The 57,401-nt window shown below is 57.0% G+C and carries 51 protein-coding genes and 1 pseudogene (1 of these 52 running past the window's edge); 40 read left to right on the top strand and 12 right to left on the bottom strand.

Translation table 11 applies throughout. From position 1 onward, the window contains the following. The 3 genes in view from MU846_RS12345 to MU846_RS12335 are tightly spaced (each overlapping or abutting the next) and all read left to right on the top strand, a layout consistent with a single transcriptional unit that may run on beyond the window. On the top strand, positions 1–158 hold the 3' portion of the coding sequence (locus MU846_RS12345; RefSeq protein ID WP_246953179.1) for a PilW family protein. It extends 556 nt beyond the left edge of the window; only the last 158 of its 714 coding nucleotides appear in the window; the start codon falls outside the window, past its left edge; the stop codon is at positions 156–158. After that, positions 155–703: a PilX N-terminal domain-containing pilus assembly protein gene (locus MU846_RS12340; protein WP_246953177.1), complete on the top strand. Its 549-nt coding sequence runs from the start codon at positions 155–157 to the stop codon at positions 701–703. Before MU846_RS12345 ends, MU846_RS12340 begins: the two co-directional genes overlap by 4 nt. Continuing rightward, a complete protein-coding gene (locus MU846_RS12335; RefSeq protein WP_246953175.1) occupies positions 703–4,203 on the top strand; it encodes a PilC/PilY family type IV pilus protein in 3,501 nt (1,166 codons plus the stop codon). The genes MU846_RS12340 and MU846_RS12335 overlap by 1 nt, the downstream gene beginning before the upstream one ends. 23 nt (positions 4,204–4,226) lie before the next feature. On the opposite strand, the gene MU846_RS14785 is transcribed toward MU846_RS12335, so the two are convergent. Further along, positions 4,227–4,778, bottom strand: coding sequence for a GspH/FimT family protein (locus MU846_RS14785; RefSeq protein WP_371738957.1), 552 nt, complete (start codon positions 4,776–4,778; stop codon positions 4,227–4,229). A gap of 144 nt (positions 4,779–4,922) precedes the next feature. On the opposite strand from MU846_RS14785, the gene MU846_RS14660 reads away from it, so the two are divergent. Both MU846_RS14660 and MU846_RS12320 read left to right on the top strand, forming a co-directional pair. Next, entirely contained in the window at positions 4,923–5,336 is a 414-nt protein-coding gene (locus tag MU846_RS14660) for a type IV pilin protein (RefSeq protein WP_306799398.1), read from the top strand. Between the two features lie 121 nt (positions 5,337–5,457). Then, entirely contained in the window at positions 5,458–6,534 is a 1,077-nt protein-coding gene (locus MU846_RS12320) for an NAD(P)/FAD-dependent oxidoreductase (RefSeq protein ID WP_246953173.1), read from the top strand. On the opposite strand, the gene MU846_RS12315 is transcribed toward MU846_RS12320, so the two are convergent. From MU846_RS12315 to MU846_RS12305, 3 genes are read right to left on the bottom strand one after another with little or no spacing between them, the layout of a single operon-like run. After that, entirely contained in the window at positions 6,498–7,886 is a 1,389-nt protein-coding gene (locus tag MU846_RS12315) for a sigma-54-dependent transcriptional regulator (RefSeq protein WP_246953171.1), read from the bottom strand. The two genes, MU846_RS12320 and MU846_RS12315, sit on opposite strands and share 37 nt — an antisense overlap. Next, positions 7,883–9,463, bottom strand: coding sequence for a sensor histidine kinase (locus tag MU846_RS12310; protein WP_246953169.1), 1,581 nt, complete (start codon positions 9,461–9,463; stop codon positions 7,883–7,885). The genes MU846_RS12315 and MU846_RS12310 overlap by 4 nt, the downstream gene beginning before the upstream one ends. Further along, positions 9,456–9,689 carry a PP0621 family protein gene (locus tag MU846_RS12305; RefSeq protein WP_246953167.1) on the bottom strand — a complete coding sequence of 78 codons (234 nt, stop codon included), beginning with the start codon at positions 9,687–9,689 and terminating at the stop codon, positions 9,456–9,458. The genes MU846_RS12310 and MU846_RS12305 overlap by 8 nt, the downstream gene beginning before the upstream one ends. A 183-nt stretch (positions 9,690–9,872) precedes the next feature. On the opposite strand from MU846_RS12305, the gene MU846_RS12300 reads away from it, so the two are divergent. Continuing rightward, positions 9,873–11,501 (top strand): NAD+ synthase, encoded by a 1,629-nt coding sequence (locus MU846_RS12300; RefSeq protein ID WP_246953165.1) that lies wholly within the window; start codon positions 9,873–9,875, stop codon positions 11,499–11,501. Positions 11,502–11,617: 116 nt separating this feature from the next. Here the strand turns inward: MU846_RS12300 and MU846_RS12295 are convergent, their stop codons facing one another. Further along, positions 11,618–12,451: an outer membrane protein assembly factor BamD gene (locus tag MU846_RS12295; RefSeq protein WP_246953163.1), complete on the bottom strand. Its 834-nt coding sequence runs from the start codon at positions 12,449–12,451 to the stop codon at positions 11,618–11,620. A 177-nt stretch (positions 12,452–12,628) separates the two neighbouring features. Here MU846_RS12295 and rluD point away from each other — a divergent pair, with 177 nt between their 5' ends. From rluD to clpB, 3 genes are all read left to right on the top strand, one after another. Next, a complete protein-coding gene (gene rluD / locus MU846_RS12290; RefSeq protein ID WP_246953161.1) occupies positions 12,629–13,600 on the top strand; it encodes a 23S rRNA pseudouridine(1911/1915/1917) synthase RluD in 972 nt (323 codons plus the stop codon). Beyond that, positions 13,597–14,364 carry a peptidoglycan editing factor PgeF gene (gene pgeF / locus MU846_RS12285; protein ID WP_246953159.1) on the top strand — a complete coding sequence of 256 codons (768 nt, stop codon included), beginning with the start codon at positions 13,597–13,599 and terminating at the stop codon, positions 14,362–14,364. Before rluD ends, pgeF begins: the two co-directional genes overlap by 4 nt. A gap of 237 nt (positions 14,365–14,601) precedes the next feature. Then, positions 14,602–17,181, top strand: coding sequence for an ATP-dependent chaperone ClpB (gene clpB / locus MU846_RS12280; RefSeq protein ID WP_246953157.1), 2,580 nt, complete (start codon positions 14,602–14,604; stop codon positions 17,179–17,181). A gap of 313 nt (positions 17,182–17,494) precedes the next feature. Here clpB and MU846_RS12275 read toward each other — a convergent pair whose 3' ends face one another. Continuing rightward, entirely contained in the window at positions 17,495–17,938 is a 444-nt protein-coding gene (locus MU846_RS12275; RefSeq protein ID WP_246953155.1) for a DUF4124 domain-containing protein, read from the bottom strand. 395 nt (positions 17,939–18,333) lie between these two features. On the opposite strand from MU846_RS12275, the gene MU846_RS12270 reads away from it, so the two are divergent. The 3 genes from MU846_RS12270 (at position 18,334) to MU846_RS12260 (ending at position 21,349) form a co-directional block, all read left to right on the top strand. Continuing rightward, a complete protein-coding gene (locus tag MU846_RS12270; protein WP_246953154.1) occupies positions 18,334–20,055 on the top strand; it encodes an acetolactate synthase 3 large subunit in 1,722 nt (573 codons plus the stop codon). Next, positions 20,055–20,546 carry an acetolactate synthase small subunit gene (gene ilvN / locus MU846_RS12265; RefSeq protein ID WP_246953151.1) on the top strand — a complete coding sequence of 164 codons (492 nt, stop codon included), beginning with the start codon at positions 20,055–20,057 and terminating at the stop codon, positions 20,544–20,546. Before MU846_RS12270 ends, ilvN begins: the two co-directional genes overlap by 1 nt. A 404-nt stretch (positions 20,547–20,950) precedes the next feature. Continuing rightward, on the top strand, positions 20,951–21,349 hold the full coding sequence (locus MU846_RS12260; protein ID WP_246953149.1) for an MAPEG family protein: 399 nt from the start codon (positions 20,951–20,953) through the stop codon (positions 21,347–21,349). Positions 21,350–21,441: 92 nt separating this feature from the next. On the opposite strand, the gene MU846_RS12255 is transcribed toward MU846_RS12260, so the two are convergent. Next, positions 21,442–21,708 carry a site-specific integrase gene (locus MU846_RS12255; RefSeq protein WP_246953148.1) on the bottom strand — a complete coding sequence of 89 codons (267 nt, stop codon included), beginning with the start codon at positions 21,706–21,708 and terminating at the stop codon, positions 21,442–21,444. A gap of 225 nt (positions 21,709–21,933) precedes the next feature. Between MU846_RS12255 and MU846_RS12250 the strand changes: the two genes are divergently transcribed. The 18 genes from MU846_RS12250 to betT all read left to right on the top strand — a co-directional run bounded on the left by MU846_RS12250 (position 21,934) and on the right by betT (position 41,080). Continuing rightward, a complete protein-coding gene (locus MU846_RS12250) occupies positions 21,934–22,806 on the top strand; it encodes a hypothetical protein (RefSeq protein ID WP_246953146.1) in 873 nt (290 codons plus the stop codon). 123 nt (positions 22,807–22,929) lie between these two features. Continuing rightward, positions 22,930–24,000 carry a hypothetical protein gene (locus MU846_RS12245; RefSeq protein ID WP_246953144.1) on the top strand — a complete coding sequence of 357 codons (1,071 nt, stop codon included), beginning with the start codon at positions 22,930–22,932 and terminating at the stop codon, positions 23,998–24,000. Positions 24,001–24,141: 141 nt separating this feature from the next. Continuing rightward, on the top strand, positions 24,142–24,843 hold the full coding sequence (locus tag MU846_RS12240; protein ID WP_246953141.1) for a hypothetical protein: 702 nt from the start codon (positions 24,142–24,144) through the stop codon (positions 24,841–24,843). Positions 24,844–24,927: 84 nt separating this feature from the next. Next, positions 24,928–25,635, top strand: a complete 708-nt coding sequence (locus MU846_RS12235; RefSeq protein WP_246953139.1) for a TIGR02391 family protein — start codon at positions 24,928–24,930, stop codon at positions 25,633–25,635. 99 nt (positions 25,636–25,734) lie between these two features. Then, the gene (locus tag MU846_RS12230; protein WP_246953137.1) at positions 25,735–26,079 is read left to right on the top strand and encodes a DUF7957 family protein; all 345 of its coding nucleotides are present in this window, start codon (positions 25,735–25,737) and stop codon (positions 26,077–26,079) included. A gap of 452 nt (positions 26,080–26,531) precedes the next feature. Then, a complete protein-coding gene (locus MU846_RS12225; RefSeq protein WP_246953135.1) occupies positions 26,532–27,083 on the top strand; it encodes a Spy/CpxP family protein refolding chaperone in 552 nt (183 codons plus the stop codon). 67 nt (positions 27,084–27,150) lie between these two features. Next, positions 27,151–27,558, top strand: coding sequence for a GFA family protein (locus MU846_RS12220; RefSeq protein WP_246953133.1), 408 nt, complete (start codon positions 27,151–27,153; stop codon positions 27,556–27,558). 558 nt (positions 27,559–28,116) lie between these two features. Next, positions 28,117–28,626 carry a hypothetical protein gene (locus MU846_RS12215; protein WP_246953131.1) on the top strand — a complete coding sequence of 170 codons (510 nt, stop codon included), beginning with the start codon at positions 28,117–28,119 and terminating at the stop codon, positions 28,624–28,626. A 484-nt stretch (positions 28,627–29,110) separates the two neighbouring features. Beyond that, positions 29,111–29,716: a hypothetical protein gene (locus MU846_RS12210; protein WP_246953129.1), complete on the top strand. Its 606-nt coding sequence runs from the start codon at positions 29,111–29,113 to the stop codon at positions 29,714–29,716. Between the two features lie 246 nt (positions 29,717–29,962). Continuing rightward, positions 29,963–30,112 carry a hypothetical protein gene (locus MU846_RS12205; RefSeq protein ID WP_246953128.1) on the top strand — a complete coding sequence of 50 codons (150 nt, stop codon included), beginning with the start codon at positions 29,963–29,965 and terminating at the stop codon, positions 30,110–30,112. 249 nt (positions 30,113–30,361) lie between these two features. After that, the gene (locus MU846_RS12200; protein WP_246953126.1) at positions 30,362–31,144 is read left to right on the top strand and encodes a DUF4145 domain-containing protein; all 783 of its coding nucleotides are present in this window, start codon (positions 30,362–30,364) and stop codon (positions 31,142–31,144) included. A gap of 621 nt (positions 31,145–31,765) precedes the next feature. Further along, a complete protein-coding gene (locus tag MU846_RS12195; protein ID WP_022991000.1) occupies positions 31,766–32,044 on the top strand; it encodes a type II toxin-antitoxin system RelE/ParE family toxin in 279 nt (92 codons plus the stop codon). Positions 32,045–32,054: 10 nt separating this feature from the next. Beyond that, a complete protein-coding gene (locus MU846_RS12190) occupies positions 32,055–32,342 on the top strand; it encodes a HigA family addiction module antitoxin (protein WP_246953124.1) in 288 nt (95 codons plus the stop codon). 277 nt (positions 32,343–32,619) lie between these two features. Next, on the top strand, positions 32,620–33,063 hold the full coding sequence (locus MU846_RS12185; protein ID WP_246953122.1) for an MAPEG family protein: 444 nt from the start codon (positions 32,620–32,622) through the stop codon (positions 33,061–33,063). Positions 33,064–33,468: 405 nt separating this feature from the next. Then, the gene (locus MU846_RS12180) at positions 33,469–35,004 is read left to right on the top strand and encodes a hypothetical protein (protein ID WP_246953120.1); all 1,536 of its coding nucleotides are present in this window, start codon (positions 33,469–33,471) and stop codon (positions 35,002–35,004) included. A gap of 102 nt (positions 35,005–35,106) precedes the next feature. Next, entirely contained in the window at positions 35,107–36,399 is a 1,293-nt protein-coding gene (locus MU846_RS12175; RefSeq protein ID WP_246953118.1) for a surface lipoprotein assembly modifier, read from the top strand. Positions 36,400–36,881: 482 nt separating this feature from the next. Further along, positions 36,882–38,480, top strand: coding sequence for a BCCT family transporter (locus tag MU846_RS12170; protein ID WP_246953116.1), 1,599 nt, complete (start codon positions 36,882–36,884; stop codon positions 38,478–38,480). Positions 38,481–38,986: 506 nt separating this feature from the next. After that, positions 38,987–41,080 (top strand): choline BCCT transporter BetT, encoded by a 2,094-nt coding sequence (gene betT, locus MU846_RS12165; protein ID WP_306799400.1) that lies wholly within the window; start codon positions 38,987–38,989, stop codon positions 41,078–41,080. Here betT and MU846_RS12160 read toward each other — a convergent pair. After that, positions 41,077–42,129: an AraC family transcriptional regulator gene (locus tag MU846_RS12160; protein ID WP_246953111.1), complete on the bottom strand. Its 1,053-nt coding sequence runs from the start codon at positions 42,127–42,129 to the stop codon at positions 41,077–41,079. The genes betT and MU846_RS12160 overlap by 4 nt on opposite strands. Positions 42,130–42,225: 96 nt before the next feature. Between MU846_RS12160 and MU846_RS12155 the strand changes: the two genes are divergently transcribed. From MU846_RS12155 to MU846_RS12130, 6 genes are all read left to right on the top strand, one after another. After that, positions 42,226–43,074, top strand: coding sequence for a metal-dependent hydrolase (locus MU846_RS12155; RefSeq protein ID WP_246953109.1), 849 nt, complete (start codon positions 42,226–42,228; stop codon positions 43,072–43,074). A gap of 310 nt (positions 43,075–43,384) precedes the next feature. Further along, positions 43,385–43,873, top strand: a complete 489-nt coding sequence (locus MU846_RS12150; protein WP_246953107.1) for a DUF421 domain-containing protein — start codon at positions 43,385–43,387, stop codon at positions 43,871–43,873. Between the two features lie 161 nt (positions 43,874–44,034). Continuing rightward, positions 44,035–44,982, top strand: coding sequence for an aldo/keto reductase (locus MU846_RS12145; RefSeq protein ID WP_246953105.1), 948 nt, complete (start codon positions 44,035–44,037; stop codon positions 44,980–44,982). 353 nt (positions 44,983–45,335) lie between these two features. Next, the gene (locus MU846_RS12140; RefSeq protein ID WP_246953103.1) at positions 45,336–46,529 is read left to right on the top strand and encodes an amidohydrolase; all 1,194 of its coding nucleotides are present in this window, start codon (positions 45,336–45,338) and stop codon (positions 46,527–46,529) included. A gap of 205 nt (positions 46,530–46,734) precedes the next feature. Beyond that, positions 46,735–47,103 (top strand): VOC family protein, encoded by a 369-nt coding sequence (locus MU846_RS12135; RefSeq protein WP_246953100.1) that lies wholly within the window; start codon positions 46,735–46,737, stop codon positions 47,101–47,103. A 169-nt stretch (positions 47,104–47,272) separates the two neighbouring features. Further along, on the top strand, positions 47,273–49,105 hold the full coding sequence (locus MU846_RS12130) for a long-chain-acyl-CoA synthetase (protein WP_246953098.1): 1,833 nt from the start codon (positions 47,273–47,275) through the stop codon (positions 49,103–49,105). Positions 49,106–49,563: 458 nt separating this feature from the next. Here the strand turns inward: MU846_RS12130 and MU846_RS12125 are convergent. From MU846_RS12125 to MU846_RS12115, 3 genes and pseudogenes are all read right to left on the bottom strand, one after another. Beyond that, a pseudogene (locus MU846_RS12125) lies at positions 49,564–49,719 on the bottom strand (transposase); the annotation flags it as partial. Between the two features lie 403 nt (positions 49,720–50,122). After that, positions 50,123–51,454: a type II toxin-antitoxin system HipA family toxin gene (locus MU846_RS12120; RefSeq protein ID WP_246953096.1), complete on the bottom strand. Its 1,332-nt coding sequence runs from the start codon at positions 51,452–51,454 to the stop codon at positions 50,123–50,125. After that, positions 51,451–51,828, bottom strand: coding sequence for a helix-turn-helix transcriptional regulator (locus tag MU846_RS12115; RefSeq protein ID WP_246953094.1), 378 nt, complete (start codon positions 51,826–51,828; stop codon positions 51,451–51,453). The genes MU846_RS12120 and MU846_RS12115 overlap by 4 nt, the downstream gene beginning before the upstream one ends. 294 nt (positions 51,829–52,122) lie before the next feature. Between MU846_RS12115 and MU846_RS12110 the strand changes: the two genes are divergently transcribed. Further along, a complete protein-coding gene (locus MU846_RS12110) occupies positions 52,123–52,470 on the top strand; it encodes a DUF488 domain-containing protein (protein WP_246953092.1) in 348 nt (115 codons plus the stop codon). Positions 52,471–52,536: 66 nt separating this feature from the next. On the opposite strand, the gene ilvY is transcribed toward MU846_RS12110, so the two are convergent. Then, a complete protein-coding gene (gene ilvY, locus MU846_RS12105) occupies positions 52,537–53,427 on the bottom strand; it encodes an HTH-type transcriptional activator IlvY (RefSeq protein WP_246953089.1) in 891 nt (296 codons plus the stop codon). Positions 53,428–53,555: 128 nt separating this feature from the next. Between ilvY and ilvC the strand changes: the two genes are divergently transcribed. The 3 genes from ilvC to MU846_RS12090 all read left to right on the top strand — a co-directional run bounded on the left by ilvC (position 53,556) and on the right by MU846_RS12090 (position 57,162). Continuing rightward, on the top strand, positions 53,556–54,572 hold the full coding sequence (gene ilvC, locus MU846_RS12100) for a ketol-acid reductoisomerase (protein WP_246953087.1): 1,017 nt from the start codon (positions 53,556–53,558) through the stop codon (positions 54,570–54,572). A gap of 123 nt (positions 54,573–54,695) precedes the next feature. Next, the gene (gene pssA, locus MU846_RS12095; RefSeq protein WP_246953085.1) at positions 54,696–55,493 is read left to right on the top strand and encodes a CDP-diacylglycerol--serine O-phosphatidyltransferase; all 798 of its coding nucleotides are present in this window, start codon (positions 54,696–54,698) and stop codon (positions 55,491–55,493) included. Between the two features lie 94 nt (positions 55,494–55,587). Further along, positions 55,588–57,162 (top strand): aldehyde dehydrogenase family protein, encoded by a 1,575-nt coding sequence (locus tag MU846_RS12090; protein WP_246953082.1) that lies wholly within the window; start codon positions 55,588–55,590, stop codon positions 57,160–57,162. Positions 57,163–57,401: the final 239 nt, after the last annotated feature.

Here is a 57,401-nt window from a genome sequence, read left to right as displayed (position 1 = left end):
CAATTCTCATGGCCGAGGAAAGCAATGCGTTGCCTGTTAACGAAGAGCGGACCTGGCATGTCCTGGATAGGGAAATAACCACTGGGAAAGACCAGGTATTGCGGCGGATCTTCACCAGTACATTCATGCTAAGGAGCATGGATTGGGAGCAGATATGAAAAGCATGAGAAGAAGGCCTGAAAAAGGCGTCGCACTTCTGATGGCATTGATAATCTTGCTGGTCGTAGCGGTGCTCGGTGCGGCTGCGTTACGTACTAGTTCGGTTTCTTCCCGTATTGCTCTAGGAACGCAGCTTGATGCAATGGTATTCGAAGCGGCTGAGTCTGCCATTGCAGAAGCCATGTTTTTTATCTCCGAGGCGAACAACTCGGATGCTTCCTTCGACGAGATCAAAGGACTCTTTGATGGTGAGACACTGGTTTGGTGTCTGCACAGTGACAGGGCGCGGACAACCTCGGCCTGCAATAATAATGCCACTATGGATAGCCGTGGTGCGTTACAGGGAGAGGCGCGTGCGCGAACAGTTGCCTTTTCCCCGGCTTCTGGCAATCAGGTCAGTATGTCGGGCGGCCCGGGAGCCATTATTGGTGACTTCCAGATTGCGATTCAGGGGAACGGTGATATGCCGGGATACGGGCTGGCTGACCGGCATGTGCAATACATATTACGCAGGGGAATGATACCTGTGCAGGAGATACAATAATGCGGAAGAACTTCTATTCAAGAGTTGGTTCTCTCTTCCTGTGCATGATGCTCCTCCCGGTTGCCGGGCTGGCTGATGATACAGAGATCTTTTTTTCGCGAGCGAAAGCGGATAACGAACAGAACGAGGCTGTCGCGAATGTTTTCATTATGCTCGATACTTCCGGCAGTATGCGCTTCTGTGCAAATGAGTTAGGCGGCGGGTCGGGTCATAACGCAACCTGGTGCAGCAACGCAGAGAACCGGCGTATTAATATCCTTCAAAATGCATTGCGTGATGTTCTGGAGAACACGCCAGATGGCGTCAGGATCGGCTTGGGGCGCTTTAATTACCGTGTTCCGGATATTACCAGAAGCAGTGGTGGCCAAGGCCAGATCGGCGGCAGGGTGCTGATACCGGTAACGGAAGTCAATGACGCAACCCGACCGGCATTCTCCAGAGAAATTGACCGGTTAAATGATGCAGGAGAGGCTTCATCCGGCCCTTATGCTGGCTCGCAGCCGGTTGGGGATACGCCCACGGGCCGTGCCTACGCCGAGGCGGCCCGATACATGATGGGCATGAGTCCGATGTATGGCACGAGCCAGAACGGGCAGCAGAACAGCATTTGTGTGGAAACGGCAACTCGAGAGGTGGGATGCCGGGATGTATTTGATGGTTGGGGCGAATGGGTGCCGATTGAAGGGGCCTGTAATCTCAACGATCCCTCTTGCAAGGTGGAGTATGTCGGTGACTGGCAGCCCATACCGGGTGCGTGTGACACCAGCCAAGAGACCTGTAGTGTCGATTTCGGTGATTGGGTCGCCATAGAGGGAACTTGCGATTTGAGCAACCCGGAAACCTGCAAGCGCGAGTTTGGTGCATGGAGTAATCCTACGACCGAAATTTGTGACGACTCCCTCCCTACCTGTGAGTACATTGGTTGGACAGAGTGGAGGGTGACTCGAGAGGGGGCGAATAATACGAATTGCCCTATAATTAACCAGCGACATTTCGAGCAGGTAAGAAGGGAGCATGAAGAATGTGTCGGTGGGATCCCATTCGGTTCGAGGTGCTTGTTTGGTGAATGGAGAAGAACTTGGACGTGTGAGGTTCGAGAAGGCCGCTTCCGGCAGCGAGTTGAACAGTTTTACGTAAGAGAAAACGCCTATTTTGTTCGTGATGAGCAATACTATCAGCGCGAAGCACAGTATCGGGAAGAATGTGATCTGGAGGAATACTGTGCGAAAGACGTTCCGATTATAAGCGATGGCAAGTATGTCTCGCCTATGAATATGCAAAACCAGTGTGAGAGTAACCATGTTATTCTTTTTACTGATGGTGCGCCGAGTGCCAATGACAAACCAGGTAATCAGGGTTTTGTGAACTGTGGTAACAGCGGTTCCTACTCCTGTCAGGAGCAGATTTCAAAGTATCTTTCCAAGAGCACTAACGCCAAGGGCCGAGAAGTAAAAACCTATAATATTGGCCTTTACATGGGCAATAACGAGTCCGCTATGCGAAAAGTTTCTACGGATGGCGTGGATGGAACGATAAACGCAGACGATAGCGAAGAGTTGATCAGGGCATTTGCCAATATTATTGATCTGATTTCAGAGAATTCCCGCACTTTTTCTTCTCCTGGTGTAGCGGTTAACCAGATGAATCGTCTGGAGCATCTTGATCAACTTTATTACGCCGTATTCGAGCCAAGAGAATCCAGCTATTGGGAAGGAAACATGAAGCGATATCGCTTGGTGAATAATGCGATTCGGGACGCTTTCAACCGCGATGCGGTAGACCCGACTACCGCGTTCTTCAAAGAGGAGTCACGCAGTTTCTGGTCTGACGAAGATGACGGGCCCGATGTTCGTAAGGGCGGGGCGCGTGCACAGTTGGAAGGACGTCGCTTATTTTATACAGATGCCAGTGGCAACATGCGAGAACTGGATTGGGAGAATGACAATAATCCTGTCCTGTATGGTCTCAGTGAAGACGCAAATGAGGCTGATCTGGAGCTGCTCAAATCACGCCTTGCGACGCTATGGGGTGATCCGTTACATAGCCAGCCGGTCTTGGTCAACTATGGGAACAATAGCGAGAACAACGTGGTTTTCCTGTCGGGCAACGATGGCATGTTGCATGCCATTGACTCTCGTAATGGTGAGGAATATTTTTCCTGGATGCCGCATGTCTTTATGAGCCAGGCTAATCGATTCACTATAAACCGCCCAGGGCTGACGGACGACAATATCCGGCAAATCTATGGCCTGGATGGTTCCTGGACATCTTGGCGGCGCCCGGGGGCGAGGCCGTCGTCTCCGCCGGCGGCCGTCTATCTTTATGGCGGAATGCGTCGCGGTGGAACCTCCTATTTTGGCTTGGATGTAACAAACCGTAATCGTCCAAAGATGCTGTGGCAGATTGATCGTGGCCAAGCGGGCTTTCAGCGCTTGGGGCAGACATGGTCTCAGCCCACACTTACCCAGGTAATGGTCGATGGATCACCAAAGCCGGTTCTGGTTTTTGGCGGTGGATATAGCCCGGAAGATCACGATCACCGGCAGGGCGATGCACGATCGAACAGTCAGGATGCGATGGGTAACATGGTCTACGTGGTCGATGCGTTGACGGGTACACTTTTATGGTCTGCGGGGAGCGCCGGTACCGGCAATAAACACACGACCGTCTCGGATATGCGGTGGGCGATACCCACCGATATTTCCGTTGTTGATTTAAATTTCGATGGGGTTGCCGATCATCTTTATTTCGGAGACTTGGGCGGACAGCTCTGGCGGGTTGATCTCAACGACGAAGATGTTACAGACTCTGCGGTTCATAAAATTGCTACATTGTCTGGTGGTGCCAGTGATGCTAACCGGCGCTTCTTTTATCCGCCTGCTGTCGCTTATGTGCAGGATGAACAAGGCAAAGCACATCTGTATATAACTATCGGCTCTGGTTATCGAGCTCACCCGCTCGACGAGTCGGTTGACGATTATTTCTTTGTTCTCCGGGATAGCACGGCTCCGCTGGGCGAAGCGCCAGCAACTCTGAGTTTTACGGACTTGATCACTGTTCCGGGCAACACAACACCAACCACGGCATCGACGGGTTGGAAGATAGCGCTGCCAGACGCGGGAGAGAAAGTGACGGCGGCTTCGACGGTATTTTCTAACCACGTTTTCTTCACGACATACCAGCCGGGTGGCGATCAGCTGGAAGAAAACCCCTGTGCTGTTCGGATGGGCACCACTTATCTTTATATAATGGATCTGGTGACGGGAAGTGCTGGTGCCTTCCCGGGAGTCGATATTGATTCTTCTACGAGGCGGGTAAAGTTGGAGCAAGATACCTTGGCGCCGACGCCTACTTGGCTAAGTGGAGGGGAAGACATGGCCCTTATTGTTGGCACCGAGGTGGTCGGCGGCGACTCTATCGGCGCGACAGGCATGCGTCGTGGTAGCTGGTACGCGCTGAAGCCGCAGGAAGCGGATCTTATCCCGCTTGCACCTGAGTGAGCGATGCAGAGAGAGGGCGGGCGTCAAGGGCATGGAGCGGCGCTCCCGCCGCTCTCAACTCTGGGGCGGCCCGCCCAATTCATGACGATGCGCCTGCTGGCGTGCCGATTGCAGATAAGGAAATGCCCGTTCTGAAAGTGCAGAATGCCGTTACGATGAAAGAGCAAGGCGTTCCCGCGAAAGCGGCGCCAGGAAACATGCACGTCGGGTGGAAGCGTGAGTAAAGCCAGTGGCGGGCGACCTGCCTCGGGTTCCATGTGAGGTGGTGTGTTACTCGCTCGCAAGACGGCCAGATTTTGTGTGGTTTCAAATCGCGTGCATGCGTGATTGTGGTCGCATAACAGTATGGGCCCGCTGGTCATTGCCTCCCCGCGCGCCAGCCGCATTAGAGTCAGAAGGTCATTGCTGGCACTGATTAGGCGCTGTTCTGCCGCAAATCTGGAGAGTGTTGAGGTTGCAGCGATAGCGAGTGTGCTGGCAAGGAGCAGGCACACCAGGAGCTCGCTTAAGGTGAAGCCGGCAGCGGATGTATGCGGGGCACGCCGAGATGCAAAGGGAGAAGGAGATGTGTCCATGATGGCCGCGCGCTGTAATGGTATCCGGTTGGAGCCTCACACCTTAGCGAAGCCAAGCAGTGCCTGCTGTCAGCCATAAAGTTAAAATTATGTCAGCGGTTGCCTCTATTTTTTGTAAGCAATGACTTAATTTGGGGGAATAACATGTCATCACAGCGGGCCCAGAGCGGCTTTACCTTTGTAGAGCTGCTGATTGTAGTGCTTATTATTGCGATACTGGCTGCAGTTGCGCTGCCGGCCTATAGCCGGTATGTGCAAAATAGCGAGCAATCAAGAGCGCAGGGGCAATTGATGGCCTCCCTGGCGTCAGCGGAAAATTGGCGTTCCCAACGGTTTAGTTACACCGGTTTTACGTTGCCAGCGAATCTGCAGAATTCCCCGCGCTACACTTTCCAGGTTCAGGTGGGCAATGGTGGCCAGACGCTGATCATCACCGCGCAGCCCATTGGGGCGCAGTCCGGTATGGGGGCGATGGCAATCAATCATCGTGGTGAGGCCTGTATCAAGAAGAGCAGTGATAGCGGGTGCGTCATCGGGACTGACCCTGCCTGGGAGTAGCTGCCGTTTAGCATCGGTGAACTCGACAACGGCTCCAGTGACGTCGCGAGTGAGGTAGAATTCAAGTGAACGCACTCACTCGCGCTATTTTTTTGCCGCCAGGGCACCGGAGCTTCTTTTAATGGATGTCGGAATTATCGGTGGTGGCGTGATTGGATTACTCACGGCGCTGAAGCTCATTGATCAAGGCGCCACCGTGCAGGTATTCGATCAGCCAATGTCCCGCCCGCCAGCATCCTGGGCCGGCGGCGGCATCCTGTCTCCCTTGTTTCCCTGGCGCTATTCAGCAGCCCTGACGGCGCTCACCATGAACGCGCAACGCGCATACCTGGCGCTGGACGAGCGCCTCGGGCAGCAGCACCTGCCAGGTCTGGAAGTCTCGCCATCTGGCTTGCTGATGCCGAGCGTGGATGATCGGCCGGAGGCGATGCGATGGGCTGCCCGGCAAGAGATCAAGTTGTGCATGGTTGATGCGGGGCAGATCGAGCCGCGCCTGAGCGGCGAAGGTGCGCTCTGGATGCCGCAAGTGGGGCATATTCGCAACCCGCGTCTTGTTGCGGGCCTTGTTCGCTTGCTTCATCAGGCGGGCGTGTTTGTCGAAGATCAGCCAGTGCTGGCCATTGAGCGGTGCCAGCATGGTTGGCGCTTACAGACCCCTCGCGGCATGGTGCAGGCGGGGCGTGTGCTGATCAGTGCCGGGGCGTGGTCAGCGCCGCTACTGGCACCGTTGGGCCTGAGGTTGCCGGTTATACCGGTCAAAGGCGAGATGCTGCTGTATCCTGCCGCGGTGCCTGCGCCCCGCTGCATGATCCTGCGCGACAGTGGCTACCTCATTCCTCGTCGGGACGGCCGTATGCTGGTGGGCTCGACGGTGTTGCCTGGGGTGTTTGATCAGCGGCCGTCGGCGGCAGCTTATGGGCAGCTCGAATCGGTGGCGCGCAATCTGTGGCCGCCGCTGGCAGGGATTGAGCCGGAAGCCCACTGGGCCGGCCTGCGGCCCGGCAGCCCCCGTGATTGTCCTTTTCTGAGCGAAGTGCCGGGAAACCCCGGCCTGTTCATCGCCACCGGCCACTACCGCAATGGCCTTGTGTGCGCCCCCGCCAGTGCCGAGATCATGGCTGCGTTGATCATGGGCGAGACGCCAGCGATTGATCCTGCGCCTTATTCGCTCTCGCCCTCGTCCTCATCGCCGCCCTGATCGAGCCCCAGTTTCTTCAGCCGGTAACGCAACGAACGAAACGTCATGCCGAGTTTCTTCGCGGCGGCGGTGCGGTTCCAGAGCGTGGTGTCCAGGGCGCGCAGGATTTCGCGTTTCTCGATCTCCTGCAGATAATCTTCCAGCGTCTGGTTGGCTGGCCTGCCTGCTTCCCGCGGGGCGTCCTGCTGGCCCGGCGCACGTTCGACCGGCGCGCGTAACTGCAAATGTCGCTCGTTGATTTCCGGGCCATCGGCAAGGGTCAGGGCGCGCTCAAGAATATTTTCCAGCTCGCGCACGTTGCCGGGGAACGCATATTCCCGCAGCGCATCCCGCGCTGCCCGGCTGAGGCTGGGCTGGGGCATCTGCCATTGATCGCAGAGCCGCGCCATGATGTGTTCCACCAGCAGCGGGATGTCTTCAGGGCGCTCGCGTAACGGTGGCACGCGGGTTTCGATGACATTGAGCCGGTAGTAGAGATCCTGCCGGAACCGGCCTTGCACCACTTCTTCCGCGAGATCCTTGTGAGTTGCGCAGACGATGCGGATATTGACCTCGAATTCGTGCGCTTCACCCACCGGGCGGATGCTTTTTTCCTGAATGGCGCGCAGCAGTTTTACTTGCATGTGCAGCGGCAGGTCGGCCACTTCATCCAGAAACAGCGTGCCGCCATCGGCTTCGCGAAACAGCCCTTTGCGATCTTCGAACGCGCCGGTAAAACTGCCTTTGCGATGGCCGAAAAATTCGCTTTCCATCAGCTCGGAAGGGATGGCGCCGCAGTTCACCGCAATGAACGGTTTTTCGTGGCGCGGGCCTAGCATGTGAATCAGGCGTGCGACGCGCTCCTTGCCGGTGCCGGATTCGCCGCTGATATAAATCGGCGCCTGGCTGCGTGCCAGCTTGGCGATCTGCTCGCGCAATTGTTGCATCGCCGGTGCGTTGCCGATCAGCTGTTCGCTGCCGGTGGGGGAGGGGGCTTTGTCTCGAATGCCCAGGCCATCATCGATCAGGCGGCGTAGCCGATCCAGGGTAACGGGCTTGGCGATGAAATCATAAGCGCCTTCTTTCATCGCCAGGGTGGCGGTTTCCATATTGCCGTAGGCAGTGATCATGGCCACAGGCAATTCCGGTAATTGTTGCGTGATATGGCGCACCAGCTCGATGCCGTCGCCATCGGGCAGGTTCATATCTGTCAGGCAGAGATCGAAGCTGTGCTCCTGCAATGCCCGGCGCGCTTCGCTGACAGTCCCCACTGCCTGTGCATCCAGCTTCATGCGCCCCAGTGTGATGACGAGCAGCTCCCGCAGGTCGGCTTCGTCGTCGACTACCAGTATCTGTCTTCTTGTATTGGTCATTGAAATACCCGATCCGGATGGGCGAAGGTTATCACGAAGCTGGCGCCAGGTTCGGCCGGCTCGAAATCCAGCCGTGCCTGATGGCTTTCACAAAAGCCCCGGCACACAAACAACCCCAGGCCGGTGCCATCTCGTGATGTGGTAAAGAAAGGCTCGAACAGATTATCCCGTGCCTCCGCGGGCACGCCGGGGCCATGGTCGCGAATGCGCACCCAGGGCAGGCCGCCGGCGGTGTGATAGCCGCTGCTGATTTCGATTGGCCCCTCGCCGCCGTGCAAGCGGGCGTTGTTGAGCAGGTTATCCAGCACCTGTTCCAGCTGCCGGGCATCGAAGCGGATTTCCGGGAGCGTCTCCGGCACGCGCACACGCAGCCGGGCTGGATCATGCCCTTGCTCCTGCCAGCGGGTGATGCACGCGGAGAGTGCGGCGTGCAGGCTGATTCGTTGTGCCTGGGTGGGCTCCCGCCGCGACAGGCCGAGAATATCGGTGATGATGCTGTTCACCCGCGAGACGTGGCGTTGAATGATAGCCAGCAGCTTCTGGTCTTCCGCTTCTTTCGGCAGGCCTTCTTCCAGCAGCTCGGCGGCATGGTTGATCGCGCTGAGGGGGTTGCGGATCTCATGAGCAATGGTGGCCGACATGCGGCCCAGCGACGCCATCTTCAGTTGCTGGGCTTCCTGAACCAGCCGCGCACGGTCTTCGATAAAAGCGATGGTGAGATGATCCTCGCCGCTGTCCAGCGGCGCAAAACGCACATCCAGCTCAGGGCGGGCACCGTGCGACGCAATGGGCGGCAAGGGCTGGGACGGGTCTGTCTCCCACAATTGATAATGCTGGATCAGGAATTCCGGCAGCTGCTTCTGCGAATCGATACCAGCCAGCAGCTCCTGTGCAGAACGGTTGCAAAGTTGCGTCATGAAGAAACCATCAAACACCAGCACGCCGGTGCGCATGCGCTCGACCACCTGCCGGTTCAGCGCTTCCAGTTGCTGGATCGCCTGATGCTGCCTTGCGGCCAGCGCTTCACTTTGCGCCAGCCGCTGAGCCACCTGCCGGGTAATCAGTGCCACGGCAAAAAAGGCCACGCCAAGGGTAGCGGATTCGGTGAGGTGGAACGGATTATCCAGGTTGCTGCTCAGCGAAAAGAAAAACTGCTCCAGCATCATCGCAAGCGTAGCCACCGCCGCGGAAAGCAGGCCCAGCCGGCCGGGCAGCACGATACTGGCCGCCGCGACGGTGACCAGCATCAGCACCGTGAGGCTGCTCTGGATGCCGCCGCTGGCGTGGATCAGCAGGGTCAATACCAGCACATCAATCAGGATCGGCAATAGCGGCACGGTGACACGTGCCCGCGTCGGCGCGCCGCGCAGCAGCACCGAGAGCCATGTCAGCGCCAGATAAAACGTGCTGGTATAAAAATAAAGCTGCGGGCTGTATTCCCCCACAAGCGGCGTTGGGGCGCTGGTCAGAAAGAACAGCACCACCAGCAGGCTGGACAGCACGATGCGGTAGGTGGCGTAGACCCGCGTGGGCGTCCAGCGCTGCGAAGCCGGGGCAGGGAACAGCAGCTCAGTCACGCCGCTGTTCCAGCCAGGCGCGGTGATGCTCGGGAGAGCAGAAGGTGTGCCCCGCTCGATGCAGGCATTCTCGCTCGGGTACATTCACACCACAGTGCGTGCAGCGCAGCATGCGCTCGGCTGCCGGTGGCGGGCTCGCCGGCTGGCGAGGTGAAAAAATACCCCGTATCAGCCGCCAGATCAGGTACAGCAGCAACGCAAGCAGCAGCAGTCGTATCAGCCCCATGTGAGCGGGATCTCCCGGTAGTATCGTTATCATCTGCCTCGCAGCGCGACGGCAGGCGGCTTTTGCAGCGCAGGCATAAGGTTCCATGGAACCGGGCGCCGCTGCAACCCTGCGCTGGTGCGGTAATTCGACCATAGCCGGGTTACAATCGCCGCTTCCACCAGAGCAGAAGGCAGGTAGAGGATGCGAGTGGTGATTGCCCAGCAGAATATGCTGGTTGGCGATATTGAGGGCAACGCAGAGAAGGTCATTGCGGCCACCAACGAAGCCAGGCGCCTGTTGGGTGCTGATCTGGTGCTCTTTCCCGAGCTGGCCCTGACCGGCTACCCGCCGCAGGATTTGCTGCTCAGGCCGAGCCTCAATACGCGAATAGTGGATGCGTTGGCACAGATTGCCGCTGCGGTGGAAACGCCTCTGGTGCTGGGCTATCCCGGCGTGCGCAACGGAGTGCGTTACAACGTCGCGGGCCTGGTGCAGCCAGGCCAGAAAAGCCCGGCGCTGGAATACTACAAGCACTGCCTGCCGAACTTCCGTGTATTCGATGAAAAACGCTATTTCCAGCCGGGCGATCAGGCCCGCGTGTTTGAATTTCAGGGCCTGAAAATCGGGCTTACCGTTTGTGAAGATGTCTGGCATCCGGGGCCAGCGGCTGCTGCGCGCGCCGCCGGAGCAGAGCTGCTGCTCAATCTCAATGCCTCGCCATTTCGTGAGGGAAAGCATAGCGAGCGTCTGGAGCATGTGCAGGCACGGGCGCGCGATAACGGCGTGCCGGTGATCTACGCCAACCTTGTCGGTGGCCAGGATGAGCTGGTATTTGATGGCGGCTCCTTTGCCATGGATAACCGGGGCGAGGTGGTGGCGCAGGGCGGTTTCTTCGAAGAGGCGCTGATCCCCGTGGACATCACTCGCGATGCCGGCAACCGGCTGGTGCTGGCGGGCGAGCGGCTGGGCATTCCGGACGATAACGAAAGCACCTACCGTGCGTTGGTGCTGGCGGTGCGTGATTACGTCAACAAGAACGGCTTCAAGGGCGCGCTGCTGGGATTGTCGGGCGGCATTGATTCCGCGCTCACGCTGGCAATTGCCACGGATGCGCTGGGGCCGGAGCGCGTTGAAGCGGTGATGATGTCGTTTCGTTACACCGCCGACATCAGCCGCGAAGATGCCGCCGCGCAGGCCCGCACCCTCAAGGTGAACTACCGGGAGCTGCCTATCGAACCGATGTTCGATGCCTTCATGGAAACCCTCTCCGCCAGCTTCACCGGTACCCCGGCAGATGCCACCGAAGAGAACCTTCAGGCGCGCTGTCGCGGCGTGCTGCTGATGGCGCTGTCCAACAAGCTGGGCCATGTGGTGCTCACCACCGGCAACAAGAGCGAGCTGGCGGTGGGCTACACCACCTTGTATGGCGACATGGCGGGCGGCTTTTCGGTGCTCAAGGACGTGTTCAAGACGCGTGTTTACGAGCTGTCGCGTTACCGCAATCAGAAGGCCGGCCACGAGGTGATTCCCCTGCGAGTGATCGAGCGGCCGCCGTCCGCAGAGCTGGCCCCGGATCAGAAAGACCAGGACAGCCTGCCGGATTACCCGGTGCTGGATGCCATTCTGGAGCTGTATGTGGAGCAGGATTGCAGTGCCGAGGCTGTGATCCGGGCTGGCTATGATCGCGAGACGGTGTACCGCGTGGTGAAGATGGTGGATCGCAACGAATACAAGCGGCAGCAGGCGGCGGTGGGGCCGCGTGTGACCTTGCGGGCGTTCGGCAAGGATCGCCGCTACCCGATCACCAACGGCTGGCGGCCGGGCGACTAGGCCGCGTTGCTACCACACACGGGCGCAGCCGGTTTGCGCCCGTGATAATTGCCGCAATACGTGCTGGGCAGCGTGTCATGAGAGGAGCCGTGAGGATCGCCGTGAGAGTTGACGCCTCACAGCAAATCGAAGGTTAACAGGCTCAGCAGACCGCGCCCGCCGTCGCTTGGCCACCATGAGAGCTGCACCTGGCCCCGGCTCAGATAATCGCTCTCCGGCCAGTTGTGGCGCAGCACCGCTAGGCTGCGATCCGACAGCGCCTGCTCACCCAGAGAACGATACGCCCGGCTCATGATCGCCAGCGCTTCTTCCACGGAAGGCGTTTCCTGATAATGGATAACGACTTCCCGCGCCCGGGCGACGGCCGCCACATAAGCCCCCCGGCGCGCATAGTAACGCGCCGCGTGCAGCTCGTGCTCGGCCAGCTGGTTGCGGATATGTACCATCCGGGCGCGGGCATCCGGCGCATATTGGCTATCCGGGAAGCGGCTGACCAGCTCCTGGAAGTCCGTGAACGCATCACGCCAGGCATCCAGATCGCGTGACGCCTTGTCGCTGCGTACAATGCGATCGAACAGCCCGCGCTCCAGGTTGTAATTGGCCACGCCCTTCATATAAAGCACATAATCCAGGTGCTCGTTAGTAGGGTAGTTGCGCAGGAAGCGCGTGGCGGAGGCAACAGCGGCCGGATAGTCCAGCGCCCTGTACTGGGTGTAGATCAGATCCAGCTGCGCCTGTTCGGCAAAATCCCCGTAAGGGAAGCGGGCCTCGAGTTCGCGCAGCTCGTCGATGGCGGTGAGGAAGTTGTTGCGTTCGATCTGCCGACGCACCTCTTCATACTGCTGCGCCTCGGTGCGCTCGGGGCGCTCCTTGGGCGTGCTGGAGCAGCCGCTGACAAGCAGAGCGGATGAAATAAGTACCGAGGACAAGAGAACAGTATATGCGCGCATGGTCACCTGAGTTTGGCATTGCTGGCGTTACCGCAGCAGGCGTTACAATGGCCGCTGCGGACGCGGCTTATTTAAGCACATCCCGCCCGGCATCTTAACAGGCGCCGAAAATCAGCCGGCTGGCGGCCCGAGAGCAGCCCCGGCACCCATGCAGCACCAGACGGACGATACAGACATATGGGACAACCCCCCACCGAGAAGATTCAGCTTGCCGCACGGGCGACGCCAGAGCACGCCGGCCAGCGTGTGGATCAGGTCGCTGCCGAGCTGTTCGACAGTTATTCCCGCTCGCGCCTGCAAACCTGGATCAAGAGTGGCGCGCTCACGGTGAACGGGCGCCCGGCCAAGCCGAAAGACAAGCTGGTAGGCTCGGAAGAGCTCGTTATTGATGCCGAGCTTGAGATAGAAGTGCCCGACAGCGCCCAGCCTGTGGAGCTGCCCGTGGTATATGAAGACGAGCACCTGCTGGTGATCAACAAACCGGCCGGGCTGGTAGTGCACCCCGCCGCCGGGCATCACGATGGCACCCTGCTCAACGGGCTGCTGCATCTGGACGAGCGGCAGGCTAGCCTGCCCAGGGCCGGCATCGTGCACCGGCTGGACAGGGAAACCACCGGCCTGATGGTGGTGGCGCGCACGCTGGAGGCGCACGCCTCATTGGTAGATCAGCTGCAAGACAAATCACTCTATCGGGAATACGAGGCGGTGTGTGTCGGCGTGATGACCGGCGGCGGCGTGGTCGAGGCTCCCATTGGCCGCCATCCGCAGGATCGCAAGCGCCAGGCCGTGGTGCCCGATGGCAAGCCGGCCGTGACCCACTATCGGCTGATCCAGCGCTTTCGCGGCCACACCCACACACGGGTGCAACTGGAAACCGGGCGCACACACCAGATTCGCGTACATATGGCACACGTGCGCTACCCGCTGGTGGGCGATCCGGTATATGGCGGCCGGATGCGGGTGCCAGCGGGCGCCAGTGCCGAGCTGCGCGACGCGCTTCAGCGCTTTCGCCGCCAGGCCCTGCATGCCCGCAAGCTCGGGCTGGTGCATCCGGCCAGCGGCGAATACATGGAATTCGAGGCGCCAATGCCGGCCGATTTCCAGCACCTGATTGCGGCACTGAAATCGGATCTGGAGCAGCACGCATGATGCCGCGCCCGCCACAGGAAGGGCTGCCCGCGCTGAGCGATTGGCTCACGCCCGATTGGCAGCCCCATCCCCGTGTGCGGGCTTGTGTGACCACTCGCTTGGGCGATTATTCACCCGCGCCCTGGCATGGCTTCAACCTCGGCCTGAACACCGGCGATGATCCCGCCCGCGTGGAGCGCGCCCGCCGCCATGTGCAAAAACTGCTGGGCACCGCCCACCCGCCGAACTGGCTCCGGCAGGTGCATGGCGTGGAAATCGTGCGGGCTGGCGCCGGCGAGGTGGCAGCGGATGCCGTATGGAGCAATACACCCGGCTGGCCTTGCGTGGTGCTCACCGCCGATTGCCTCCCGGCGTTGTTTGCCCGCACCGACGGCACCGCCGTGGCCGCCGTACACGCCGGCTGGCGCGGGCTGCACGCCGGTATTCTGGAGCGCACCGCAGCGCTGCTGGCGCCAGGCGGCGAGCCGTTGTCCGTCTGGCTGGGGCCGGCCATTTCGCAGCCATGCTACCAGGTGGGCGCCGAGGTGCGGGAAGCGTTCGTGCGCGATGATCCACGGGCCAGCAGCGCATTTCGGCCCGATAGCAAGCCTGATCACTGGCGCATGAGCCTGGCCGAGCTTGCCTGCCAGCGGCTGGCGGCAGCCGGCAATATCGAGGTAAGCGGCGGCGAGCTGTGCACCGCCTCCGATCTTGAGCGCTTTTACTCCTACCGCTACGAGGGCGAGACGGGACGCTTTGCCAGCCTGGTCTGGCTGGCGGATTGACGGCGCCGCCACATGTCAGGAATATGGGCGGCGTGCATTGAGGTTGCACGGGGCGCGCCGCTGTCCGAGCGCTCCGAGGCGCCAGCCAGGCAGGATGCTTGCTTCAGATCAATGCCATTCCGCTGCCCGCTGCACAGACTGTGTTCGCTCCCGATCAAGTGGGCGATGCCTTGAAAAGCGCGTGGGCAAGCCGCATCTGTCGGGTAATTCCTGAACTATTTCGGAGGCACACGACTGATGCGTCCTGACCGTTTTACCAGCCGCCTGCAAGAAGCCCTCAGCGATGCACAGTCGCTGGCCGTAGGGGGCAGCCATAGCGTTATCGAACCGCTGCACCTGATGCTCGCGTTGCTGCGCGCCCGGGGCGGCAGCGCCCGGCCGATATTGCAAAAAGCCGGCGTCAATGTGGCCGATCTTGAAACCGCCTTGCAACTGGCCGTGGAGCGCCTGCCGCAAGTCTCGCAATTCACCGGCGAGATTCAACTCTCCCGCAATCTGGCCAACTTGTTGAACCTGGCTGATCGTGAAGCGCAGCAGCGTGGGGACGAATATATCTCCAGCGAGGTAGTGTTGCTGGCGGCCTGCGATGATGCCGGCGAGCTGGGCAAGATCATGAAAACCGCCGGCGTAAAGAAAGCGACCCTGGCGCAGAAAATTGATGAAGTGCGCGGAGGCGAATCCGTGAACGATCCCAATGCCGAAGACAAGCGCGAAGCGCTGGATAAATACACCGTCGATCTCACCCTGCGCGCCGAAGAAGGCAAGCTCGATCCGGTTATCGGCCGCGATGACGAGATTCGCCGCACGGTGCAGGTGCTTCAGCGCCGCACCAAGAACAACCCGGTGCTGATCGGCGCACCGGGCGTGGGGAAAACCGCCATTGTCGAAGGGCTGGCGCAACGCATCGTCAATGGCGAAGTGCCCGAGGGGCTGAAAGACAAGCGCGTGCTGTCGCTGGATATGGCGGCACTGATCGCCGGTGCAAAATATCGCGGCGAATTCGAAGAGCGCCTGAAGGCCGTGCTGAACGAGCTGGCCAAGCAGGAAGGGCGCGTCATTCTGTTTATCGATGAAATGCACACCGTCGTCGGTGCCGGCAAGGCCGATGGCGCCATGGATGCAGGCAACATGCTCAAGCCCGCGCTGGCGCGTGGCGAGCTGCATTGTGTCGGCGCGACCACCCTGGACGAATATCGCCAGTACATCGAAAAAGATGCCGCGCTTGAACGTCGCTTCCAGAAAGTGCTGGTGGATGAGCCGACAGTGGAAGACACCATCGCTATCCTGCGTGGTTTGAAAGAACGCTACGAAGTGCACCACGGCGTGGAAATTACCGATGGCGCGATAGTGGCCGCAGCAAAACTTTCCCAGCGCTATATCACCGACCGGCAATTGCCTGATAAAGCGATTGATCTGGTGGACGAAGCCGGCAGCCGTATCCGTATGGAAATCGATTCCATGCCGGAAGAAATGGATCGCCTGGATCGCCGCCTGATCCAATTGAAAATGGAGCGCGAAGCGCTGCGCAAGGAGGAAGACGAGGCCAGCCGCAAACGGCTTGAAAAACTGGAAGATGATATCCAGCGGCTGGAGAAAGAATACGCTGACCTGCGCGAAATATGGGATGCAGAAAAAGCGAGCCTGCAAGGCGCTCAGGAAATAAAAGCCGAGCTGGAAAAAGCCCGTGTGGAAATGGATCAGGCCCGGCGCGCCGGTGATCTGACGCGCATGTCAGAGCTGCAATACGGCGCCATCCCTGCGCTGGAAAAGAAAGTGGCCGAGGCGCAGAACCAGGAGCCGCAGGAAACCCAGCTGCTGCGCAACAAAGTCACCGATGAAGAGATCGCGGAAGTCGTCTCCAAATGGACCGGCATTCCCGTCTCGAAAATGCTCGAAGGTGAGCGCGACAAATTGCTGCGCATGGAAGAAGCATTGCACCAGCGCGTGGTCGGCCAGGATGAGGCGGTGGAAGCCGTCTCCAATGCCGTGCGCCGCTCCCGTGCCGGGCTGTCTGACCCGAACCGGCCCAACGGCTCCTTCCTGTTCCTCGGCCCCACCGGCGTGGGCAAGACCGAGCTGTGCAAGGCGCTGGCGGAATTTCTGTTCGATACCACCGATGCCATGGTGCGTATCGATATGTCCGAGTTCATGGAGAAGCACTCCGTGGCCCGGCTGATTGGCGCACCGCCGGGTTATGTGGGTTACGAGGAAGGCGGCTATCTCACCGAAGCCGTGCGCCGCAAACCGTATTCCGTGCTGCTGCTCGATGAAGTGGAAAAAGCCCACCCGGATGTGTTCAACATCCTGCTGCAAGTGCTGGACGACGGCCGCCTCACCGATGGCCAGGGGCGCACGGTGGATTTCCGTAACACTGTGATCGTGATGACCTCGAACCTGGGCTCGGATCTGATCCAGCGCATGGCCGGCGACGATCAGTACGACGCCATGAAAGCCGCCGTGCTGGAAGTGGTGGGCCAGCACTTCCGCCCGGAATTCATCAACCGGGTAGACGAAGTGGTGGTGTTCCATCCGCTGGAGAAAAGCCAGATTCGCGGCATCGCCGACATCCAGCTGGACGCCCTGCGCAAACGCCTGGCCGAGCGCGACATGCGGCTGGCACTCAGCGATGCGGCGCTGGATCAGCTGGTGGAGGCCGGTTTCGATCCGGTCTATGGTGCCCGGCCCCTGAAGCGCGCCATCCAGCAAAAAGTGGAGAATCCATTGGCCAGCGCCATTTTGCGTGGTGATTTCAGCGCGGGCGATGTGATTCAGGTGGGCGCGGACGGTGAAGCGCTCAGCTTCAGCAAGGCGCATTGAGACGCCTTTGAGGTAGAGAGGCGATCAGGGGCGGTAGGGGGCTTTCAAGGAGAGAGCCTGCGAGCGCTTTTCTCCCTCGCTCCCGGTGGGCGAGGGGGAAACGCCGGTCGGCGCTGCCCCTCAAGCGGCTGCCAGGCTGCCGTGGCGAAGTTCGTCTTCCCGATGAGAACACCATTCCCTGCCGGTGTGGCGGGGCCGCCTCAGCTATACGCCTGAGTTCTGGCGTAGGGGGAGTGGCCGCACGCCCATGCCTTCAATTACTGTGCTTGGCTGATGGACACACCCGTGAGCTGCCTTTCAGGCTGTCGTGGTGTCAGCCACACGCTGCCAGCGCCTGTCGCGTCTCGGCTATCATCGCCTCGCGCTGCTCCGCATCCAAGGTGACCTGCTCGCCCGTTTCCGGGTCGGTGCGGCGCACAATCGGGCGCTGCGTCAGCACATCAAGATTGCTGCGGTGCTGCTGGCAGTATTCTTCCGGTGGCTGCGGCGCAGCCGGCGCACTGCCAGCCTGCTCGCCCTCGGACTGCTGGCGGGCTTCGGCCCGCGACTCCCGCCGTGCTTCCAGCGCCTCAAGCGCCCGGCCCTGATCGGATGATGGCGCTCCCCAGGTGCGCACTGCCTCGCTGGCGCGCCCTTCTGGCGGCCGCTCGGCATAGTGAGTAACGCCGTTATCGTCCACCCAGCGATAGAAGGTATTGGCCACTGCCGGCGAAGATGCCAGCACGATCGCGGCCAATATGGTTATTATCGGTTTCATCAGCTACCCCCGTGCACTGAAAAGCCCTGATCAGGCCCGCCATAGCATGCCTGCCGGGCGCCATTCCCCGCAACCGCAAGTGTTTGACACCCCGCACAAATCTGCGACAATCGAGGCTTCCGGAAATCGGGACCCCTGCACTTTACCCAAGTGACAGCGAGGCCGGGGCCGGGGGCGTCATTACCGTGGCGTCCACACAGCAGTGACACTGCCACATCGTCCCAGCATCCGTCTGTCCGCGTTCTTGTCGGCCACCTCCGCAAGAGCCACGGGAAACCAACGTAGGGTTTTCTATCTGCGGACAACCCAATGACTAATTTCCTGCTGCGCAGGCCGCCGGCCGTGGTGGTTTCGTGCGCGCTTTGCTGCGTGGCAGTCTGACTGAGGTGACAGTTGTGGAAAAGCTATCCGGTGCGGAAATGGTCATCCGTGCCTTGCAGGACGAGGGGGTTGAATACCTTTTTGGCTATCCTGGCGGCGCGGTACTGCACATTTACGACGCCATCTTCCAGCAAGATAAAGTCCAGCACGTGCTGGTGCGCCACGAGCAGGCCGCCACCCACGCCGCCGACGGCTACGCCCGCGCCACCGGCAAGCCCGGCGTGGTGCTGGTAACCTCCGGCCCCGGCGCCACCAACGCTGTGACAGGCATTGCCACCGCCTACATGGATTCCATTCCCATGATCGTGATTTCCGGCCAGGTGCGCTCCGACTGGATCGGCGACGATGCCTTTCAGGAGACCGACATGGTCGGCATCTGCCGCCCGATCGTGAAGCACAGCTTCATGGTGCGCGAGACGCAGGATATCCCCGAGATCATGCGCAAGGCGTTCTATATCGCCACGACCGGCCGCCCCGGCCCGGTGCTGGTCGATATTCCCAAGGACAAGACCTCGCCGCAGGTGAAGCTGCCGTACGAGTACCCGAAAAAGATCAAGATGCGCTCCTACACGCCAGTTGCGCGGGGCCACTCCGGCCAGATCCGCAAGGCGGTGGAAGAGTTGATGAAAGCCCGGCGCCCGGTCATTTATGCCGGCGGTGGCGTCGTCAGCGGCAACGCCAGCGACCTGCTGATCAAGCTGGCGCACAAGCTCGGTTTCCCGGTCACCAACACCCTGATGGGCTTGGGCAGTTTCCCGGCCAGCGACAAGCAGTTTGTCGGCATGCTCGGGATGCACGGCACCTACGAAGCCAACATGGTGATGCACAACGCCGATCTGATCATGGCGATCGGTGCGCGCTTTGATGACCGTGCCACCAACGACACCAGCAAATATTGCCCCAGCGCCACCATCATCCACATTGATGTAGACCCGGCGACGATTTCCAAGAACGTGCGCGCCGATGTGCCGATCGTCGGCCCGGTGCAGCAAGTGCTGGAGGACATGATCGGCATGCTCGAAGAACACGGCGGCCAGCCGGATCAGAAAGCCCTGGCCCGCTGGTGGGAAGAGATCGAAGGCTGGCGCAAAGTGCACGGCCTGCGTTACGAAGTGAACGAAGGCGGCCTGATGAAGCCGCAGCAAGTCGTGCAAGCACTGCATCGCATCACCAAAGGCGACGCCTACGTCACCAGCGACGTGGGCCAGCACCAGATGTTCGCCGCGCAGTTCTACGGCTTCGACAAACCGCGCCGCTGGATCAACTCCGGTGGCCTGGGCACCATGGGCTTCGGCCTGCCGGCCGCCATGGGCGTGCAGTTTGCATTCCCCGACGCCACCGTCGCCTGCGTGACCGGCGAAGGCAGCATCCAGATGAACATCCAGGAGCTGTCCACCTGCCTGCAATACGGCCTGCCGATCAAGATCATCAACATCAACAACCAGGCACTGGGCATGGTGCGCCAATGGCAGGACATGCAATACGGCGGCCGCCACAGCTCCTCCTACATGGAATCGCTGCCGGACTTTGTCAAGCTGGCGGAGTCCTACGGCCACGTCGGCATCAAGGTGGATCGCTTCGAAGAGCTTGAAGGTGCCATGGAAAAAGCCTTCAGCCTGAAAGATCGCCTGGTGTTCATGGATATCTACGTGGACCCGAACGAGCATGTGTACCCGATGCAGATTGCAGACGGCGCCATGCGTGACATGTGGCTGAGCAAGACGGAGCGAACCTGATGCGACGCATTATCTCGATTCTGATGGAGAACGAGCCGGGCGCCCTGTCACGCGTAGTCGGCCTGTTCTCGCAACGTGGATACAACATCGAAACCCTGACCGTGGCGCCGACCGAAGACAACACCCTGTCGCGCCTGACACTGACCACCTTTGGTGACGACCGCACCATCGAGCGCATCACCAAGCATCTGAACAAACTGATCGAAGTGGTAAAGCTGGTGGACCTCACCGAAGGCAGCCACATCGAACGCGAACTGATGCTGATCAAGGTGAAAGCCACCGGCGCCCAGCGCGCTGAAGTGAAGCGCACCGTGGATATTTTCCGCGGGCAAATCGTCGACGTCACCAGCTCGGTTTACACCGTGCAGCTTGCTGGTGCCAGCGACAAACTGGATGCATTCATCAACGCCATTGGTGAAACCCAGGTGCTGGAAGTGGTGCGCTCGGGTGTGAGCGGCATTTCACGCGGGGAGAAGGTGTTGAGCCTTTGAGCCTGTGGTGAGCGCTGCCTGCTGCTATGAAGAGCTGAGCAGTAGTCAAGCAAAAAGGTAAGCAAAAGGTAAACAAAAAGCCCCGCCATGTGCGGGGCTTTTTTGTGGTTGCCATCACACTTTCGGGCGGGCAGTATCTGACGAAAGGGTTACTGGCGGATAGGCAGGCTCTCGAAGAGAACCTAAATAGAAAGAGCCGCTGCGCCGATATTTTTTATTAAAAAATAGAGAATTGGAGAGATGCTCGCCGTGGCGCCCGGGTTTGGGAGTGCGCGGGATGTTGGGCAGGGCGGTAGCGTGGTTGAAGCCACGGTGTTTAGCGGGTGTTGCGCCAGGTGACGTGTGGTTGCGCTGCAATCGGTCGCTCTGACTGGGATGGTTGGCTTAATCAGAAAGGGATATCTGTGAATACTTATTATATCTGCATTGCGCTGTTGTTTTTCCTGCTGATCATGTTGGGTGTGCTCGTGACGGTTGGGAGAGGGAGATTCAATACCCTTATCGGCCACTCAAGCGATCCCGAAGACACACTGCACAAATGGGTGCGAGCGCATTCGAACACTGCCGAATATGCGCCGGCTCTGATGGTAATGATTTATCTGGTCAGCCTGAATAGCAACCCGACCTGGGTGTGGTGGTGTGTGGTGCTGGTTACGGCGTGTCGGTTTCTGTTTGTGGCGGGGATATTGTTTCCGAAGACAATGGCAAAGCCTAATCCGATGCGGTTTGTGGGGGCTGTGGGGACGTATGTGTTTGGGGTGGGGTTGTGTTGGGTGGTGGTTCAGCGGGCTTTAGGGGGATAGGGTGGGTTTACCTGCCTTGGAGGTTCTGAGCTGGGGCTGAGGAAAGCGGGAGATGCGAATTTTGGTGATGCTGGAGTCGCTTGAGGGCTGTTTCAATGAATAGTGGTAAAGAAAAACAAGCGCATTGAGGGCCTGATTCTGCGTTGCGGCTGGATATCACGTTCAGTGGCAAGCCAGCTAAGAAATGCGCCGGCATCTTGTTCAGGCATTGCCAGGGGATGTTTGAGCTTATGGAAACGTATGAAATAACGTATCCAGTACCAATACGTTTTCTCCGTACGGATACTGTAATGGCGAACACGGATCGCATTGCGAAATTGATCGCGTAGCCGAGGCTGGCCGGCACCTTCCTTGTGCATGGTGTCTCCTTTATCATGGCTGTCCGTATGGGCAGTATTATTGGGAGGGGGAAATGTGGAAGTCAAGCGAATGGGAAGTCGTTATGGGTGGCGAAGGCTAACTCGCTGAATAATATTAGTTTTTTGAAAATATATACTAATTGTCGGGATGATATGGCGAAGGCGTCGTTATTGGATATGCGAGCCTTCGTCCTAATTGCTGTTATGCAATGAAAGGAGTAAGTAGTGGTTGAATTTGCCAAGTTCGAGAAAATATCAGTTAAGAACCATTCGGAATTGAACGAGCGTTGGGTGCAAGACAGAATTGCGGACGACCCATCAGTTCTCGGGTTTGGCGATGTGGTTCTGAAAGATAAAGAAAGAATTCAGCCTCGAGCTGGGCGTCTTGATCTTTTACTACAAGATGCTGACTCAAATAGACGCTACGAAGTCGAAATTCAGCTAGGGGCTACAGATGAAAGTCATATCATTAGAACAATTGAGTATTGGGATATTGAGAGAAAGCGTTATCCGCAGTATGACCACGTAGCCGTAATCGTTGCAGAAGATATTACAAGTCGATTTCTTAATGTGATTAGCTTATTCAACGGCATGATTCCGATTGTAGCAATACAAATGAACGCACTTCGGCTGGATGGAAAGGTGGGCCTGGTTTTTACGACAGTTCTTGATCAAATGACATTGGGGCTTGTGGATGACGATGAGGAAGTTCAAGAGACTACCGACAGAGCATACTGGGAATCTCGTGGATCAAAGAAAACAGTGCAGATGGCTGATAAAATACTAGAGATAGCGCAGAGGTTTGATAGCGCACTTGAACTCAAGTACAACAAATTCTACATAGGTTTAGCTAAGCAGGGAATTCCAAGCAACTTCCTTGTTTTTCGGCCTAAGAAAAACTTCATGCGTTTTGAGCCTCGCCTGAAGCGATCTCCCGAACTGGAGGAACGCCTTGAGCAAGCTGGATTAGATCTTATGGATTACGACAGCAGGTGGGGCAGGTATCGGATCCGCCTTCAAGCAAGTGACCTGGATAAGCATGAAGAGTTATTTACTGAATTGATAGAGCTGGCGTCAAAGAATGGCAGTAGTGAGTAAATGCATAACCAAGTAATCAAGTATGCTCCCTGCGGTCGCCGGACGCTCATTCCTCGCGCCGCTTATTACAAACGTTATGTGTAATCATGGTCGGTTGTTGAATCCGACCAAAGGGATAAATGTATGAAGATATTATTGTTGTTTTTATTATTTTTAGTATCTGGATGTAACACCGTTACCTCTCTTGTAAAACCTAGTATGACTCCAGAAGAGAAGTTTGCTAATGATGCAGCCAAGTGGTCTGAGAAAAAATCCTCTTTAATGATTACAGAATTAGGTGGAGGTTACCCTCTAGTTCATAATGGCGAACTAAGGATAATTCCATCTACTGATGTAGAGGTGTTTTATTCCAAACTGGAAGACGAGAGGAATAGACTAAAAAATAAAATTGAAGAGCAAAATTCCAGCCTTGAGTCCTTGATAAATTATTTCGAGGCAAGTACAGCCACTTACCAAGAGATAGAGGAAACTAGAAAATGGTATTTAAATAAACTAGAACTAGCTTCGAGTGACTTTCATAATGTCGTTGTTTCAAATAATACAAGCGGAAGAATGATTTCTAGCGGTTCAGGCTATTCAACAAGCAGTATGCTTGCGTATTGTTCCTCTATGAATATAAAAGAAAAAGACTGCGTATCTAAACCATACGAAAGAAACGGAGGTAACCCTATAGCTATTAGTATTCTCGATAAGTACATCTCAGACAACAATACAGGCTTTAGTGACTATTTAAATCGGTTAGATGAAGAAACATTGAAGTTTAGAGAGATTGCAAAACTTGCAGAGAATAAAGGGAGAAGTAAAGAGGAAAAGGTATTTATTGAAGTTTCTTCAAGTAGTGGCTGTGAGGGAATGAAAAAACTAAACTTTATTGGAAACATGCCTCTTTATGCATCAATAGGAAATCCTGGTTTTAGGGTTGATAATTCTTACGTTTATGACATAGGGAATTTTAAAGTTGTGCAGTCTGTAAAAAATGGAATTCTTGTCACTAGCACCTATTCTGGTGGTCGAAGCAATCCTTTTATATATATTCATACGAGTAAAACATATCCAGATGACTATGTTTTTAAGCCTAAAGAACAGCTAGTTTGTGCCAATGGAACTACAGATTACCTTACAGTTCTTGGAGCAAAAAAGAGAGTGTTGTCCTTTCAATCCATAGAAACACGCCAATACTATTTCCTATATTGAGCTGAACAGTGTGACAACAATTACACATAACAAGGCAAATTCACTCGGACAAATTTCCGCAACGTTCGTTTGTGCTATGAATAGCACAAACCGCACATTGCTACAATTTGCCGGTGATTTGCGGCGTTAGGCATCACAAGAATGATCATCGGAATCGGGCTGCAAACTTATTATTCCATTCAGCACGTGCAAGCTGCTGCCTATTTGACCCGACAGGCTGCTAAGGTTGAAGCAGATCTAGCGGATGACACGGTGCCTGAGGCGGTAGCGCTCAAAGCCTATGTTGCGAGCGCACTTTTCAGTTCCGTGGCATTTCTAGAGGCTCTTGCCAATGAAATATACGCAGATGCCATACGCCCGGAAGGGGGGCATCTCTCCGTGCTTGATGAGCGGGATCGTTCAATGATCGCAGGACTTGGCGAAACAGACTCGGTACAGAAAGCGTCAATTCTTTCCAAGTACGACCTGCTCTTGCGCGCCGCAGGAAAATTGCCTCTACCTACCGATTGCGATCCTCATCAAGCAACAGCGACCGTTATTCGTCTTCGCAATGAGATCGTTCATTACAAAGCGTCATTTTTTGACGTTGGCACCGAGGGCATGGTTCGTTCCGGAAGTTTTCATACAAGCAAGCTGCCACAGCAGATTAAGGGAAAGTTCGAGCCAAGAAAAAACGCTCGAGGACTATCCGGAGACGCTTGGCTTGGGCATGGACTGGCGCAATGGTCTGTCAACACGACAGTCGCTTATGCAGACGCCATATTTTCAACCCTCGGCGTCACGCCATATTACGACCATGTGCGCAGCAAGCTCGGCACCACCGCTGACTCGGGTGATGCCTAACAAGTCAATCAACTTCGCGCCTACGGCGTCGGACGCAGCAAAGCTGCGCCGGTTATTGAGGCGTTAGACATCTGAAGGAGCACCATGCCAAAAACTCGAGAAGAAGCTCTGACGAAGATACTAGACGAACTCGCGGAGTTTGAGATTCCGATGAATCCTTACTACGACGACGCAGAGCCTCAAGGCGTAATCGACAACATCTTAACCGGCAAGATCAACAGCCTTCGTGCTTTCTGCCAGCTTCTCGGGTGGGCGGAGCTCGTTGAACACATGAAAGACATGACGCCACTTCAAGGTGATGCCGTTGAGGCATTAGACCTGATACAGGCCTTTGTTATTCCAGAGGCCAGACGCCGCATTGAGGCATCGGATATTGATAATCTTGACAGTCCTACACAGTGGTTTTGGGAGTTCGTGCACCCAAGGATCAGTGCGCTGGCGAGGCCAAGATTTGAGGCTGGTTTTTTTGGCGATGCGGTGGAGGCATCATTTAAGGAAGTGAACGATGCCGTCAAACGCATACTTCATGGGATCGACGGGCGAGAATTGGATGGGGCTGGTTTGATGACAACCGTTTTCTCACCGCAAAACCCGGTCATCCGCCTGTCTGCGCTTGCCACCGAAAGTGATAGAAATATTCAGCAGGGTTACATGCAGATCTTTGCTGGCTCGATGACTGGCATCCGAAACCCGAAGGCACATGAAAATCTCAACCCTAGCAGCACAAAGTCTCTCCACCTGATAAGTTTGGCGAGCCTGCTGATGCATAAGATCGATGAACGGCAGGAATAGGGTGTGCACGAGATGTCTAACCAGTGGCAGCACGGTGACCGGTTTTCCGCCGCGTTGCGGCTCCAAACCGGCACGTGTGTCAAGCGTTAGGCGCACAAGATGATCCAGTTTAGCGGTAAAGAAATAAGCATCGAGAAGGCAAAGATATCATTGCCTTACACGATACTTGATGCTGAAGCGTCAGGCGGAAGAATCTTTGTAATCTATGACTACATGGAATTTCCGATGGATGCGCCAGCAAGAAATTTGGTGTGTATTGATGAAGCTGGCAAAGAGCTTTGGGTTGCTGGCAATCCAACCAATCAAAACAACGACGGCTATACCAACATCAATCGCACGGTTAGCTCCATAAAAGGCTGTATCGCGGCAAACAACTTCGCTGGGTACCTGTGCCAGGTAAATGTACTGACAGGTGAGTTAGCAGAGGTGCAGTTCACCAAGTAATTCGCCTAACAAGGCCAAGCACAGCGACAGCTTTTACGTTGCGGCTTCGCCTCCACTACAAAGCTGCGCGTGTTGGCGGCGTTAAATGGCTCTGCCTTTTCTCTATTCAGAAAGCAGTGCCAAATCATAAATCGGTGCCGGTAGCTGGCGCCGCAGCATCAGGTTCTGTGCCAAGCCACATATCCGGCAGCTTCGTTCTTGGTGCCATTGTTGGGTAAGGTGATTGTGGTTCGGTTTTCCCGTTCGTTGCGGGCGGCCACAATCAAGGTTGGGGGGTAGCTGCAAAGCTCTGCGTTCTTGCGGGTGCCATAAATTCAGTCTGGTTCGCAGGCTCACACCGTGCCAGTAGGTATGCTGGGTGTGTCGCCACTTAACCAGGCAAGGCAGCGGACGCAAAATACGCGCCGCTGCTCGCAGCGTTAGCTTTTTTGGAACAGAACAATGGAGATCATATGAATATCGGGATGACGGCTGTGTTCGTAACGGCACTGTCTGTGGCAGGACTAGCTTTAGCTTCTGAAAGCTCTCCCTATGCCGGCGAAGAATCTCGTGAAATTAAAGCCCTGTCAAAATCAGAGATTGACGGCCTATTGGCTGGGAAAGGCATGGGTTACGGCAAAGCCGCAGAATTAAACGGGTACCCCGGTCCCGCGCATGTGCTTGAGCTCGGCGATGAGCTTTCGCTCACAGCCAGTCAACGGCAAGAGACGGAAATCGTTTTTGCTCAGATGGAGACTGCGGCCAAAGCCCTGGGTGCTGATCTTGTGGCAGCAGAACGTGCGCTCGATCAGGCATTCAGAAGCAAGAAGATAGACGAATCGTCCTTGTCGGAACTCGTTAAAAACATTGGCGATGCTGAGTCTCGTCTGCGCGTAGTCCACCTCCGTGCGCATTTGCAGCAGACTGAAATTCTTAATGATCAACAGATATCCAAGTACATGGCTTTGAGAGGCTACAGCCGTGCCGGACACGGAAACCATCACAAGCATCATCACGGAAGATAGAAGCTAACAAAGCAATGCACGCGACAAGCGCGTGATTGCGGCGTTATGTGCTCGCACGGATTAAAGTATGGCAATAAATTTAACCGAAGTTGACGGCGTACCGATTCAAGCTAAGCATAAGGCCACATGCCACTGCGGAACGGTTGAGCTTGAGTTGAGCCTTCCAGACGGCTTAGTAGACGTTCGTCGTTGCGATTGCTCTTTGTGTCGCAAAAGAGGGGCTATTGTCGCTTCGGTGCCGTTGTCAGATATCAAAATTGTTAATGGCGCGGACGCACTGAAGCTATATCAGTTCAACACAAAGACCGCGAAGCACTTTTTTTGCTCCAACTGTGGCATTTATACGCACCACCAGCGCCGCTCTAACCCCAGTCAGTACGGTTTTAATGTGGCCTGCTTAGAGGGCATTAATCCTCTAAAAATAAACGGGATTACAACTTATGATGATGTCAACCATCCCGCAGATCGCGGGTAATTCACATAACAATCGGCTCATGGGCGACCTTCGTTCCGTCGGCCTTTTTTGTGGTGGTTACCACAAAAAATTCCAACTGCACTCCGGCGCCATAGCCGGGCGTTAGGCACCAATCATGAATCCACAGCTAGTTGCTCTACATAAACATTGGTGCACGGCAGATGCAGTGAAGCAGTTTGTGTCTGCAGAGTTACCCAATATCGATAATTCCGATGCTGAAGAATGGGTTAAAGAGATTGGGAGTATGGCGTCAACTCTCCACAGAATGTCAGTGTGGTATTCATTAATTTACGTCGTAATCGAAGGCTATAAAGAGCTGAAGTGCTCGCATGAGGCGGTAGACGAACTATTAATTAATGAGGAGTACGTCGATTTCCTCCGATTATTTCGGAATGCGACGTTCCATTATCAAAAAAAATCCATTAACAGAAAAGGCTCAGAAATTCTTGATAGCTAAGGATAGTGAGATATGGATTCGAGAGCTTAATAAAGCATTCGAAAAGTTTTTTCTAGATAACTTGCCTATCAGAAAGTTTCTAAATGCGGTCAAGGTTAAAAATGCCTAACAATCCAATTAACTTCGCGCCTTCGGCGCCGGACGCGCAAAAAAAACGCGCGCCGGTTATTGAGGCGTTAGGTGTAAACATGCCAGATTCAGAACTCACTGCAGAAGAAATTGCAGAGCACCAACTAATTACAGCACTTCGACTTTGGCATGAAGAAGATTATTTATCTGCCCTTACTCTAGCTGGTGCAGCTGAAGAAATTCTTGGTAAAAGACTCCGCGCTCTTGGTCGAACTCCATCCTTCGATCAAATAAAAAACGATATAGTTGCTTTGGCAAAGCAGCACGGAGACACAGATCCAAACACTGAAAAACTTGTTGCTGAGCTATTGAATCAAACTCGCAATGAGCTTAAACATTATGCAGGTAATGAATCCCTTAGTTTTGACCTGAGGTTAGATGCTGCGGAAATGCTGGAACGAGCCATTGCAAACTATCATTTGCTCACGGGCATCGCATTAGAAGAGGCTATACCTTTTTGGGCAAGCGTGAGTAATACCTAACAAAGTGGTCAAACATCGTTCCGCTTCGCTCCACTGGACAGAATTTAAGTTGCGGCTTTGTGGTTTTGCTGCGCAAAAGTATTCCACAAAACCACAACTTAAATTCTGCCGTTTACCACGGCGTTAAATGGCTCTGCCTTTTCTCTATTCAGAAAGCAGTGCCAAATCATAAATCGGTGCCGGTAGCTGGCGCCGCAGCATCAGGTTCTGTGCTAAGCCACATATCCGGCAGCTTCGTTCTTGGTGCCATTGTTGGGTAAGGTGATTGTGGTTCGGTTTTCCCGTTCGTTGCGGGCGGCCACAATCAAGGTTGGGGGGTAGCTGCAAAGCTCTGCGTTCTTGCGGGTGCCATAAATTCAGTCTGGTTCGCAGGCTCACACCGTGCCAGTAGGTATGCTGGGTGTGTCGCCACTTAACCAGGCAAGGCAGCGGACGCAAAATACGCGCCGCTGCTCGCAGCGTTATGCATAAGAGGTGGTAAGCATTGATTTATTTTGGAACCAAGAAAAACCTTGAAGATGTTGAGCGATTTGGTGGCCTAGTCCTTGAGTTCTGGGAAAAGGAAGAGCAAATGCGTGAATTTCGCCACGCTAACCCAGATCCTGAAGTGGCAGAGAAATATCAAGAGTTGCGAGAAGAGCTCGCGAAAAAGACGCCCAAAATCATCCGTATTGCAAAGTCAACAGGTGTTCCTTGTACCGTGCACTCCTACCCTGCGCCAGCAGTGGGTGGCCCCGTGATCCCCGTAAACTTATTTCAGGCAATCCTTCATGATGACTCTCATGGTGGAATCGATAGGCAGCGCATCTACGACACAATTAATACATTGCGCGGACAGCTCGAAGAGAAAATACGCCTAGAGTTTTGGAGGATAATAAATCCCGCGTACTGGCTAGGCCGTATATTGGAGATGGTGTTAAGAATACCATTTTGGCTTCTTTCTAAAACCGGCTTCGATGTCACCAAGATAGAAGACCATTTCCTTGGCAAGTTTTTCAAAGTGTTGGAAGTTGTTGCTATCTTTTATCTGGCAATCTGGTTAGGAGTCTCTGAAGATGCTTTCACTTCACTGTTTTCTCGTGGCAGTTAAAACAATGCATAACCAGGCCATTAAATTCGCTCCCTTCGGTCGCCGGACGCTCGTTCCTCGCGCCGTTTATGGCGGGCGTTATGTGTCATTCCTATCGGAGTCTGGTTGGACTTCATAGGTTAGAGTTTCCGCTAAGGTTTGCTGGTGCCCGTTGAAGCGGAAGATCCAAAAAAATCCAGCAAAAGTCTGAACGATCTCATGCCTTAGCATCCTGAAAGACTGAGATCATGCTAATAAGGAGCGCCTATGGCGAAATCTGCATTAGCGAGTTCAGCAAGCTTGCATCTTAGGTTAGGTGCATTTGGTGTTTTGTTTTCAGCTTTGTCTGTTGCATTTACACCGGCTGTTGCATTCGTGTTGGCGGTCGTGGCATCAATAATCCTAGCTAAGCTGTGATGCTTAGGTGCGTATTCAGTTCGGCTGGCGCACCGACCTTTAGACACATAACCAACCGTGGCAGTTCGCGCCTATCGGCGCCGGACTCGCTACGCTCGCCGCTGCACAGGGGCGTTAGCAGTCAAGGGGGAATTTGTGGCGGATTCGAAGGACCAGAAAGTCGAGATCTACAGTCCTTGTATTTCATGCGACCGTAAGACTTACCACGAAGTACTACATGCGGATGTTCATTCTGAATATGAGTATCGGATGGACACAGTAAACGAAATGCTCAAGTGCCGAGGCTGCCGGACCATTAGTTTCAGAAGAGTCATTCGAGATTATGAAAGCGCCTACCCTGTAGACGAAAGGAACGACGAGTGGCACGTCCCTGAAGATGTCACCAATTATCCAAGCATCCTTGAGGGCCACAAAGAGTTAGGCGATATCTGGGAGGTTCCGGCGATCGTTCGAGATATCTATACCCAGTCGGTTCAAGCCATAAAAGAGCAATCCAATACGCTAGCCGGAATCGGTTTACGGGCGACGATTGAAGCAATTTGCAATGATCAGTCCATCAAGGGTCGAACCTTAGAAAAACGCATTGATGCACTTGCTAAAGGCGGCCTAATTTCTCAAAAGGATGCAGAGCGACTTCACGCGATTCGATTTCTAGGAAATGATGCAGCCCATGAAATAAAGCGTGCTGATGCTGCAAACTTGCTGATCGCACTACGCATCATCGACCATCTACTTGTCACGATCTACATTCTCGATAACGAGGCGAATGGCCGACTCGATACAATCATTAAGACGTTCGATCAGTTTGAGGCCTTGTTGGACAAAAAGTTGCCAGAGCTATCTCCGGGGGATGAGGTTCCCTTGGCAAAGATCTTTGGCAGGGACGTTCGCCGCTTTCATGGGTATCTTTCAGCGCACGAAGCCGAGCTGTTAAGTCGCATATCGAACGGCTCTTACAGCAAGCTCGCTGTCGGCAAAGTGGCAAAATACGCCGGATCCAGAGAGCAGTTGCAGCATTTCATCGTGGTTTGACTGCTAACAATTCGTTCAAGCCGAACTTGTCCGCTGACGCGGCCAAGTCGGCTTAACTCAGGCGTTTTAGGTCATTACAATTCACATAGGGAGTAAGGGGAGAACAAGAAAACATTTCAGGTCTATAAGCACCCAACGCTAGGGGCTCAGGCTGTCAAGGTGGGTTTTTGTTGGCCCGCCTTCTTCTTCGGATTCATCTGGATGCTCGTGTTTGGCTGGGTTGTGGTTTGGGCTTTACGTCGTAGCCGCCATCATTGAGGCGGCTACCGACACAGCAACAGACGAAGGCTTGCAGGCGATTGTCTATCTCGTATTGGTCGCTGGTTACTTTGCCCTTTGGCTCGTTCCCGCCTTTCAGGGCAACGCATGGCGCGTCAAGAACCTTCTGAGCCGTTGCTTTGGGCTTGTATCTACAGTTCAAGCTGAAACAAAGGATGCTGCCGTTGCTCAGTCAAGCAAGCCGGCCGTAGCCTAACAAATCGGTCAAAATGGATGCAATAGACTCCGTGTCATTTGCGCATGGCTTCGCCATTTTATGCGCAAATGTCACTCCGCTATTGCGCCGCTTGCCTTGGCGTTATGTGGTTTGACACCTGATACGTTGCAGGGTACGATTCAGGAATGATTCGAAGCTTCAAACACAAGGGCTTGGCAAAATTCTTCAAATCCGGCAGCACTGCAGGGATTCAGGCTGCTCATGAAAAGAGGCTTCGGCTAATTCTCGGTAGATTGAATGCAGCGGCGAATGCCAAGGATATGGACTTACCCGGTCTTCGCTTGCACGAGCTCTCTGGCAATCGTGCCGGAATCTGGTCAGTGACCGTCAGCGGTAACTGGCGAGTGACCTTTCGATTCGAAGACGGAGATGCCGAGATTGTGAACTACGAAGATTATCACTGAGGTACCGCCAATGTTAATGCACAACCCTCCGCACCCGGGTGAAGTACTGCGAGAGCTTTGTATTGAGCCCCTTGGCCTTTCTGTCACAGCAGCAGCAGAGGCATTGGGCGTTAGCCGCAAAACGCTGAGTGCTGTGTTGAATGGCAAGGCCGGTATCAGCCCCGAAATGGCGATCCGGCTCTCTATCGCTTTCGATACCTCGGCAGAAAGTTGGCTTAATCAGCAGTCTCAATATGAACTCTGGCATGCTGAACAGCATCGCAAAAACCTCAACGTGAAGAAGCTTGTTGCAGCCTGAGGCAGCACATAACCAGGCCATGCACCGGATGCCAAAACCTCCGCTTCGCTGCGGTTCTGTCACCGGTGATGGCGTGCGTTATGAGAAAACCATGAATCGATTACTTGCCATATTTTTATCGCCTATAGCGCTGTCCTCATTTGCATCGCCGGGTATTACTGAGCAAGAAATCACGCATGAGAATGCTAGGGTTATGGGGGGATTACCCTCCCCTTGCAGGCCAGGCAGGCGAGAGCTGCCAAGAATAATTTATTTTTAAAGAAAACGGAGGTCGTCAATGGCAATGTCAGTTCAGCTGCTTGGCCCCGTCATCGCTCTGGTTGCCTGGACGATGGTGATGTGGCTATGGATGTATGCGACCCGGCTTCCCGCGATGCAGGCCGCACGGATGAAGCCGGACCCGGAGGCTCCCCGGGGCGAGCAGATGGCGCTGCTGCCACCGCGTGTGCGCTGGAAAGCGGATAACTACAATCATCTGTTTGAGCAGCCGACTCTTTTTTATGCCATTGCTATCGTGCTGGTCTTGTTGGGGGTGGCTTCGCAAGCGAGCCTGTTTTGGGCTTGGGCCTATGTGGTTTTGCGCATTGTGCATAGCCTGTTTCAAGCGCTGGTGAATAAAATCGAAGTCAGGTTTTTGCTGTTCGTGCTTTCGAATATTCCCTTGTTCGGCTTGACGTATATCGCCGCAATGGCTTTCCTGAATGCGACGAACATTGCCTGAATCAGAGCTTTCCTCCGAGGGGCGGGCATCACGCCCGCCCCGCTCGCCTCGTAGCGGCGATATCTTTATTTCTCTCCTGTAAAGGCACTGCCGGCTTAGGGCTGGTAGGGCTACCACGTCGTTAAAACCCCCTTTTCCGTTTACAGATCGACTCCGATATTAAAATAGCTTTACACTCCACACCGGGGCGCTCGTTTCATCTTTTGGAGACGCGTGGCTTATCAGGCGTGGGGCCTGTTTCCGGCTGCGATTGCTCGCCAACGATAGGTTAATCGGCAGACTCAGTGTGCTTTGCCCGGTGCAGCCGGGCTGGTGTGCGCGCTTTTGTCTTCTTGCCGAGCGGGCTGTGGTGCTGGCATTGAGCGCCATAACAAATTGAAAGTAAACAAAAAATAGAGATAAGCCATGAAATATTTAAGGGCGTGCGTAATCGGATTGGGGATATGGGGCGCGGCGGCACCCAGTGCGGCGACTCATTTTACTGTCGGGGTCGATCCGGCGACGGGGGCTCCCTCGTTATTTGTTTACGCTGGTGTGGTTGCTGGCCGGAGCGATGCGACCGGTGGGACGCCGGTAGGTGGTGCGGACGATACGCAGTTTGTTTCCCCCTCTCAGAGCGTGCATCTGGGGCTGGAAACGGAGGCGGCCCTCATCGCCCAGGCGTTAGCCGGTTCGGATGTAATCCAGGCTTTGCTGCGTAGCCATGCTGAGATAGGAGAAGAGCGGCAAGTGCTTGCTGCGTTCGCGGCCTCGTTAAGCCAGAGCCTGGGTGGGCCGAACGAAGGCGGCAGCTGGGATGAATCACTCATGCGCGAGAGCTTGGACGAGCTGATCGCCAGTGTGGTGGGCGCGGCGCTTGCGAGTATGAGGATTACTGAGGAAGAGGCTCGGGCGCTGATTGAGCGCCTCACTGGTGAGCATGCTCCAAGGCCGCCGGCGCCACAATTGCCTTCATCAGCGGGGCAGGGCCGCAGCGAGATTGAAGACCGGCAACGGGAGCTGAGGGAGCAAGCGGAGCAGCGGCGTGAGCAGCAGCGCGAGCAACTGGCACAGCAGGAGCGAGCGCGAGCGCAGCAAAATCAGGATCTGCTGGCGAAGCTGGAAGAGCAGCGTCGCCAACAGCAGGAGGCTAATCAGCGTGCCGCCGACGAGCGCAAGCGTGCAGCAGAGGACGCTCTGAAGGAAAAGCTCTCTGCCGAGCAGCGGCGCGCTTATGAAGAGCAGATGGCTCAGAGGGAGGCGGAACAGAAAAGACTGGCTCAAGAAAGGGCCGAGGAGGCTGAACGCTTGCGGGCGCGGCTATTGGCAGAGCGTGCCCCCGCGCCGCAAGATCCTGGCGAGCCGGCGACGCCGGAATCCTTCCGGGATCATCTTGCCTCGGTATCAGGAGGAAGCCAGCCTGGCGATTCGGGCCACGGCGATGGCGCTGCTGCGACGCCGGGGCAGGGGCTGGGTGATGTGCAAACGGATTTTGCTAACCAGCAGCAACGAGATGAGAGCATTGGTGACGCTGTGGCAGCGGTGGCTTGGGAGGATTTCCTTGCTAACAAGGATGGCCCTGTAACCGAGGTGTTTCCCAGTGAATCGATTTATGGCCAGGCAAGCGGCATCTATAACGGCCTGGTTCGAGGGGAGTTCGAACATGGTGTAGCGGCAAACGGCACCATCCAGATGAATATCTCCTTTGCCACTCAGGATGCGGCCGGTGTGGTCCGTTTTGACGACAATCAGGGCATCATGCAGTTCGAGGGCTGGGTGGGGGATGTCGGTTTTGAATTAAGCATGGAAGGCAATGCGTTCGGTGGCGCAGCGTCGGGCTACCTCTATGGGCAATTGTACGGTGCGAATGGCGAGGAAGTCGGTGGGGAATGGGGCATGGGCGTATATGACGGAGCCTTTGCCGATCAGTACGCGACCGGCCATTTTGCCGCAAAACAATAACAGAACAGAGCGCACACTATCATGCTTGTATATTCTTTTTATTCTCACTGTGCCAGGTGCACGGCGCTTGGTTTTTTACTGATTACAGGTATTGCTCAGGCGGTGGCGGAATCACCGGCACCGGAGGTGGACAAACGAATTATCGCCGCCCGCGTCTTCATGGAAGAGGGCAGCCCCGAGCTGGCCTGTATGTTGCTTGAGCATAGCCACGGCGCCGAGACAGACGAGCCAGAGGCGCTTTATTTGCTGGCGTTGTGCTCACGTGATCTCGGGCAGCTGGAGGAATCGATCGCGCATTATGAGCGATTGGTGCTTCTGATGCCGGACGCGGCGAAGCCCAAGGCCGAGCTGGCTGCGCTATACGCTTACACAGGCCGCACTGAGGATGCTCAACGGTTTTACCAGCAGGCGGCAGCCTTGCAGGCTGGAACAGCCGGTGCGGCACTGTTCTCGCAACTGGCCAGCGCCATAATCAGTGATGATCCCGCACAGATTCCCACGCCGGCCAAACGGTGGGAGGCCACGCTGGGAGTTTCTGCAATCCACGACGATAACGTGAATGCCGGGCCAACGGCCACCACGACCGCTGGCGTCATCGGTGGCGTGCCGGTGCAGTTTGATCTGGACCCGGCGATGCGGCCGCGCTCTTCCTGGGGCACGATGGTGAGCGCGGGTGGGCGTTACCTGATGCCGCTCTCGGCGCGTTGGGCGGTGTTGTATCAGGGTGATCTATCCGGTACGCGTTATTTCAGCGAGCGCGATTTCGACACCGAAAGCGCTGCTTTGGGGGCGGCTTTTGTGCGGCGCAGTGCCACGGGTACCATTAGTATTCAGCCTAATGCTCGATATGTGCGCCGGGATAGCTCACTGCAAGAGGCCACGCACGGGCTATCCCTCAACGTGGGCCGCCCGTTGAACGAGATGGTGCAACTTGGCGCCGGGCTGGGATATTTCCACCGTCGGGTGCCGGTCAGCGCGGCACATGATGCCGATGGTTATACGGCGTCGCTCAGCGTGCAGAAGAAGATTGATGCACGGCTCCAGTTGGGCGGGCAGTATCTCTATCAGCACGAAGATGCACGGCTGGCATCGCAGACCCGCACCATGCATGGGCCGTCACTGTTTGCCACTTATGCCCTCGGCAGTTTCACACAGCTGATGGTGAACTATCGTTATGTGGCGATTGACTACGACGAGCGCCAGCCGCTCTTCCGTGATGCGCGAGAGGATGATCAACATCAGGTTTCTTTGGGGGCGCGCATGAGCCTGCGGCAGTGGCTGGGTCACAATGTGGAGCTTAATGCGCGCTACAGTTACACCGACAACCAATCTAACCAGGCGCATTACGATCACGAGCGTAATCTGGCTACCGTGGGTATGCTGGCGAGGTTCTGATTGGGGCGCCATGCGCCGGGTCTGAGGCCGCCGATATGATATCGGTCGGCTTCAGACCAACGCGAAAGAATAAAAGCTGGAAGAAAACAGTGAGATAGCGGCCAGATTTTCCAGTGCGAACTTACAGAATGGCCGCGATACTTTTGTTTAAAATTGACGGGCGGCTTGGCTCGCCATATATCGCAGGCAAGCGCCCGGCGATCATCCGCTGGATTTTTCCTCGCTTCCCGGCTGGGCGATCAATAAAGTCAGGCAGTGCGTTGTCTGCCGGCAAACAACCAGGGCGAGTTGATCTCTTGCTTATGCGCAGCCTCGGCGGCGCGCTAGCGCTACTGTGGTACTTGCGTGTTGATTGCGTAGCCCTTGCCGCGCTGTTCCCCTTTGGCTGCTTAGGTGTATCGTTGAGAGCGCGGCATGGGGGCCATTGTTGGCCTCGCGGCGGTGACGGAACAAAAAATAGCCGCGTCTGAGGGAGTGTGCGCATGGTCTTCCGTATCTCTTTATTTCTGGTGGTTGCGCTGGCGGCGGGTGCCGGGCTCGCGCCGGGGCCGTTTGAAGCGCTCAGTAACGCGGCGCTGGCCGAGGTGATACAGCACGCTGGCTGGCTTTATTTGCTGATCGTCTTCCTGACGCTGGTGTTTCTTTTTTATCTGGCGCTGGGGCCTACAGCTCAGCTCAGGATCGGCGGCCGTGATGCGGAACCCGAGTTCTCGAAAGCAGCCTGGCTGTCGATGTTATTCGCCGCTGGCATGGGCATAGGGCTGGTGTTCTGGGGCGCGGCGGAGCCGATCTCGCATCTGGCAGTGCCGCCCGAGGGGTTGGCGGCCAACACACCACAAGCGGCCAGCGCGGCGATGCGCTATACCTTTTTCCATTGGGGCCTGCACCCGTGGGCGATCTATGCCTTGATGGGGCTGGCAATCGCCTGGTTCCAGTACAACCGCAATGGCCGTGGGCTGATCAGCGATCTGTTGCAGCCGTTGATCGGGGATCGCCATCTTGGCTGGATGGGCAAGCTGGTGAATATTATTGCCGTGGTGGCTACGGCGATTGGCGTGGCCACTACGCTTGGCCTGGGCACGATGCAGATCAGTGCGGGTATGGGGCGGGTGTTCGGCCTGCCCACCGGGCTGGGTATGCAGCTGCTGGTGATTGCCGTCTGTTTTGTGTTGTATATGTCCTCCAGCGCAAGCGGTGTGGAGCGCGGCATCAAGTGGCTGTCGAGTTTCAATCTGGTGCTGGCGGGGCTGTTGCTGCTGGCGGTAGTGTTGCTTGGGCCGACCAGTTTCATCTTCGATACGTTTACTACGTCGCTTGGCAGCTACCTTGATCATCTTGTGGCCATGAGCCTGCGCATGGCGCCGTTTACGGCCAGCACCTGGGTGGCGGACTGGACGATTTTCTATTGGGCCTGGTGGATATCCTGGTCACCTTTTGTCGGTGCATTCATTGCGCGAGTGTCTTACGGGCGCAGCGTGCGCGAATTCGTGCTGGGTGTGGTGGCGGTGCCCAGCCTGCTCGGCTTTGCATGGTTTGCTGCGTTTGGCGGGGCGGCATTGTGGGGGCAGATGTTTGGCGGTGTGGATATGGCCGGCGCGCTGGCAGTGGGTTACGAGACGGTGTTATTCCGCATGTATGAAGCGCTGCCTTGGGCGGGCGTGTTGTCGGCCCTGACGATCGTGTTGCTGGTTATCTTCTTCGTCACCTCGGCCGATTCGGCCGTGCTGGTGCTGGGCTCCATGTCGAGCGAATCGGCAGGTGATCCGTCTCTGGCGCGAAAATTCGCCTGGGGTATTGCAATTGCCCTGATTGCGGGGGCTATGCTGATTGCGGGCGGCCTGAATGCGTTGCAGACACTGATCACCGTGGCGGCGTTGCCGTTTGCGTTGTTGATGGTTGCGGTAATGATCGGCCTGTATCGCGTATTGCATCTGGAAGCATTGCGAGAGAAGGCGCAGGAGCGCCGCGCTCGCAGGCTGATTGAAGAGTGGATTGCGCGAGAGCAGGCAGAGAAGGAAGAGGCAGAGCTGTCCGCGCAACCGGATGCAGCCAGAGCGGACAACGCACCGCGCCTTCGTTGATACAAGGTCGAAAGCACACTTTGCCCCGCACACAGGGCGAGGCGTAACCACCGAGTGGAAACGACGCCGCCTGGTATCAGTCTTCGTTGCTGCTCTTCTGGCTGGCGGGCAACTGGGCCGCCGTGCCGGTGTCTCGTCTTTGTTTTACAAACCTTTTGACTCGCCAGGTGGCGTTGTGCGGTGGCTTATTGCAGCCGCCCGCACCCGCTGCTATTTATATGAATGCCTGCCGATTCCCATCATCGTCCTGCCGGTTTCCGCAGGGGCGGCACGCCTGAAGAAGGAGTTGGCTGATGGCAGAAGAAACACCCGAGAACGAATCCCCGAAGGCAGACCAGGGTGGGGCTCGTACAGGGAACGAGCCGCCGGGGAACGAGCGGCCAGGAAAAGCACGGCCTCCCCTGGAAAGAAGCCAGTTCGGTGGCAGCCAGCGTCGGGCGCGACGTTCGGCCGATGACGATCCCCCCTGCCTCGCGCAGTGATCTGAGTAAAGGCCCTCGGAGCTACTGGAGCACCGTGCTTCACGGACTAACTGGCGTGTGCTGCTGGTGTCTTCGCTGGTCATTCTGGCATTTTCGATCTGGGCTATTTTTCGCCCGGCAGATGCGCGGGTGACGATGAAGGCCACTGTTGACTGGATTGCCTTGAGCCTTGGTTGGTACTACGTGCTGACTATGACGCTGGTGGTCGGCTTTGTTGTCTGGGTTGCGCTGTCCAAGGAGGGCAATGTGCGGCTCGGGCCGGATCATTCCCGGCCGCAATACAAGCTCGGCACCTGGGTAGCGATGCTGTTTGCGGCCGGTGTTGGCATCGACATGCTGTTTTATTCGGTGACGGGCCCGGTGGTGCAGTACTTGCACCCGCCGGCTGGCGAAGGCAGCTCGGCGGCGGCAATGCAGGATGCGGTGGTCTGGACGATGTTCCACTATGGCATCGCCGGCTGGTCGATGTATGCATTGCTCGGGATGGCGATGGGCTATTTTGCGTATCGCTGGGGAATGCCGCTCTCGATCCGGGCTGCTCTGTATCCGTTGCTCGGCAAACGAGTGCGCGGCCCTTTGGGCGATGGTATCAGTATTATTGCACTGGTGGGCACAGTGTTCGGCGTGGCCACCTCCATGGGAATCGGGGTGGTGCTGCTCAGCGTGGGTTTCTCGCTGATTTTTGGCTTGCCTCATGGCTTGGCGCTTCAGATCGGGCTGGTGGTGGGCGCCGTGGTGCTGACGATTGGTGCGACTACATCGGGTGTGGACCGGGGCATTCGCTGGATTTCAGAGCTTAACCTGTGGAGCGCGGTGGCGATGATGGTCTACATTCTCGTCACTGGTGAAACCGCTTTTCTGATGAACGCACTAGTAGAAAATATCGGCCGGTTCATCGTGACGTTGCCGGAACGCACTTTGCAAACCTTCGCCTATGAGCCAGATGGCGCGGAATGGATGGGCGGCTGGACGTTGTTCTTCTGGGCTTTCTGGCTCGCATGGGGGCCGTTTGTCGGAGTGTTTCTGGCCCGGATATCTCGTGGACGCACTTTGCGGGAGTTTGTAATTGCCGCGATTACTGCGCCAGTGCTTTGCGACTTTATTATTGTCTCGCTATTTGGCAACTCGGCATTGTTTCAGGTATTGCAAGGCAATACGACGTTTGCCGAGCTGGCCGTGGAGAGCCCGGAGCGGGGCTGGTATGCCTTGCTGGAAATATTTCCCGGTGCAATGTTCCTGATTGGCCTGGCAACACTCTCCGGGTTACTGTTTTACCTCACCAGTGCCAATTCAGGTGCAATGGTGATGTCGAACTTTTCTGCCTCGATCCCCGATCCCGCCCACGATGGGCCTAAAGGGCTGCGTATTTTCTGGGCCGTGCTGACCGCCGTGCTGACGGTAGCGATGTTGCTTGCGGGCGGCGTGACGACCATGGAATACGCAACGCTTATCTTCGCTTTGCCGGTGACGATTGTTGCCTATCTGGTCATGGCCTCGTTTTACAAAGTGCTGCGAATGGAGCGAGCGGAGCGGGAGGGCCAGGTGTTGCGGCGGCCCTCGATGGCGCCGATAGGTGGCCAAGTGCCGGCGCGTTCCTGGAAGCAGCGCCTTGAGCAGCTGCGCTCTTATCCATCGCTGCGGCAGGTGAGCCAGTATCTTGATCGCACGGTACGCCCGGCGCTGGATGAGGTGGCCGCCGAATTCCGTAAGCAGGGATACGATGTGGAGCAGGAGGTGATGCCCGATGCCCATGGTATTGATGAGCCGGTGCTGCGGGTGCCGATGGATGAATTTCGGGCTTTTCACTACCAGGTGGCAGTTGTCGATGCGCCGGTGCCGATGTTCAGTGGGCGCATGACGCGAGAGACAGATGTTTATTATCGGCTTGAAGTATTTACGCAAACCGGCTCGGGGGGCTATGACCTGATGGGGCTCACGCGGCAGCAGGTGATCGACGATGTGCTGGAGCGCTACGAAGCGCACCTGGCCTTCCTGACCTTCTCATCCGAGACAGATACTGCCTCCGTGCTGACGCCGGCAATACTGCCGAAGGATCAAGCCTCCGCGATACCACGCGATGCCAGCGACGTGCAGGATCTGGACGAGGACAAAGACTAGGGAAGCGAGCCATGCTCGTCATCCTTCCTTGGCCGGTCAGCGGCACGGGCCTGCCGGCGCAAGGTGCTGGGTGCGTCGAGCCCCCACTTTCGGAATGCACGCGTAAAATTGGCCGGGTCCTGATAGCCGAGTTTTTCGGCGATCTGCTGTATTTCCAGGTTGGAGTTCTTCAGTAGATACAGCGCATCGCGCTGCTTGATGTCGTCGATGATGCGGCGAAAATGCGTGCCCTCATCGGCAAGACGGCGGCGCAAGGTGCGCGATGACATATTCAGTCGTGCGGCCACGTTATCAAGCGGCGGGAAGCCCTCGGCAAAAACCCCCAGCAGCCTTTGCAGCTGCGGCTCCAGCCGATCCGGAGCGCGCCAGATGGCGAGTAATTTCTCGCATTCCTGGCACGCCGTTCGATAGCTCATGGGATTGGCCATGGGCATTTTGTCGGTCAGCCGTGCACGAGGCAGCCGCAGGCAATGATGGCTTTGGTCATAGCGCAGCGTTGGCAGTGCCCGCTGTATCTCCGCAAGATAATCCGGTGGCGGCAGGGCCAGATCAATATCAAGTTGGGAGGCCAGATGCGGCGCCAGATGTTCGGTGGTGCGATAAACTGCTGCGACGGCAAATTCCAGCGCGCAGCGAAGGCTGGGCTCCGGTGCCTGAAAATGCACATGCACGTACACCTCGGCATATTCGGGCGTCAGGTGCAACTCCAGCGCCAGGCTTTGTGTCAGTAATTCCCAGTAGCGCAGTGCTGTTTCAAGTGCTTGCCCTATATCGGCTGCCGACAACATGGCCATGCTGAGCTGGCCGTAGGTGGTGGCAGGCAGAGGCTGGCCGGCGCGATAACCGAAGCTTGTGCTGCCGGTATGTTCGTACAAAGCGTCTGTCAGCCGCATGATATGCCACAGATTGACGCCCTGTTGTTCGATAAGATCCAGCGGCGGCAAGCGCAATTGCGATATGAGCTGGTGTTTGTCCAGCCCGGCGCGCTCAGCTTCCTGCAAGTAGGCCAGCGCAAAGACGCCGTGCACTCTCTCTTTTTCCAGGTTCATAAGTTGGCCACAAATGACAGGTGGTAGGGATTGTTCGGGACTCACGCTCGGGAGTCAAGGACGGTCAGAATGGTGAATATTGAAAGGAGGGGCACTATGACTGCTCAGAGCAAACTGTCTCAGAATTTGCGGCCCGTTGAAATTGTGGTGCGTCAGCCACGTTTGGATTACACATCCGTGCCGAAGTACTGGTTTGATAATGATCCGTTTCTTTCCACGTTGTTCAGCGTCTTCTCGGCAACATTGCCTGAAGGTGAAAAGCAATTCATCCATTCGCTGCGACATTTCCAGAAGCAGATTACTGATCCCGTCTTGCAGAAAGAGGTGCGCGCGTTCATTGGGCAGGAAGCACATCACGCACGGCAACATGAGTTTTTTAACGATCGCCTGCAAGAACTGGGCTACGAAGTGACTGAATTGCAGCGGATCATGTCAGAGCTGTTCGATCGGCTGCGCAGTGAGCTCTCTCCGCAGAGGCAATTGGCGATGACGGTGTGCATCGAACATTTTACGGCGATGATGGCATCTTTCTTTCTGGTCAAGCGCCCAGAGATAGCTGATCAGCTTGTTGGCGCCTCTCGCGATATCTGGGTTTGGCATGTGATCGAGGAAATGGAGCACAAAGCCGTGGCATTCGATGTCTACGACCAGCTGGCGAATGACCCTGGCCGTATAAGATTGCGTCTGACGATGGTGATAGTCACTGCCATGATGACTGGCAGGCTGAGCTGGCATACCTACAAAGTGCTCAAAGCCAACGGCGAGAGCCGCAACTTCAAGAGTATTCGCAATGGGCTGAAGTTTGTATTTGGCAAAGGCGGCATGATGCGCAGCATGTCACGAGAGTACCTTGATTTCTTCAAGCGTGATTTCCATCCTTGGCAGCATGATACGCGCCGGGAAATGGAACAATGGAAAGCGGCATACCATGAGCTGCTGGACTGATCGATCTGGCATGCCGCCGCACTGGATGTAAAAAAAGAAGAAAAAGCGGCTGCGCAGGCCGGGCTTCTGGCGCGGCTATTTCAGGGAAAAAAGGCGGTGTGAAGCTGTATGCTTCGCCTCCTTGCCGATAATAGGCGGCAGCAGAGAGGGCGATGGGGCCTGTTTACAGGGCGATGGCAGCGGTTGATACTCGTGAGACGCATCGCCGGGCCAGCTCGGCGTTGTGTCCTGGCCTGGCCGGCAGCCTTCTTTGGCGCCTGAACTATTGGTGCAGGCCGCTGGCTGGCCCTCCAGGATGGAGTATCTTGCCATGGGTCAAGCCTACCTCCTCGAAACATCCTTTTGGGAAATCATCGCACGCGGCAGCGCTGTCTATTTCGCTGTTACGATATTGTTACGTTTGATCCCCAAGCGGCAGATTGGAAATATCGCGCCGAATGACATGATTGCTTTGGTAATTGTCGGCAGCCTTGCCGCCGATGCAATCATGGGTGAGGCGAACTCGCTGATGGACTTGCTGCTGATGGTGCTGGTGATCCTGGCCTGGGACTATCTTTTCAATCTGGCAGAATTCTACTTCCCGCGCTTTCGGAAAAAGTCGGAAGACTCGCCCACTCTGCTGATCCACAACGGCATACTGCTGAGCCGCAATCTGAAAAAGGAAAAACTGACAGAGGAAGAGCTGATCGCTCATTTGCGCAAACAAGGTATTTCCGACCCTGGCCAGGTCAAGCAAGCAATTCTCGAGGTGGACGGCGAAATAAGTGTTATAAAGCGCGTTGGGGGAGCCGGTGACTGACAAAACGCCGGGGCATGAGTGTTAGTGGCCCCGCTGGCGGCGTATCCGTGAGCCCACCGGTCGAGTCTGGCTGCCGGAAGGGGTAAGTTGGGTGCGCGCCGATGCGGCGCCAGCCGCAGACTTTGGGTTGCGGCTCCTGATAGCACTGGCAGGAGGAGAAGATGAAGAACCGTGAGTTGGGTCAGAGCGGGTTGGCCATCCCGCCGCTGATGTTTGGTGGCAATGTACTCGGCTGGACGCTGGATGAGGGGCAGTCCTTCGAAATGCTTGATGCCTGGATGGATGCCGGCTTCACTGCGATTGATACTGCCGATGTGTACTCCGGCTGGGTGCCGGGCCACCAGGGTGGTGAGTCGGAGACCATTATCGGGCGCTGGTTCAAGGCACGCGGGAACAGGGATAAAGTTGTGCTGGCTACCAAGGTCGGCATGGAAATGGGCCCTGGTCGGAAGGGGCTGTCGAAAGCCTGGATCACGAAGGCCGTGGAAGATTCATTACGACGGTTGCAGACGGATTATATTGATCTGTACTTTTCACATGCTGATGATCCTGATGTGCCATTGGAAGAATCGCTTGAGGCATACCAGCAGCTGATAGCCGATGGCAAGGTGCGTGCAATTGGCGCCTCCAATTATAGCGCAGGGCGCCTCGATGCAGCCTTGCAGATTGCTCAGGAAAAGGGCTTGCCGCGCTACACTGTCTTGCAGCCTTCGTATAACCTTTACGACCGACAGGATTTCGAGGAAAACCTTGCTGCTGTCTGCCAGCGGGAAAATCTTGGTGTGACGCCGTACTTCGCACTTGCCAGCGGTTTTCTCACCGGCAAGTACCGCTCAAAAGAAGATGCAGCGGGTCGTGCGCGGGAAGGCATGGTTGCGAATTATTTCACCGAGCGGGGTGATCGCATTCTCGCTGCGCTTGATAGTGTATCGCAGGCGAAAAACACCACGCCCGCCGCTGTTGCTATCGCCTGGCTGATGGCGCAGCCGGCAGTCACCGCGCCTATCGTCAGCGCCACTTCGATGACTCAGCTGGCGGCATTGAAAGATGCGGTGTCGCTTGTTCTGGATGATGCGGAGCTGAAGGAACTCAACACAGCGAGTGCCTGAGGAACCGAGCCGGGCCGGAGCGCACCCGCTCTGGCCGGCGCGGCGCCACCTGCTCGTGGGGCGCCTGCCCATAATGGAGCGGTTCGGGCCTGGCCGAGCTGCAAGCCAGTCGTTGAACCATTTCACTTTATATTACTCCCGGCGGCTTGATGCTTTGCTGCTGCCCCATGCTACGGTGGGCGCTTCTCAGGCGTATCTACTTCGACGAAGCCGGGAGTCCTGCCATGTTGCTATGCCCCAGATCCGCGTTTCTTATGCTGTGTGTGCTGGTGTCTGCCAGCGCTTGTGCGGAGCCGGCCGCCTCATCGCTTGAAGACCGGATAAGAGATGGGGTAGCGGCGGTGGAGCCCCGGATGATCGCGTGGCGGCGAGATATTCATCAGCACCCGGAGCTGGGCGAGCAGGAGACACGCACCGCAGCGCTGGTGGCAGCCCATCTGACAAAGCTGGGGCTTGAAGTCACGGAAGGCGTCGGCCGCACTGGTGTGGTGGGCATTCTAAAAGGCGCCAAGCCCGGCCGTTTGGTGGCATTGCGGGCGGATATGGATGCGCTGCCGGTAAAAGAGCCGGAGGGGCTGTCTTTTGCCTCCCGGGAACGGGGTATTTATCACGGCACTGAAGTCGATGTCATGCATGCCTGCGGGCACGATGCCCATACGGCGATGCTAATGGCCGTGGCGGAGGTGCTCGCGGGCCTGCGGGATCAATTGCGCGGCAGCGTCATGTTCATTTTTCAGCCGGCGGAAGAAGGATCAAGCCTGGTGCTGCCGGGGCAGGGGGCCAGCTGGGGTGCAAAACGGATGCTGGAGGACGGGCTGTTTCAGGCAGGCACGCCGGATGCGGTATTTGCGCTGCATGTGATGCCCGGCGCATCCGGCGAGCTGAGCTGGCGCAGCGGCGCGACTACTGCGGCCAGTGACATGCTTGATATCCGAGTGACTGGCAGCCAGGGCCACGGCGGCATGCCCTGGAATACGGTTGATCCAGTGGTCACTGCCGCTCAGGTGATCATGGGGGTGCAGACTGTAGTGAGCCGTAAAGCCAACCTGGCTCGCTCGCCGGCAGTGGTAACGATTGGCACTGTCAACGGCGGCAGCGGGCCGAATATTGTGCCGGAAGAGGTCGCGATGACGGGCACCATTCGTACCTATGATGAGCAGGTGCGGGAAACGCTGCGTGATGATCTGATTCGCAGCGTGGAGGGTGTGTCAGCAAGTGCGGGCGCCATGGCAGAGGTTTCGATTGAGCCGATGTATGCCAGCACTATCAATGATCCTGCGCTTGCCGCGCGGATGGCGCCTGTGCTTGAGCGTGCAGCAGATGGCAAGGTGGCGGCTGCGGAGCTGCCAGGCGCGGCAGAGGATTTCTCATACTTTGCGCAAGCTGCGCCGGGGTTGTACGTGTTCCTTGGTGTGACACCGGAAGGCCAGGACCCGGCGACCGCGGCACCGAATCACAATCCGGAGTTCTTTGTGGACGAGAGCGCGTTGCAGGTGGGGGTCAGGGCCATGGCCATGATGGCGGCCGACTATCTGCTGCAAGATTGAGGGCTGCATTCAAGCTTTGTTGGGAGGTGCTCTGCTTTGCCTGCAACGCTCGGGCTGCCTGCCGTATTTTCCTTGCAATCAAACGTCGAGACTTTTACTTTCTGGACGAGGCTTGGGCTGTATAGGGCTGCCACACAGGCAGCACGCGCGGCGAGCCAGGCTGTGGTCGGGGCTGGGTGAAGGCTGGGTGACAGAGAGGGGTATTATGGAGTTGAAATTTGCAGCGGGCCGCAATATCGCCATGAAGATTCCTGCTCATGAGTATCAGGATACAGTGCGTTTCTACCGTGAGGTAATCGGGCTCAACGAGCTGACACCCGCAGAGGCCGATGCCACCCCCAGGTTCGAGTTTGGCGACAAGGTGCTTTGGCTGGATTGTATGCCGGGCTTGAGTCAGGCCGAGACCTGGCTGGAAATACAGACCAGTGATCTGGATCAGGCTGCGGCTGTTCTGGCCGCGCAGGGTTGCCATCGCAGAGATGAGATCGAGCCGTTGCCGGTTGGATTCCAAGCCTTCTGGATATCGAGCCCCGCCAATATTATTCACCTCGTCTCAGCTGAGAAGCCGGAGTAGCTGTCTGCGAAACCTGGTTTCGCCCGTCCCAGCGATAGCGCCAGTCAGTTTTCCATTTTCGCTTTTCTGCGTTACACAATAATAAAAAGCAGATTTTCATTATCCACTTTTCTTTGCCGGGGACAGGTGCCTTCATTAATTGGGGGCAAGCAGGCGAAAGGAGAGTTGCATGGCTTATAAATCAGATGTGATTACTTTGCCGGCCTTGCTTGGCAAGGTGCCGGGACTGGTGGGGAGCTTGCCGGCCCTGATCAAGGGTTCGCGTATGTCTAAGATTTCCCGTAGCAGGGTTCCGGTGGGCTTGGCGAAGGGGTTTCAGCAGGCAGTGCGCGCGAACCCGGGTGGTGTGGCGTTGTTGTATGAAGACCGCCGCTGGACTTATAAAGAACTCAATTTATGGGCCAATAAAATAGCTCATCACTTCTCAAGTAACGGGCTTGTGAAAGGCGATACCGTAGCGATCAATATCGAGAACCGACCCGAGCTGATTGCCGTGATTCTCGCTTGTGCGAAGTTGGGTTTGTGCGCGGCCATGCTGAATACTTCGCTGCGTGGGCAGGTGCTGGTGCACAGCTTTAATCTGGTGACCCCTAAGGCTGCGGTGATCGGCGAAGAAAGAATTGCCGAGATCGAAGAGATTCGCGAGCAATTGGAGTTGCCGGAACACGGCTTTTATTTTGTGGCCGATCCGGAAATGCCAGACGGTGCCGGCGCCTCACCAGCAGGATACGAGGATCTGATCACAGCCAGCGCAGCCTCACCCGATCATGATCCAGATACTATCGAGCGTATCGGCCTCAAAGACCCATTGTTCTATATTTATACCTCGGGCACGACAGGGTTGCCGAAAGCGGTAGTGTTCAATAATGGCCGCTGGTGGAAGGCGTATGGCGGGTTCGGGCTGGCGGCGGTTCGGCTTCGGCAGCAGGATCGGCTGTATTGCACCCTGCCTTTTTATCACGCGACGGGCATGGTGGTGTGCTGGAGCTCGGTGATCAGTGCCGGCGCAGGGCTGGTGCTGGCGCGTCGGTTTTCGGTAAGCCGCTTCTGGCAGGATATTCGACGCCACGAGTGCACGGCCTTCGGTTATGTGGGCGAGCTGTGTCGTTACCTGCATGAGGTGCCGCCGCAAAAGGATGATGCGCAGAACCCGGTGCGAGTGATTGTGGGGAACGGATTGCGCCCGGGCCTCTGGAAGGCGTTCAAAAAACGCTTCGGCATTCAGCGAGTGGTCGAGTTCTATGCCTCGTCAGAGGGCAACGTGGCATTCACGAATGTATTCGGCTTTGATAACACCGTTGGTTTCTCACCAGTGAAATATGCCATCGTCGAGTATGACAAGGAGCAGGAGCGGCCACTCAGGAATCGGCGTGGTTTCATGAAGCGTGCGGCCAAGGGCCAGGCCGGGCTGTTGCTCGGCGAAATTTCCAACAAGACTCCCTTTGATGGCTATACCGATCGGCAGAAAACAGAAGAATCGATTTTCAGGGATGTCTTTCGCAAAGGCGATGCCTGGTTCAATACCGGTGATCTGATGCGCGATATCGGGTTCCGGCACGCGCAATTTGTTGATCGGCTGGGCGATACCTTCCGCTGGAAAGGGGAAAACGTATCCACTACCGAGGTGGAAATCATTCTGGATCAGCAGCCGGGCGTGCTGGAATCAGTCGTCTACGGGGTCGAAGTGCCCGGTACGAACGGCCGTGCCGGGATGGCCCAGGTGCGTTTGGCCGTGCCGCCAGAGGAGTTTGATTTTGCGGAACTTGCGGTTGGTTTGCGGCGCGCCCTGCCATCCTATGCGGTGCCCGTTTTCTTGCGGATCAATGAGGAGGCGATGACGACGACAGGCACGTTCAAGCATCAGAAGAATCGCCTGAAAGAGCAAGGTTATACCCCTCAGCGGGGAGAAGCGGTGTATGTGCTCTGCCCTGGCCATCAGGGCTACCAACGCCTGACAGCGGTGATGAAACAGGATATCGACGCCGGGCGTCGGCGGCTTTGAGCACTCGGCGAGAGCCATGAAGCAAGCGCAACGGTGTGCGCCGATAATAATGGTTCATCGTCGATTTCCGTGGAGGCATTTCCGATATCCGTGAAAGCACCAATGGATTGTCCAAAATACCGAGCTTTTTTCGCCCCTCTCCCTTGGTGGGACAAGCGAAGCGCAGAACAGCCACAGGCTGGCCCGAGGGGGCGCGAAGCGCTCTTGCTCCCCTCGCCCCTTGTGGGAGAGGGGTTGGGGGAGAGGGGGCGACGAACTTTCAGCTGTCACGACACCCGCTACATGTTGCACTACGTTCACTCCTCTTCAGTAGAAATTTCTTTAAAAATTCCACAGCCGAAAAATCCCGAGCGCTAGCCAGTTTCGTTCTAGATCAAGTGCCGGGTATATATTTCTTTGCCATAATCTCCCCCTCTCCCCAACCCCTCTCCCACCAGGGGAGAGGGGCTAAAAAAGCTTCATCGTTGAATACCGGGGAAGGCGGCGCGGATTTCGAGGAAGAAATACTCCTGATCCCGGTAGCCGTAGGCCCGGCGTTTGATCACCTTGATGCTGTTATTGATGCCCTCGACGATGCTGGTGTTTAACGGATGTCGACAACCCGATAGCCGGCCCAGCCGCCCCGCGTCTCTATCGCTTTCCTGTTCAGTATGGCTCGCTCCAAAACCCATAAAATCTGGGCTTAAGAGTAGGAGTCCATCGATAAAGGCTCCACGGAAATCGACGATGAACCATAATAATGAAGGCGGCGGCCGGCCCGGAAGAAAGCGGCGGAAACGAGAGCGGATCAAGGAAAGCCGATCAAGGAGAGCCGTTCAAGGAAAGCCGATCAAGGAGAGTCGATCAAGGAGAGTCGATCAAGGAAAGCCGATCAAGGAAAGCCGATCAAGGAAAGCCGATCAAGGAAAGCCAATCAAGGAGAGCCGATCAAGGAGAGCCGATCAAGGAGAGTCGATCAAGGAGAGTCGATCAAGGAGGGCCGATCAAGGAGGGCTGGCCGAGAGAGAGTCGGGCAGCTCATTGTTTTTTCGATAGCACGGCGCTGCGCATTGCCGTCACCTCCTGAACAGTAAAGCCGCTCAGGGCATCAGGCAAACCATGCTTGAGACAGAGGGTGGCGCACTGTGCCAGCGCCGCGTCAACCTGCTCCATGATCAGCATCGCCGACCGGGGGCTGATATCGGCCACACGTGCCACGGCCATCAGATCCGATTTGCCAATACCGTCGCGCTTGCCGTTGAGACTCATCTGGTGGGCGTGCGTATAGCGGCCCTGGGGGTTCCAGGCAAAGGTCAGGTCGAACGCAGGCGACAAGTGCCATTGGCCGCGCTTGTCCATGAGAAAGGCTGTGTTCTTGGTGTGATCATCCCGGTTGCAGCCGAGCACATTGAAAACCAGCCGGCGGAATTGTTCCTGCATCGCTGAACGGCCCAGACCAAGCCGCTTCATCAGATGGAAAAGCTCCTCATAGCTGGTTTGGCCGGGCGCGTTGTAATCGTAGTGGCCGAGAGCGCAGAGCGATTGCATCAGCAGCTTGCCGCCTTCGTCCGGGCGATCGAAGCGCCGGGTCATGAAATGGCTGCGGCCGTTCTCGGTCAGCAGGCGGCTCGAGGTCATGGTGATGCCGGCGGCCAGCGCCATCTCGTAATAAATGTATTCGCGAATGCCGTAGCCTTGGGGGTCAGCGTCGGTTTCCTTGTCACGATTGTTGCTGATGCCGTCGAGTTTGAGTATCCAGTGTTCAAAGCCGGCATCAAGCTGCGATTGCCCGGAGCGCACTTCGCCTGTTTCGGGGTTCCAGGCAATGACGGCTTTGGCGCGTGCGCCGCCAGCAGAGGTGCCCACCTGGATGATGGCGCGCATTTCGTCTGCGGTGAGGCCCTCGCGCAGATGGGCGGCAGAGGTGTTGCGTGCCTGCAATACCTGATTGCTGATTTCCACCAGCTTGGCCACTTCCAGTGGAATATTCTCTGCGGCCGCAGGCCCCGCCACCGGCTCGAACTCCAGCGCTCCCATGCCACGCCTGCCCACATAGCACAGGCGTTCGACCGGATTGGCGCTTGCGGCTGAGCGGCCCTGGCGTGCCAGCCAGGCATCGAATAAAGCATGGCCGAAGCGGTCTGGCAGGGAGTCGGCCAGCAGGCCGGGCAGCCCGTGAAAGGTTTCACGATTGAGTGCGGCGAAGCGGTAGGCCGCCTGGCGCAGTGGCATTTTTATCGGTGCGATCTCGACGCCCCGCTCGATAAAAGCCGGGGCATACTGAAAATCGGCCAGGCTCGCTTCGTTGTCCCAGGCGACCGCACCGACATCGGCCCCCCACAAGGTGACACGTGCTTCAGTGACGCTCATGACTCGTCGCCCGTAGTGCCGGCACGAAGATCCTCCGGCCAGAGCGTACTCTGCTCTGCGGTATGGCGGGGCTTGGAACGGCGTACTCGTTGCGGCAGTGTTCCGGCCGCTTTGGCATAGCGTAACAATGGCGAGCGCGCCGGATCGGGAATGGCATGATCCAGTGCGTCCAGCAGATCCAGTGCCTCCAGCACAGCCAGAAACTCGGGCAATTTAACCACCTTGCCCTGCTCGATCTTGCTCAAGGTGCTGCGGGAGATGCGCGCTCGGTCTGCCAGCGCTTCCTGTGTCTGCTCGGCCTGGATGCGGTAAAGCCGTAACCGGCGGCCTAGCTCGGCAAGTAGCGCCTCATCGAATAGCTGGGTCAGTTTCATTTCTTGATCCGGTTAATGCCCTTGATCGCCTTCATAAACATAGTTTGGCACCTATAATGCCGCTGATTGCACGCGCAATCAATAGGCTGGGCAGGCTTTTAATGTCTGCTATTGGAAGCGTTAGAGAGAAAAAACTCAGTTAATGTGGCCGATCGAATGCGCTATGTTTCAGGCTGGTACGCCTGCCTTGAGCCGAGCCGTGTTGAAGCGTGATAGGAGGTATAAGCTGCAAAAAGTGGCTGGGTGAACTTTGTTGAGTGAATAAAGGAAAGATCATGCCGGCAGGAGAGAGCCATGAAAGTGTCCATAAAAAGGGTCTATGAGCCAGCTTCCCGCAGTGATGGCAAGCGAGTACTGGTGGACCGGATCTGGCCTCGCGGCCTCACCAAAGAGGCTGCAAGCGTAGACCTTTGGTTAAAGGACGTTGCGCCCTCGACAGCGTTGCGGAAATGGTTCGGCCATGATCCGGAGAAATGGCAAGCTTTTCAGGATAAGTACAAAGCGGAGCTTGAAGGCAGCTCAGCGTTGGCCGAGTTGAGATCGCTGGCCCGAGAGAGCCGGCTAACGCTGGTATTTGCGGCACGGGACGAAGCCCACAATAACGCGGTGGTGCTGAAAGACATTCTGGAACACAGCGGCTGATTCTGCGTGCATTGTCGCGCCCGGCTCAGGTAGCGAATCGCCTTGGCGCTTCTGCGTTCCGGCCGCTCAGCTCAATTGTGCAAGCTGTTGCCAGAAGGCGTTGATAAGCGGCTCATCCAGACGCTTGCCCAGCGTGAACACGCCTACTTCATAAGGCGCCAGCGGCGGCCGGGTGTCGAGCACGTGAATGCGTGACGCCAGTGGGCTGGCATCCAGCACGATCTGAGGTACAACTCCGACGCCAAAACCGAGGCTGACCATGCTGACAATGGCTTCGTTGCCGCTGACCTGCGCATAAATATGGGGCCGCACCCCACGTTCCCGGAACCAGCGGTCGGTGCGCTCCCGCGCCAGGCCCTGCTCGGAAAGGATCATCGGCACGTCACGCCAGGCGCCGGCATCAGCGTTGCTTTGCAGGCGTTCCGCGAGTTGCGGCGGGTTCGCCGGGGCAATGAACAGCAGCGCTGATCGAGCCATGGGATGAAAGGCGATGGCGGGCGGCAAGTGATCCGGCCGAGCGCCGATGGCGATGTCTTCCGCGCCGCTGAGCACATGATCCACCGCCCGGGCGGGGTCGCCGGTATGCAGCTTGAGCTCGATGCGTGGATGCTGGTGACGAAAGCTTGAGAGCATATCGTGCAAGAAGCTGTAGCTGGCGGTCACCGAGCAATAAAGGCTCAGCTCGCCTTGCAGGATTTGCTGCTCATCCTGAAGGGCCTGGCGGATCGCGTGCCAGTCCGCAAGTGCCTGGCGTGCATATTCCCGGAACCGTTCCCCTTCGCGAGAAAGCTGCACGCGGCGGTTATCGCGGTAGAACAGCGCGGCGCCGAGGTTGGTTTCCAGTTGCCGGATGCTCCGGCTGAGTGCCGAGGGGCTAACGTGGCAAAGCCGGGCAGTGCGGCCAAAATGCAGGGTATCGGCAAGCGTCAGGAAGAGCTGGAGGGTGCGTGTGTCCATGATGTGTTGCGAAAATCGGCAGGCAGTGTTGCAAATATATCATTTTACGCAACACCCCGGATAGCCTATCTTGACTGCCTGCGCAGGCCCGTGGCCGCACCAAACAATCACCAGCTCAGGGTATGACCATGCAAGTTTACTACGATAAAGACTGTGACCTCTCCATTATCCAAGGCAAGAAAGTCACCATTATTGGCTACGGCTCTCAGGGCCACGCTCACGCCTGCAACCTGAAAGATTCCGGTGTGGATGTCACCGTCGCCCTGCGCCCCGGCTCCAGCTCTGCGGCCAAGGCTGAAGCGGCGGGCCTGCCGGTGAAATCGGTGCCGGAAGCTGTGGCAGCCTCGGATGTCGTCATGGTGCTGACCCCGGACGAGTTTCAGGCGCAGCTGTATCGCGATGAGATCGAGCCGAATCTCAAAGAAGGCGCCACTCTTGCGTTCGCGCACGGCTTCGCCATTCACTACAACCAGATCGTGCCGCGCAAGGATCTGGACGTCATCATGATCGCGCCGAAAGCGCCGGGCCACACCGTGCGTAACGAGTTTGTCAAAGGCGGTGGTATTCCTGATCTGATCGCTATTTTCCAGGACGCCTCGGGTAACGCGAAAAACCTGGCGCTGTCCTACGCTTGTGGCGTGGGCGGTGGCCGCACGGGCATCATCGAAACCACATTCAAGGACGAGACCGAAACCGACCTGTTCGGTGAGCAGGCCGTGCTGTGTGGTGGTGCGGTAGAGCTGGTCAAGGCGGGCTTCGAGATTCTGGTGGAAGCCGGCTACGCTCCGGAAATGGCGTACTTCGAGTGTCTGCACGAACTGAAGCTGATTGTGGATCTGATGTATGAAGGCGGCATCGCCAACATGAACTACTCGATCTCCAACAACGCTGAATACGGCGAGTACGTCACCGGCCCGGAAGTGATCAATGATGAATCGCGTGCCGCCATGCGCAACGCTCTCAAGCGTATCCAGAGCGGTGAGTACGCGAAGATGTTCATTGCCGAAGGGGCTCACAACTACCCGTCCATGACGGCTGCCCGGCGCAATAACGCGGCCCACCCGATCGAGCAGGTCGGCGAGAAGCTGCGTGCGATGATGCCCTGGATTCAGGCGAACAAGATCATCGACAAGAGCAAAAACTGAGTCTGGCGCTGCGCCGGGCCAGCCCGGCAGGCTCAGCACAGGCAAGTACAGAAAGCGCGGCCATCGGCCGCGTTTTTTGTCTTGCGACAACTCAGGTAAACTGGGCTGACAATGGAGCGCCCTATGACTGATCCGCAGCACACAGACTACCCGGAAGAACCGCAGGATTTCGAGGTAATCGAATCGGAGCGAGACCGAGGGGGCAATCGCCACCGCGGCGTTTATCTGTTGCCGAATCTGATTACAACGGCGGCGCTGTTTGCCGGTTTCTACGCCATTCTGGCTGCCATGAACGGCATGTTCGTGCACGCTGCTGTCGCGATTATCGTGGCGGGCATCCTGGATGGCATGGACGGTGGCATCGCACGCCTGACCAACACCCAGAGCCGTTTCGGCGCTGAATACGATTCGCTTTCTGATTGTGTTGCCTTCGGCGTCGCTCCCGGCCTGGTGGCTTATGCCTGGGCTTTGTCCGAGTTGGGCAACTTTGGCCGTGCGGCCGCCTTTCTTTATGTGGCCTGTGCCGCACTGCGGCTGGCCCGGTTCAATGTGCAGGCGGCAAGCTCGGACAAACGGTTTTTCACCGGCTTGCCAAGCCCCTCCGGCGCGGGGCTGGTGGCGACGATGGTCTGGCTGGGCGCCAGCCGGGGTGTCGATGGCACCGAGATCGGAATCATCGTGGCCTTGCTGACCGCCGCCGCCGGGCTGCTGATGGTCTCGTCGATCCGCTACCACAGTTTCAAGGAATTCCGGATTGGCAAGGTGCCGTTTCGGGTGCTGTTGGGAGCAATCGTCGCTTTCGCCATTGTATTTCTTGATCCGCCATTGGTGCTGCTGAGCGTGGCGCTAGCTTATGTGGCCTCCGGCCCGCTGTTATGGGCACTTCGGCTGCGGCGGGTGCGCGCCAAGCGTGGTAATTAAGCTGTTTCCCCAAGCGTCAAGGCGGAGCAGGCTGGCCTGACGCTTCCCGCACTCCATTTTTGCTGGTACAAAGGTGCCAGATGGAGTGCTTCTCATGTCCCTGTTCGTTGCAGACCCGGTATCCGGCCGGCCCCTCTACTCGCTTGAAACCGCTACGCCAGCAGATTGCCAGGCGGCCATGGCCAGTGCGCGCAGTGCTGCCGCTATCGTGAAGACGGCGCCGATCCAGCAGCGCCTTGAAGCAGTGGCTGCGGTGCTTGCCTGGCTTGGCGAGCGGCGCGAATGGCTGCTTGACCAGATTGTGGCGGAGTCCGGCCGTAGCCGTGGCGATGCCATGCTCTCCGATCTCTTCCAGCTCACCGAGGATTTGCACTGGCTTCGCGCAAACGCACGGGGTGTGCTGGCGGATGAAAGAATCCGCACGCCACTGACCTTGCTCGGCAAACGCAGCCGCATTTTGCATGAGCCGCGTGGGGTGGTGCTGGTGATCTCTCCCTGGAATCTGCCATTGGCTATCGGCATGACGGCGGCCATGTTTGCGTTCGTTGCAGGTAATGCCGTCATTCTCAAACCGTCGGAACATACCCCGATGGCGGCAGCCTGGGCGGAGGTGCGCACGCTGCATCCCTTGCTGGCCCAAGGGCTTCAGATTTTGCATGGCGATGGCGAGATAGGCAGGCAGCTGATTTCGCTGCGGCCGGATCTGATCGCGTTTACCGGAAGCCTGTCTACCGGGCAGCACATTCTGAGCCAGGCGGCGCCGTTGCTGATTCCGGTCGTCATGGAACTGGGCGCCAAGGACGCCATGCTGGTGTTTGCCGATGCAGACGTGCCCCGTGCCGTGGCCGCCGCCTGCTGGGGCAATCTGCATAATAGCGGGCAAAGCTGCACCGCAGTGGAGCGGCTGTATGTGCAGCGAAGCCTGTTTGATGAATTTATTGCGCGGCTGGTTGGCGCCAGTAAGGCGATTCGTGTCGGCACGGATGCCGAAGCGGATCTGGGTGGCATCACCACCGATTTCCAGTTGCAACGTATTGAGGAGCAAGTGGCCGATGCGCGCCAGCAGGGCGCGGTGGTGCACTGCGGCGGTCGCCGCAGCGACTGTGGCCGTTATTACTTGCCGACCGTCATCAGTGGCGTGACGTCAGATATGCTGCTGGCGCAGCAGGAGACGTTCGGCCCGGTGGTGGCGGTGTACGCCTTCGAGGACGAGGCAGAAGCAGTGGCGTTTCACAACAGTAGCCGCTTCGGCCTGAGCACCAGCGTCTGGACAGCCGACGGGGCGCGAGCAGAACGGCTGGTTCGGGCGCTGGAGGTCGGCTGTGTGAACGTCAATAACGTCATGCTGACGGAGGGCAATGCAGGGTTGCCGTTTGGCGGCGTTAAATACTCCGGCTTTGGCCGCATGAAGGGCGCGGAAGGACTGCGGGGCATGACGCAGTCGAAGGCGGTGCTGATGGACCCGGTTCGCGGGCGGCCTGAGCCGAACTGGTATCCCTATTCGGCAACCAAGCTCCGGTTGATGGCGCGCCTGCTTGATGCACTCGCCAGGCGCCGGCCTGGGCGCTGGTGGCATCTTGCCACTATCGGATTGGCGATTGATCGTCTGGTGCGGCGGCAACAAGGCCCGAAAGCGTCGCGCCCGATCTCGGGGCAGCTTAAAAAGTGACCGCTAAGCTGCTGATTTCTGGTCATAAAGTGTTCGTTTGCGTGTGTTTTGGCTAAAACGTGATCGGTTGATGAACTTATTGAAAAAAAGAGTTGACCGCCTGCCAAATCTCTCTAGAATGCGCATCCACAACGACGGCACACGGCAACAACGGTGACCGCCGCGCTCTTTAACAATCAGGCAGACAAACGTGTGGGACCTGTTCTGTGTCGGGTGTAAGTTTATTCGGCTACAGAGCA

The organism is Alcanivorax quisquiliarum (genome assembly GCF_023051175.1).
GTDB classification, from domain to species: Bacteria; Pseudomonadota; Gammaproteobacteria; order Pseudomonadales; family Alcanivoracaceae; genus Isoalcanivorax; species Isoalcanivorax quisquiliarum.
The sequence above is the reverse complement of the archived record's forward strand: the minus strand, read 5'-3'. Positions and strand labels throughout refer to the sequence as shown.

Coding starts and splice junctions, on each gene's coding strand:
- MU846_RS12340 (WP_246953177.1), top strand. CDS start 155: ATGAAAAGCATGAGAAGAAGGCCTGAAAAAGGCGTCGCACTTCTGATG.
- MU846_RS12335 (WP_246953175.1), top strand. CDS start 703: ATGCGGAAGAACTTCTATTCAAGAGTTGGTTCTCTCTTCCTGTGCATG.
- MU846_RS14785 (WP_371738957.1), bottom strand. CDS start 4,778: ATGGACACATCTCCTTCTCCCTTTGCATCTCGGCGTGCCCCGCATACA.
- MU846_RS14660 (WP_306799398.1), top strand. CDS start 4,923: ATGTCATCACAGCGGGCCCAGAGCGGCTTTACCTTTGTAGAGCTGCTG.
- MU846_RS12320 (WP_246953173.1), top strand. CDS start 5,458: ATGGATGTCGGAATTATCGGTGGTGGCGTGATTGGATTACTCACGGCG.
- MU846_RS12315 (WP_246953171.1), bottom strand. CDS start 7,886: ATGACCAATACAAGAAGACAGATACTGGTAGTCGACGACGAAGCCGAC.
- MU846_RS12305 (WP_246953167.1), bottom strand. CDS start 9,689: ATGGGGCTGATACGACTGCTGCTGCTTGCGTTGCTGCTGTACCTGATC.
- MU846_RS12300 (WP_246953165.1), top strand. CDS start 9,873: ATGCGAGTGGTGATTGCCCAGCAGAATATGCTGGTTGGCGATATTGAG.
- MU846_RS12295 (WP_246953163.1), bottom strand. CDS start 12,451: ATGCGCGCATATACTGTTCTCTTGTCCTCGGTACTTATTTCATCCGCT.
- rluD (WP_246953161.1), top strand. CDS start 12,629: ATGGGACAACCCCCCACCGAGAAGATTCAGCTTGCCGCACGGGCGACG.
- pgeF (WP_246953159.1), top strand. CDS start 13,597: ATGATGCCGCGCCCGCCACAGGAAGGGCTGCCCGCGCTGAGCGATTGG.
- clpB (WP_246953157.1), top strand. CDS start 14,602: ATGCGTCCTGACCGTTTTACCAGCCGCCTGCAAGAAGCCCTCAGCGAT.
- MU846_RS12275 (WP_246953155.1), bottom strand. CDS start 17,938: ATGAAACCGATAATAACCATATTGGCCGCGATCGTGCTGGCATCTTCG.
- ilvN (WP_246953151.1), top strand. CDS start 20,055: ATGCGACGCATTATCTCGATTCTGATGGAGAACGAGCCGGGCGCCCTG.
- MU846_RS12255 (WP_246953148.1), bottom strand. CDS start 21,708: ATGCACAAGGAAGGTGCCGGCCAGCCTCGGCTACGCGATCAATTTCGC.
- MU846_RS12245 (WP_246953144.1), top strand. CDS start 22,930: ATGAAGATATTATTGTTGTTTTTATTATTTTTAGTATCTGGATGTAAC.
- MU846_RS12240 (WP_246953141.1), top strand. CDS start 24,142: ATGATCATCGGAATCGGGCTGCAAACTTATTATTCCATTCAGCACGTG.
- MU846_RS12235 (WP_246953139.1), top strand. CDS start 24,928: ATGCCAAAAACTCGAGAAGAAGCTCTGACGAAGATACTAGACGAACTC.
- MU846_RS12230 (WP_246953137.1), top strand. CDS start 25,735: ATGATCCAGTTTAGCGGTAAAGAAATAAGCATCGAGAAGGCAAAGATA.
- MU846_RS12225 (WP_246953135.1), top strand. CDS start 26,532: ATGAATATCGGGATGACGGCTGTGTTCGTAACGGCACTGTCTGTGGCA.
- MU846_RS12220 (WP_246953133.1), top strand. CDS start 27,151: ATGGCAATAAATTTAACCGAAGTTGACGGCGTACCGATTCAAGCTAAG.
- MU846_RS12215 (WP_246953131.1), top strand. CDS start 28,117: ATGCCTAACAATCCAATTAACTTCGCGCCTTCGGCGCCGGACGCGCAA.
- MU846_RS12205 (WP_246953128.1), top strand. CDS start 29,963: ATGGCGAAATCTGCATTAGCGAGTTCAGCAAGCTTGCATCTTAGGTTA.
- MU846_RS12200 (WP_246953126.1), top strand. CDS start 30,362: ATGGACACAGTAAACGAAATGCTCAAGTGCCGAGGCTGCCGGACCATT.
- MU846_RS12195 (WP_022991000.1), top strand. CDS start 31,766: ATGATTCGAAGCTTCAAACACAAGGGCTTGGCAAAATTCTTCAAATCC.
- MU846_RS12190 (WP_246953124.1), top strand. CDS start 32,055: ATGTTAATGCACAACCCTCCGCACCCGGGTGAAGTACTGCGAGAGCTT.
- MU846_RS12185 (WP_246953122.1), top strand. CDS start 32,620: ATGGCAATGTCAGTTCAGCTGCTTGGCCCCGTCATCGCTCTGGTTGCC.
- MU846_RS12180 (WP_246953120.1), top strand. CDS start 33,469: ATGAAATATTTAAGGGCGTGCGTAATCGGATTGGGGATATGGGGCGCG.
- MU846_RS12170 (WP_246953116.1), top strand. CDS start 36,882: ATGGTCTTCCGTATCTCTTTATTTCTGGTGGTTGCGCTGGCGGCGGGT.
- MU846_RS12160 (WP_246953111.1), bottom strand. CDS start 42,129: ATGAACCTGGAAAAAGAGAGAGTGCACGGCGTCTTTGCGCTGGCCTAC.
- MU846_RS12155 (WP_246953109.1), top strand. CDS start 42,226: ATGACTGCTCAGAGCAAACTGTCTCAGAATTTGCGGCCCGTTGAAATT.
- MU846_RS12150 (WP_246953107.1), top strand. CDS start 43,385: ATGGGTCAAGCCTACCTCCTCGAAACATCCTTTTGGGAAATCATCGCA.
- MU846_RS12145 (WP_246953105.1), top strand. CDS start 44,035: ATGAAGAACCGTGAGTTGGGTCAGAGCGGGTTGGCCATCCCGCCGCTG.
- MU846_RS12140 (WP_246953103.1), top strand. CDS start 45,336: ATGATCGCGTGGCGGCGAGATATTCATCAGCACCCGGAGCTGGGCGAG.
- MU846_RS12135 (WP_246953100.1), top strand. CDS start 46,735: ATGGAGTTGAAATTTGCAGCGGGCCGCAATATCGCCATGAAGATTCCT.
- MU846_RS12130 (WP_246953098.1), top strand. CDS start 47,273: ATGGCTTATAAATCAGATGTGATTACTTTGCCGGCCTTGCTTGGCAAG.
- MU846_RS12120 (WP_246953096.1), bottom strand. CDS start 51,454: ATGAGCGTCACTGAAGCACGTGTCACCTTGTGGGGGGCCGATGTCGGT.
- MU846_RS12115 (WP_246953094.1), bottom strand. CDS start 51,828: ATGAAACTGACCCAGCTATTCGATGAGGCGCTACTTGCCGAGCTAGGC.
- MU846_RS12110 (WP_246953092.1), top strand. CDS start 52,123: ATGAAAGTGTCCATAAAAAGGGTCTATGAGCCAGCTTCCCGCAGTGAT.
- ilvY (WP_246953089.1), bottom strand. CDS start 53,427: ATGGACACACGCACCCTCCAGCTCTTCCTGACGCTTGCCGATACCCTG.
- ilvC (WP_246953087.1), top strand. CDS start 53,556: ATGCAAGTTTACTACGATAAAGACTGTGACCTCTCCATTATCCAAGGC.
- pssA (WP_246953085.1), top strand. CDS start 54,696: ATGACTGATCCGCAGCACACAGACTACCCGGAAGAACCGCAGGATTTC.
- MU846_RS12090 (WP_246953082.1), top strand. CDS start 55,588: ATGTCCCTGTTCGTTGCAGACCCGGTATCCGGCCGGCCCCTCTACTCG.